Source organism: Nocardioides sediminis (assembly GCF_003047295.1).
In the GTDB taxonomy this organism is placed as follows: Bacteria; Actinomycetota; Actinomycetes; order Propionibacteriales; family Nocardioidaceae; genus Nocardioides; species Nocardioides sediminis.
On the sequence record NZ_PZYZ01000014.1, the window covers coordinates 1 to 47,547 of the forward strand.

General features: G+C 72.6%; 49 protein-coding genes. 20 read left to right on the forward strand and 29 right to left on the reverse strand.

Annotated elements, in window-relative coordinates:
• Positions 1-191 precede the first annotated feature (191 nt).
• The 5 genes from DAI17_RS21115 to DAI17_RS20365 all read right to left on the reverse strand — a co-directional run bounded on the left by DAI17_RS21115 (position 192) and on the right by DAI17_RS20365 (position 5,360).
• Positions 192-392 carry a hypothetical protein gene (locus tag DAI17_RS21115; RefSeq protein WP_159081684.1) on the reverse strand — a complete coding sequence of 67 codons (201 nt, stop codon included), beginning with the start codon at positions 390-392 and terminating at the stop codon, positions 192-194.
• 784 nt (positions 393-1,176) lie between these two features.
• Complete coding sequence (locus DAI17_RS20350; RefSeq protein ID WP_107775078.1) at positions 1,177-2,409, reverse strand: HNH endonuclease signature motif containing protein; 1,233 nt, start codon at positions 2,407-2,409, stop codon at positions 1,177-1,179.
• A gap of 297 nt (positions 2,410-2,706) precedes the next feature.
• Entirely contained in the window at positions 2,707-3,339 is a 633-nt protein-coding gene (locus tag DAI17_RS20355) for a DUF402 domain-containing protein (RefSeq protein WP_107775079.1), read from the reverse strand.
• Positions 3,336-3,872 (reverse strand): hypothetical protein, encoded by a 537-nt coding sequence (locus DAI17_RS20360; protein ID WP_107775080.1) that lies wholly within the window; start codon positions 3,870-3,872, stop codon positions 3,336-3,338. Before DAI17_RS20360 ends, DAI17_RS20355 begins: the two co-directional genes overlap by 4 nt.
• A gap of 24 nt (positions 3,873-3,896) precedes the next feature.
• A complete protein-coding gene (locus tag DAI17_RS20365; RefSeq protein WP_107775081.1) occupies positions 3,897-5,360 on the reverse strand; it encodes a peptide MFS transporter in 1,464 nt (487 codons plus the stop codon).
• 117 nt (positions 5,361-5,477) lie between these two features.
• Between DAI17_RS20365 and DAI17_RS20370 the strand changes: the two genes are divergently transcribed.
• Positions 5,478-5,789, forward strand: a complete 312-nt coding sequence (locus DAI17_RS20370) for a hypothetical protein (protein WP_107775082.1) — start codon at positions 5,478-5,480, stop codon at positions 5,787-5,789.
• Here the strand turns inward: DAI17_RS20370 and DAI17_RS20375 are convergent.
• Positions 5,786-6,238, reverse strand: a complete 453-nt coding sequence (locus DAI17_RS20375; RefSeq protein WP_199905238.1) for an MOSC domain-containing protein — start codon at positions 6,236-6,238, stop codon at positions 5,786-5,788. The genes DAI17_RS20370 and DAI17_RS20375 overlap by 4 nt on opposite strands.
• A gap of 40 nt (positions 6,239-6,278) precedes the next feature.
• Here DAI17_RS20375 and DAI17_RS20380 point away from each other — a divergent pair, with 40 nt between their 5' ends.
• Positions 6,279-6,965 (forward strand): SDR family NAD(P)-dependent oxidoreductase, encoded by a 687-nt coding sequence (locus DAI17_RS20380; RefSeq protein ID WP_107775083.1) that lies wholly within the window; start codon positions 6,279-6,281, stop codon positions 6,963-6,965.
• Positions 6,966-6,968: 3 nt separating this feature from the next.
• On the opposite strand, the gene DAI17_RS20385 is transcribed toward DAI17_RS20380, so the two are convergent.
• From DAI17_RS20385 to DAI17_RS20410, 6 genes are all read right to left on the reverse strand, one after another.
• Entirely contained in the window at positions 6,969-8,174 is a 1,206-nt protein-coding gene (locus DAI17_RS20385; protein ID WP_107775084.1) for an RNA polymerase sigma factor, read from the reverse strand.
• On the reverse strand, positions 8,171-8,527 hold the full coding sequence (locus tag DAI17_RS20390; protein ID WP_107775085.1) for a YciI family protein: 357 nt from the start codon (positions 8,525-8,527) through the stop codon (positions 8,171-8,173). The genes DAI17_RS20385 and DAI17_RS20390 overlap by 4 nt, the downstream gene beginning before the upstream one ends.
• A gap of 108 nt (positions 8,528-8,635) precedes the next feature.
• Entirely contained in the window at positions 8,636-9,574 is a 939-nt protein-coding gene (locus DAI17_RS20395) for a protein kinase domain-containing protein (RefSeq protein WP_199905239.1), read from the reverse strand.
• A gap of 287 nt (positions 9,575-9,861) precedes the next feature.
• Positions 9,862-10,425, reverse strand: a complete 564-nt coding sequence (locus DAI17_RS20400) for a sugar O-acetyltransferase (RefSeq protein ID WP_107775087.1) — start codon at positions 10,423-10,425, stop codon at positions 9,862-9,864.
• 223 nt (positions 10,426-10,648) lie between these two features.
• The gene (locus DAI17_RS20405) at positions 10,649-12,274 is read right to left on the reverse strand and encodes a sensor histidine kinase (protein WP_107775088.1); all 1,626 of its coding nucleotides are present in this window, start codon (positions 12,272-12,274) and stop codon (positions 10,649-10,651) included.
• Positions 12,275-12,292: 18 nt separating this feature from the next.
• Positions 12,293-12,745 (reverse strand): response regulator, encoded by a 453-nt coding sequence (locus DAI17_RS20410; RefSeq protein ID WP_107775089.1) that lies wholly within the window; start codon positions 12,743-12,745, stop codon positions 12,293-12,295.
• A gap of 136 nt (positions 12,746-12,881) precedes the next feature.
• Between DAI17_RS20410 and DAI17_RS21120 the strand changes: the two genes are divergently transcribed.
• Together DAI17_RS21120 and DAI17_RS21125 are read left to right on the forward strand one after the other, a co-directional pair.
• A complete protein-coding gene (locus DAI17_RS21120; RefSeq protein WP_159081685.1) occupies positions 12,882-13,238 on the forward strand; it encodes a hypothetical protein in 357 nt (118 codons plus the stop codon).
• 23 nt (positions 13,239-13,261) lie between these two features.
• Positions 13,262-13,882 (forward strand): response regulator, encoded by a 621-nt coding sequence (locus DAI17_RS21125; RefSeq protein WP_159081686.1) that lies wholly within the window; start codon positions 13,262-13,264, stop codon positions 13,880-13,882.
• A gap of 31 nt (positions 13,883-13,913) precedes the next feature.
• Here DAI17_RS21125 and DAI17_RS21130 read toward each other — a convergent pair whose 3' ends face one another.
• The 5 genes from DAI17_RS21130 to DAI17_RS20440 form a co-directional block, all read right to left on the reverse strand.
• Positions 13,914-14,327, reverse strand: coding sequence for a BLUF domain-containing protein (locus tag DAI17_RS21130; protein ID WP_159081687.1), 414 nt, complete (start codon positions 14,325-14,327; stop codon positions 13,914-13,916).
• An 82-nt stretch (positions 14,328-14,409) separates the two neighbouring features.
• Complete coding sequence (locus DAI17_RS20425) at positions 14,410-15,678, reverse strand: hemolysin family protein (RefSeq protein WP_107775092.1); 1,269 nt, start codon at positions 15,676-15,678, stop codon at positions 14,410-14,412.
• Positions 15,679-15,823: 145 nt separating this feature from the next.
• Positions 15,824-17,785, reverse strand: a complete 1,962-nt coding sequence (locus DAI17_RS20430; protein WP_199905240.1) for a pectate lyase family protein — start codon at positions 17,783-17,785, stop codon at positions 15,824-15,826.
• A 152-nt stretch (positions 17,786-17,937) separates the two neighbouring features.
• Positions 17,938-18,804, reverse strand: a complete 867-nt coding sequence (locus tag DAI17_RS20435) for an aldo/keto reductase (RefSeq protein WP_107775093.1) — start codon at positions 18,802-18,804, stop codon at positions 17,938-17,940.
• 55 nt (positions 18,805-18,859) lie between these two features.
• The gene (locus DAI17_RS20440; protein ID WP_159081688.1) at positions 18,860-19,753 is read right to left on the reverse strand and encodes a DICT sensory domain-containing protein; all 894 of its coding nucleotides are present in this window, start codon (positions 19,751-19,753) and stop codon (positions 18,860-18,862) included.
• Positions 19,754-19,829: 76 nt separating this feature from the next.
• On the opposite strand from DAI17_RS20440, the gene DAI17_RS20445 reads away from it, so the two are divergent.
• The 4 genes from DAI17_RS20445 to DAI17_RS20460 all read left to right on the forward strand — a co-directional run bounded on the left by DAI17_RS20445 (position 19,830) and on the right by DAI17_RS20460 (position 23,055).
• Positions 19,830-20,078: a hypothetical protein gene (locus DAI17_RS20445; RefSeq protein WP_107775095.1), complete on the forward strand. Its 249-nt coding sequence runs from the start codon at positions 19,830-19,832 to the stop codon at positions 20,076-20,078.
• The gene (locus tag DAI17_RS21135) at positions 20,075-20,986 is read left to right on the forward strand and encodes an FHA domain-containing protein (protein WP_159081689.1); all 912 of its coding nucleotides are present in this window, start codon (positions 20,075-20,077) and stop codon (positions 20,984-20,986) included. The genes DAI17_RS20445 and DAI17_RS21135 overlap by 4 nt, the downstream gene beginning before the upstream one ends.
• A gap of 34 nt (positions 20,987-21,020) precedes the next feature.
• Positions 21,021-22,484: a hypothetical protein gene (locus tag DAI17_RS20455; RefSeq protein WP_107775096.1), complete on the forward strand. Its 1,464-nt coding sequence runs from the start codon at positions 21,021-21,023 to the stop codon at positions 22,482-22,484.
• A gap of 253 nt (positions 22,485-22,737) precedes the next feature.
• Positions 22,738-23,055 (forward strand): hypothetical protein, encoded by a 318-nt coding sequence (locus tag DAI17_RS20460; RefSeq protein WP_159081690.1) that lies wholly within the window; start codon positions 22,738-22,740, stop codon positions 23,053-23,055.
• Positions 23,056-23,252: 197 nt separating this feature from the next.
• Here DAI17_RS20460 and DAI17_RS20465 read toward each other — a convergent pair whose 3' ends face one another.
• Genes DAI17_RS20465 through DAI17_RS20475 form a run of 3 tightly spaced genes read right to left on the reverse strand, consistent with a single transcriptional unit; the run spans position 23,253 to position 27,198 of the window.
• Positions 23,253-24,707, reverse strand: coding sequence for a carboxyl transferase domain-containing protein (locus DAI17_RS20465; RefSeq protein ID WP_107775098.1), 1,455 nt, complete (start codon positions 24,705-24,707; stop codon positions 23,253-23,255).
• Positions 24,704-25,876 (reverse strand): CaiB/BaiF CoA transferase family protein, encoded by a 1,173-nt coding sequence (locus DAI17_RS20470; protein WP_107775119.1) that lies wholly within the window; start codon positions 25,874-25,876, stop codon positions 24,704-24,706. Before DAI17_RS20470 ends, DAI17_RS20465 begins: the two co-directional genes overlap by 4 nt.
• Positions 25,873-27,198 (reverse strand): SLC13 family permease, encoded by a 1,326-nt coding sequence (locus DAI17_RS20475; protein ID WP_107775099.1) that lies wholly within the window; start codon positions 27,196-27,198, stop codon positions 25,873-25,875. The genes DAI17_RS20470 and DAI17_RS20475 overlap by 4 nt, the downstream gene beginning before the upstream one ends.
• A 112-nt stretch (positions 27,199-27,310) precedes the next feature.
• Between DAI17_RS20475 and DAI17_RS20480 the strand changes: the two genes are divergently transcribed.
• Together DAI17_RS20480 and DAI17_RS20485 are read left to right on the forward strand one after the other, a co-directional pair.
• Positions 27,311-28,033, forward strand: coding sequence for a FadR/GntR family transcriptional regulator (locus DAI17_RS20480; RefSeq protein WP_107775100.1), 723 nt, complete (start codon positions 27,311-27,313; stop codon positions 28,031-28,033).
• Positions 28,034-28,043: 10 nt separating this feature from the next.
• Entirely contained in the window at positions 28,044-28,805 is a 762-nt protein-coding gene (locus tag DAI17_RS20485) for a sulfite exporter TauE/SafE family protein (protein ID WP_107775101.1), read from the forward strand.
• Between the two features lie 6 nt (positions 28,806-28,811).
• Here DAI17_RS20485 and DAI17_RS20490 read toward each other — a convergent pair whose 3' ends face one another.
• Complete coding sequence (locus tag DAI17_RS20490; protein ID WP_107775102.1) at positions 28,812-29,597, reverse strand: MOSC domain-containing protein; 786 nt, start codon at positions 29,595-29,597, stop codon at positions 28,812-28,814.
• A gap of 88 nt (positions 29,598-29,685) precedes the next feature.
• Between DAI17_RS20490 and DAI17_RS20495 the strand changes: the two genes are divergently transcribed.
• From DAI17_RS20495 to DAI17_RS20520, 6 genes are all read left to right on the forward strand, one after another.
• Positions 29,686-30,045: a cupin domain-containing protein gene (locus DAI17_RS20495; protein ID WP_234412630.1), complete on the forward strand. Its 360-nt coding sequence runs from the start codon at positions 29,686-29,688 to the stop codon at positions 30,043-30,045.
• 22 nt (positions 30,046-30,067) lie between these two features.
• The gene (locus DAI17_RS20500; RefSeq protein WP_107775104.1) at positions 30,068-30,943 is read left to right on the forward strand and encodes an MEDS domain-containing protein; all 876 of its coding nucleotides are present in this window, start codon (positions 30,068-30,070) and stop codon (positions 30,941-30,943) included.
• Entirely contained in the window at positions 30,940-31,848 is a 909-nt protein-coding gene (locus DAI17_RS20505; protein WP_159081691.1) for an MEDS domain-containing protein, read from the forward strand. The genes DAI17_RS20500 and DAI17_RS20505 overlap by 4 nt, the downstream gene beginning before the upstream one ends.
• A 17-nt stretch (positions 31,849-31,865) precedes the next feature.
• Entirely contained in the window at positions 31,866-32,789 is a 924-nt protein-coding gene (locus tag DAI17_RS20510) for an ABC transporter ATP-binding protein (RefSeq protein ID WP_234412631.1), read from the forward strand.
• Entirely contained in the window at positions 32,786-33,535 is a 750-nt protein-coding gene (locus tag DAI17_RS20515) for an ABC transporter permease (protein ID WP_107775106.1), read from the forward strand. Before DAI17_RS20510 ends, DAI17_RS20515 begins: the two co-directional genes overlap by 4 nt.
• Positions 33,536-33,932: 397 nt before the next feature.
• Positions 33,933-34,982: an acetamidase/formamidase family protein gene (locus tag DAI17_RS20520; protein WP_234412632.1), complete on the forward strand. Its 1,050-nt coding sequence runs from the start codon at positions 33,933-33,935 to the stop codon at positions 34,980-34,982.
• Between the two features lie 27 nt (positions 34,983-35,009).
• Here DAI17_RS20520 and DAI17_RS20525 read toward each other — a convergent pair whose 3' ends face one another.
• The 7 genes from DAI17_RS20525 to DAI17_RS20555 all read right to left on the reverse strand — a co-directional run bounded on the left by DAI17_RS20525 (position 35,010) and on the right by DAI17_RS20555 (position 41,320).
• Positions 35,010-36,089 (reverse strand): Ldh family oxidoreductase, encoded by a 1,080-nt coding sequence (locus tag DAI17_RS20525; RefSeq protein WP_199905241.1) that lies wholly within the window; start codon positions 36,087-36,089, stop codon positions 35,010-35,012.
• A 14-nt stretch (positions 36,090-36,103) separates the two neighbouring features.
• A complete protein-coding gene (locus tag DAI17_RS20530) occupies positions 36,104-36,940 on the reverse strand; it encodes a DUF1932 domain-containing protein (protein ID WP_107775107.1) in 837 nt (278 codons plus the stop codon).
• Between the two features lie 66 nt (positions 36,941-37,006).
• Complete coding sequence (locus DAI17_RS20535; protein ID WP_107775108.1) at positions 37,007-37,405, reverse strand: universal stress protein; 399 nt, start codon at positions 37,403-37,405, stop codon at positions 37,007-37,009.
• A 3-nt stretch (positions 37,406-37,408) separates the two neighbouring features.
• A complete protein-coding gene (locus DAI17_RS20540) occupies positions 37,409-38,122 on the reverse strand; it encodes an RraA family protein (RefSeq protein ID WP_234412633.1) in 714 nt (237 codons plus the stop codon).
• Positions 38,119-39,129: a Bug family tripartite tricarboxylate transporter substrate binding protein gene (locus DAI17_RS20545; protein WP_107775122.1), complete on the reverse strand. Its 1,011-nt coding sequence runs from the start codon at positions 39,127-39,129 to the stop codon at positions 38,119-38,121. Before DAI17_RS20545 ends, DAI17_RS20540 begins: the two co-directional genes overlap by 4 nt.
• Before the next feature lie 96 nt (positions 39,130-39,225).
• On the reverse strand, positions 39,226-40,731 hold the full coding sequence (locus DAI17_RS20550; protein ID WP_107775110.1) for a tripartite tricarboxylate transporter permease: 1,506 nt from the start codon (positions 40,729-40,731) through the stop codon (positions 39,226-39,228).
• A 1-nt stretch (position 40,732) separates the two neighbouring features.
• Positions 40,733-41,320 (reverse strand): tripartite tricarboxylate transporter TctB family protein, encoded by a 588-nt coding sequence (locus DAI17_RS20555; protein WP_107775111.1) that lies wholly within the window; start codon positions 41,318-41,320, stop codon positions 40,733-40,735.
• A 237-nt stretch (positions 41,321-41,557) separates the two neighbouring features.
• On the opposite strand from DAI17_RS20555, the gene DAI17_RS20560 reads away from it, so the two are divergent.
• Positions 41,558-42,325: an IclR family transcriptional regulator gene (locus tag DAI17_RS20560; RefSeq protein WP_107775112.1), complete on the forward strand. Its 768-nt coding sequence runs from the start codon at positions 41,558-41,560 to the stop codon at positions 42,323-42,325.
• A gap of 27 nt (positions 42,326-42,352) precedes the next feature.
• Here the strand turns inward: DAI17_RS20560 and dnaB are convergent, their stop codons facing one another.
• Positions 42,353-43,777, reverse strand: coding sequence for a replicative DNA helicase (gene dnaB, locus DAI17_RS20565; RefSeq protein ID WP_234412634.1), 1,425 nt, complete (start codon positions 43,775-43,777; stop codon positions 42,353-42,355).
• Positions 43,778-44,333: 556 nt separating this feature from the next.
• Here dnaB and DAI17_RS20570 point away from each other — a divergent pair.
• The 3 genes from DAI17_RS20570 to DAI17_RS20580 are packed head-to-tail and all read left to right on the forward strand — an operon-like array spanning position 44,334 to position 47,406.
• Positions 44,334-45,659, forward strand: coding sequence for an MATE family efflux transporter (locus DAI17_RS20570; RefSeq protein ID WP_107775114.1), 1,326 nt, complete (start codon positions 44,334-44,336; stop codon positions 45,657-45,659).
• Positions 45,656-46,204, forward strand: coding sequence for a hypothetical protein (locus DAI17_RS20575; protein WP_159081692.1), 549 nt, complete (start codon positions 45,656-45,658; stop codon positions 46,202-46,204). Before DAI17_RS20570 ends, DAI17_RS20575 begins: the two co-directional genes overlap by 4 nt.
• Before the next feature lie 53 nt (positions 46,205-46,257).
• Entirely contained in the window at positions 46,258-47,406 is a 1,149-nt protein-coding gene (locus DAI17_RS20580) for a hypothetical protein (protein WP_107775116.1), read from the forward strand.
• The last annotated feature ends 141 nt before the right edge of the window (positions 47,407-47,547 follow it).

The window sequence follows — 47,547 nt, forward strand, 5'->3', positions numbered from 1 at the left end:
CACCACCGCGAGGCATGCGACATGGGCTGAGCGCCGTCGCTGACCGGACTCTCAGGCGTGCGCGCACCTCGGCTGAGCGTGCACTCGTCGCGGCAGCTCCGGACGTTTGTCGTTACGCAGATCCGGGCACCCGGTCACGCTGTGACCGAAGCAGAGGTCCCGTGGATCGACGCAGGTCGTTCGCCTTGTCGCTACCAGCCGCCGCCGCGAGCACCTTTGTTGACCCGCCGCTGAGCGTCACGCTGTTCATGTGCGTCCAGGCTGCGCTGTCCGTCGGGGTCCAGAGGTTCACCGTTCCTACTGCGCACGTCACTGACCACCAGGAGGAGATAGGCGACGACGACGGCGGCCACGAACACCACGGCTACTACGGCCAAGATGATTTGCAGCACGGTGGGGCTCCCTCGATCGCGTGCGCACAGGCGGTGTTCTCATCGGTGTCCAGTCGACGGTGTGCCGAAGAGCCGACTTTTCGGGATGAGCGCGCACTCGTCGCGGCAGATCCGGACGTTCGAGCCGCTACGTTGGCGCCACCCGAGGGTACCCACACGGATGGCCCCGCCCCGCCCACGCAGGCGTCGATGAAGGAGAGTCTGTGGCCGGTCGCGATCGGGTCGAGGCGCTAGGACCAAAGGATGTCCCTCCACGTGCCTATCTGTTTCTGGCTGCTGTGATGGTGGCGTCGTACGTCGCGATGCCGTTTGTCGTCACTGAGGTTCGGACGCAGCCGCTGCTTCTCGTGGCGGTGCTGCTCGGAGGTGCGGGGCTTGGATTGGGAGTAGCGCTGATCCAGGCAGCGATGAGCCGGTCGTCCCGGGACCGGCTGTCAACCGTGCGCCTCATCGCGCGGTTCACTGTCATGGGCGCGGTCGGAGTGGGCCCTGTCCTGGCGCAAGCGCTCGACATAACGACGGTCCATGGATTGCTGCTGGTTCTTGCTGGAGTGTGTTCTGGAGCAATGGGTCATGCGTGGGCGAGGGCGCGCCGTGCGACGGGCTGAGCCGTCGGGCACGTCGACTGGCTCACTGACATCGGCAGGAGAGTGCGTTCCACTCTCACCAGGGACAGGCCCGGTCAGCGCTGTGTTCACTCGAGGCCGCCTCGATCCATAGCCGGCCGGATCCTGGTCGCCCTGCCCGTAGGTTCCGACCCCGTCCTCACCAAGCTTGCCTGCTCCTATCTGCGTCGGTGGAAGCGGAGGTCGCCGTTGGGAAGGCGGTCGTGGAGGTAGCGGTCGTCGTGCGCGCGATGGTGGTGGTGGGAGCAGAGCAGGACCCCGTCGGCGAGGTCGGTCTTCCCGCCCTTCGACCACGGCACCAGGTGGTGCGCCTCGCACCACGCGGCCGGGACGTCGCATCCCTCGGCGCGGCAGCCTCCGTCGCGCAGGCTCATCGCCCTGCGCGACACGGCGGGGTAGAGCCTCTTGCCGCGGCCGAGGTCGAGGACCTCGGACTTCCCGCCCAGGACTGCGGGCACGAGGTGGGCGGTGCACGCCAGCCGGCGCGCCTCGGCGGCGCTGATGCGGCCGCCGGTGTCGGTGGTCGCGACCCCGATCCCGGAGAGCAGGGTGTCGACGGGCATGGTCACCACGACTGTGGTCGCGGTCCCGCCGTGCACCGGGAGGTTCGCCGGGTCGAGGTGCTCGAGGAGGTCGCAGAACGCGTGCCCGAGCCGGACGGGGTAGGTCAGTTCCCGCCGCGCGTCGGTGTCGCCGGCGGATCCGTCCTGCTTGCGGGGGTTGGTCCACGCGTGCAGGTAGGTCAGGAGCCGGTCCGCGGTGGCGTCGGGGACCCGGATCCGGATCGTGGTGGTCCCGTCGCCGTGCGAATGCGTCGTCAGGCAGGTGGTCTTCCGGGCGGCGCGTGCCTCGGCCTCGAGGCGCTTGCGCTCCTGCTCCTCGCCGACCTCGGGGGCGACGACGTCGAGGATCCGGCGGCCCAGGATCCGCAGCTCCCGGGGCGCGAACGCCGCCGCGTGCTCGACCAGCACCCGCTCGGCGTCCCCCAGCACCTCCGCAGGTGTCTCGTCGGGCAGGTCGTCCAGCGCGCGGGCGATGACGTCGGCCTGGGGGGTCGACACCTCGCCGGCCGCGTGACCGGCAGCAAGGACTGTCCACCGCTCCAGCGACTGCGCGAGCGCGAGGTCCCGCCGAGCCGGACCCCGGTCGACCCTGATGGTGCGCCGGCACCAGGCGGCGATGTCCCGGTCCCCGGTCTCCTCGGCCACGTCCCCCGCGACCGCCATCACCCGCAACCTCGTCGAGGACACCCGGGACTCCAGCTTGGCCAGCGCGAGGAGCGCGTCGGCCTTCTCGGTCGCGGACAGGTAGAGCATCTCCACGGCCTGCACCTTGTCCAGCGCAGCAGCGATCGCCTCGCCGGCCTCCTGGACCAGGTGTCCACTCGTCATCTCAGCCCCCCGCTGATCGACAGCCAGGCCGTCCCCGTGGCGGTCCCGGCTGCGTGCAGCCGAGTCTACTCGAACATGTGTTCGAGTGCCAGCGCGGCAGGCATATTGGTGGAAACCAGATAACTCGACCTCACGCTGCCTCACTCAGCGAGGCAGACCGCGCCGAGATGGCGACGTACGGCAGCGCACGAAACCGCCCGCTCAGCACCTCCTGGCGGCACGGGATCGCCCGGTCGGCACGGTCCGGCGGCACGGAAGTGCCCGGTCGGCACGATCCAGCGCGACGAAAGGGGGAGGTCAGGGACCGTCGAACAGAGCCGGAACCGGCCACGAGGGATCCGGCCGGAACGTCTCCCACCCGTCGCAGAACGGTGCGCCCCAGGCCGTGATGACCTCCTCGGCCTCCGTCGCGGTCGCCCGGATCGCGTCGGCCTCGCGCTCGGTGTAGCGACCCTGCTCGACGGCGAGGAGCAGCTCGTCCTCGTCCTTGCGCTCCATCGTCCGGTCCGGCTCGACCCAGACGTCCAGGACGTGGTCACGGCTGCGGGTGGTGCGACCCGTACGGACGTGCGGGTCCTCGATGTTGACGTACCAGCCCTCGAAGACGCCGCTGGTGCCGTGGAAGAAGTGCCACACCGACCAGCTCTGGCCGGGTCGGTAGACGCGCAGCACCGAGTAGCCGGACCACACCGACTCGACCTGGCGACGTGGGGCGGTGAACGCGTCCTCGGGCTCCGAGCGCAGGTCCCGGCCGTCGTCACGGACGAGCTTGAGCACGGGAGTGCCCATGGCCAACCAGGCGACGAGCGCCTCGTCGTCGTCACGCACGACGGTCATCGGCGCCGCGAAGTCGAGTCCCGGCTGCCCGTAGCGCCACATGATCTGCGTGCCCGGTTCCCACGACGTCACGCGGCTCGTCAGGTCGCTCACCGCTCGGCGACCCTGATGTCGAGGCGCATGCCGATCCCCTCGTCGTCGGCGGACGAGGCCATGCCGCCGAGCGCCCCGACGAGCACGCCGATCGCGACCAGCTGCCGGATCGGGGCACCGAGGTGGGTGGGCGGCCTCGTGCGCTGCCAGGCGTACCAGTCGGTGCGGCGGAAGCGCGCCAACCCGGCCAGCGCCACCACGGTGGTGCCGAGCGCCAACGCCGCGAGTGCGGCCCCGCCCGGGCCGTCGGCCTGGAGGAGGCCGACGACCTCGGCGACCAGGCCGAGCACCAGCACGACCCAGGCGAGCACGAGCCGGACGGTGCGGGCCCGTACGACGCCCGCGGAGACCCAGCCGACGAGGAGGACTCCCAGGACGACGGACCCGACGAGCGAGACCCCGTCGTCGTGCCGGACTCCCTGCCGGAGGACCAGCACCACCTGGCCGGCCAACGAGGCCCAGGCGACCACCCAGATCGCGCGCGGCAGCGGCGGCGCGGCCACCCGCGACTCGACTCCCCCGTCGACGCTCACGGCGGCATCCTTGCACCCTCCTCCTCAGCGCACCCCGGACATCAGCGACCGGATCGGCTTCGTCAGCGCGAGCACCGAGACACCGGTGACCACCGAGGCCAGACCGATCCAGAGGAAGAACGGCCGTTCGTCGTCCACGACGTAGTACGACGCGAGCTGCCCGGCCATCGCGGTGCCCAGCGCGACGGAGAGGAAGAACAGCGCCACCATCTGGGTGAGGTACTTGCGCGGCGCCAGCTTGGTGGCCACCGAGAGCCCCACCGGGGAGATGAGCAGCTCGGCCAGCGTGAAGACCAGCAGGATCAGCGCGAGGCCGAGGAGCGGCACCGAGCCCGCGCCCGCCGGCATGGCGAGGAAGAGGAAGAACGCCGCGCCCATGAGGATCGTGGACAGGCCGAACTTCACCGGCGTCGACGGCGCGCGGTCGCCGAGCCGCGTCCACAGCGTCGCGAAGACGCCGGCCAGCACGATGATGAAGACCGGGTTGATCGACTGCACCCACGAGATCGGCATCTCCCAGCCGAGGAGGTCGCGGTCGAGCCGCTGGTCGGCGTAGATCGTCACCACGGTGAACTGCTGCTGGTAGAGCGACCAGAAGACCGCCGAGCAGGCGAAGAGCGGGATCATCGCCAGCACCCGGCGCCGCTCGGCGCCCTGCACCGCACGGTCGAGCAGCATCAGCGCGAAGAGGCCGACCGCGGCGACCACGCTGACGCCGATGACGATGTTGGCCAGCCGCTCGACGGTGATGACGCCGACCAGGCACAGCGCGACGACGAGCGCGACCACGGCGCCCAGCCCCGCGGCGTACCGGATGCGCTGGTCCGCCGGCAGCGGGTCGGGGACGTGGTGGGTCTCCTCCGGCAGCCTCGACCGGCCGCGGGAGTACTGGACCAGTCCCACCCCCATGCCGACCGCGGCGAGGCCGAAGCCGAGGTGGAAGCCCCACTCCTTCTGCAGCAGCCCGGTCAGCAGCGGGCCGAGCAGGGCGCCGATGTTGATGCCCATGTAGAACAGCGAGAACCCCGCGTCCCGGCGCTCGTCGTGCTCGTCGTAGAGCGAGCCGACGAGCGAGGTGGCGTTGGCCTTGACCCCGCCGCTGCCGAGCGCGATCAGCACGAGGCCGGCGCCCACGCCGGCCAGGCCCGGCACGAGCGCGAGCGCGACGTGGCCGGCCATCACGGTCACGGCGGAGTAGAAGAGCGTCCGCTCCGCGCCGACGAGCCGGTCGGCCAGCCAGGCGCCGAGGATCGTGGAGAGGTAGACGGCGCCGCCGTAGGCACCGACGATGCCGGTGGCGGTGCCCTGGTCGATGCCCAGGCCGCCGTCGGCCACGCTGAAGTAGAGGTAGATCAGCAGGATGCCCTGCATGCCGTAGAAGCTGAACCGCTCCCACAGCTCGACCCCGAACAGGTTGGCCAGCACGGAGGGCTGACCGAGGAAGCCGGTGTCGGAGGCGCCGCGCCGTGCCGTCTGCTGCGTAGTCACGTGTCTCGACGCTACGACGCGTGGTCGCCGGACGCACGCCGAGAAGGCCCGTCGTGACGGGAAATACAGCGCGGGGGACGCTGGCGACCGGGCGCGGCGCGGGCGCACAATCAGACGATGATCCTCGTCGAGCTGGCGCTCGTCGTCGTTCTCGTGTGGACGATCGTGCACCTCACCCTCCGGCTGTTCGACCGGACCGACACGGCCGAGCCGTCGACGCCGGCCCGCTGGCGCATCACGCACGTCGACGTGGACGGGGAGACCCGGGTGGTCCTGCAGCGGCACGACGCGCGACGCGACCGCGTGCTGGGCGAGCACGTGGTGGGCGCCGTGCCGCTGGACGACCCGGACTACGAGGACAGGTTCATGGCCCTCATGGACGCGGCCCGTGCCCGTCGGGCACTCTTCGAGGCCGAGGAGGACATCTAGCTCCCGTCAGCGGCGGCGACCTCGACGCTCACCGCGTCGCCCACGGTCAGCACGCCCGACTCCAGCACCCGGCACACCGAGCCGCCCCGGCGCCGCAGCGCCTCCTGGGCGCCGGCGCCGATGGTGTCGTCGAGGAGCTTGCAGGGGGCGGCCACGCGGACCACCTCGAGCAGCACGTCCCCGATCCGCAGCAGCGAGCCGGGCTCGCGCGGCACCACACCGTCGCTGAGGGTCAGGTTGCGCCGGGTGAGCTCCGGCGGGACCTCGCGCCCGAGGACCTGCGCGGCCTCGACGAGCGCGGTCAGGCTCTGCACCGTGACGTGCCGGTGCCGCGTGCCGTGGTAGCGGTCGCCGACGATCCCCCGCCCGGCCTCCGCCTCCACCGTCGCGACCGACCGCATGGGCAGCCGTGTCGCCTTGGCGACGTGGATCAGCGCGATGGTCGGCACGGGACGCCACGGTAGTCAGGTGCCGGTTACTGTCCCCGGCATGGGCGAGCGTGCGCTGGACGGGTCCCGGGTCGCGGTGGTCGGGGCCAGCGGCGCCCTCGGCTCGCTGATCGCCCACGAGCTGTCGGGCCGCGGAGCGCGGCTGCTCCTCGTGGGCCGCGACGCCGACCGCCTGGCCGCCCTCGGCATCGACGCCCCCCTGATCGTCGCCGACGTCGGGGACGCCGCGGCGGGCGACGCGATCGCGGAGGCCGCCAGAGCGGCGTACGGCGGGCTCGACGGGCTCGTCAACGCCGCCGGCGTGGTCGCCTTCGGGTCCCTGGAGGAGACCCCCGACGAGGTCGTCGAGGAGCTGTTCCTGACCAACGTGGTCGGGCCGCTGTTCCTCCTGCGACGGCTGCTCCCGCTGCTGCGCGAGTCGCAGGGCTTCGTCGTCCAGCTCAGCGCGGTCGTGGCCGAGCGGCCGCTGCCCCCGATGGCCGCCTACTCGGCCAGCAAGGCGGCGCTGAGCGCCGTGGCCACCTCCCTGCGCACCGAGCTGCGCCGGGCCCGGGTCACCGTCCACGACGTCCGCCCGCCCCACACCGAGACCGGCCTGGCGGACCGTCCGCTCGCCGGTGAGGCACCCCGGCTGCCCGAGGGCCTGGCTCCCGAGGCGGTCGCCCGGCGGGTCGTGGACGCCGTAGCGGCGGGCGAGCAGGACCTCGCGGCGGCCGACTTCGTGTGAGGCTCAGGCCCGGTCGCGCAAGCGCTCCAGGTGGGCGCGCTCCAGCGGTGTCGGGTCGAGCGCCAGCGCGGCGTCCAGCGCCTCCTGCGACTCCCGGTCGCGGCCCAGCAGGGCGAGGAGGTGGGCCCGCGCCACGTGCCACGGGTGGTACGACGCGAGGTCGAGGTCGTCGACGAGTCGCAGCGCGGTCTCCGGTCCCTCCACGTGCGCCACCGCGAGCGCCCGGTTGAGCCGCACGACGGGGCTCGGGGCCAGCGCGAGCAGCAGGTCGTAGAGGGCCACGACCTCCCCCCACGGCACCTCGTCGTCGGTGTGCGCGGCGCTGATCGCCGCCTGCACCTGGTAGGGCCCGGGCTGCCCCAGCGCGAGGAGCGCCCGGACGAGGCCGCGGCCCTCGGCGAGGAGCTCGGGGGACCACCGGTCGCGGTCCTGCTCGTCGAGCGGCACCAGCCGGCCGTCCACCACCCGGGCGTCGTCCCGGGCCCGGGTCAGCAGCATCAGCGCGAGCAGTCCCTGCGCCTCCGGCTCGGCGGGGAGCAGGTCGACCAGCTGCCGGGTCAGCCTGATCGCCTCGTCGGCGAGGTCGGGGCGGCTGCCGCTCTCGTCGCCCACCGAGAGGTAGCCCTCGTTGAACGCCAGGTAGAGCGCGGCCAGCACCCCGGATAGCCGTGAGGGCAGGTCGTCGCGCTGCGGGACCCGGAACGGGATGCGGGCGTCCCGGATCTTGCGCTTGGCCCGGGTGATCCGCTGCGCCATCGCCCGCTCCTCGGTGAGGAAGCCCGCGGCGATCTCGGCGACGCTCAGCCCAGCGACCAGCCGGAGGGTGAGCGCGACCCGGGTCTCGAGGGCGAGCGAGGGGTGGCAGCACATGAAGAACAGCCGCAGCCGGTCGTCGTCGACGACGCCGAGCGGCTCGGCGGGCACGTCCAGCATCGACGTCGCCTCCTTCTCGCGGCTGGCCCGGGTGGACTCGCGGCGCAGCCGGTCCAGCGCCCGGCGGTGCGCCGTGGTGGTGAGCCACGCGCCGGGGTTGGGCGGCACCCCGTCCACCGGCCACTTCTGCCAGGCGACCTCGAGGGCCTCGGCGACGGCGTCCTCCGCGAGGTCGACGTCGCCGTAGCGGCGTACGAGGGCGCCCACGATCCGGCCGTGCTCCTCGCGGACGACCCGGACCAGCGCCGCCTCGTGCCCCCCGGGGCCGGCGGTCACTCGGACTGGAAGGGACGGACCTCGACCGGGCCGTGGCACGCCGCGGATGCCTCGGTGCCCCAGCGCATCGCCTCGTCGAGGTCCTCGGCCTCGATGACCCAGAAGCCGCCGAGGTACTCCTTGGACTCGACGTAGGGGCCGTCGGTGATGACCGGCTCCGGGCCGGTGGCGTCGATGACGGTGGCCGACGACGCCGGCATCAGGCCGCCGCCGAAGACCCACCTGCCCTGCTCGCGGAGCCGGGCGTTGAAGGCGTCGACGTCGGCGAAGACCTGGTCCGCGGTCACGCCCTCGGGCCAGCTGATCTCGTCGCCGTGGTTGACGCCGAGCAGGTACTGGGTGGTGCTGGACATGGTGGTTCCTCTCGTCGGAGGCACCCTACTGATGGGGCGCCCGTCACCATCTCCACGAACGGCTCGGCCGGGATGCGACACCGGTCGAGGTCTTTTCTCGAGACAACCTCAGGCGAGGAGGTCCTTGGCCGGGGTCGCGACGGTGTGGACGTCCTGGGCCGGGGTGGCCGTGTCGTCGTCCCACGAGCCGTCGACCAGGGCGGCGAGGCCCTCGGCGAGGCCGGCCAGCTCGGTGGTGGCGATGCCCATCATCTCGGCGACGGCCCGCGCGTTGGCGGGACGGTCCTCGGGCTTCTTCTCCAGCAGGGAGGCCACCACCGCGCGCAGCTCGGGCGGCACGTCCTCGGCCAGCGGCGGGGGCGGCTCGTTGACGTGCGACAGCGCCGTCGCGATGGGGGTGCCGCGGTCGAAGGGCCGCTCGCCGGTGAGCATCTCGTGGGCCACCACGCCGAGCGCGTAGAGGTCGCTCGCGCCGGTCGCCGGCTGGCCCATGGCCTGCTCGGGGCTGATGTAGTTGGGGGTGCCGAGCATCTCCCCGACCCGGGTGTGGCCGCGGGCGTCGAGCGCCCGGGCGATGCCGAAGTCGGTCAGCATGACCACGCCGTCGTCGCGGACCAGGATGTTGGCCGGCTTGACGTCGCGGTGCACGACCCGCGACTCGTGGGCGACGCCGAGCGCGAGCGCGGCCTGGCTGATGATCGACCGCACGACGTCGGGGTCGAGCGCACCGGACTCGCGGATGATCGCGGACAGCGGCGCGCCCTGCACCAGCTCCATCACGAGGTAGGTGAGGTGGTCGTCCTCGCCGTAGTCGAAGACGGTGGTGATGTTGGTGTGCATCAGCGACGCCGAGTGGAGCGCCTCGTCACGGAAGCGCTTGGCGAAGATCTCCTCGTGCTCGGGGTCGGCACGCATGATCTTCACCGCGACGGCGCGCTCGAGGGTCTCGTCCATCGCCCGCCACACGTCGGCCATGCCACCGGAGGCGATGCGCTCCTCGAGGACGTAGCGATCCCCCAGCCGGAAGCCTTCGACAAGTCTGTCCACGGACAAGGGGTCCCATCTTGGTGCCGTCAGTGTCCGCACGGTCATCGCACAGACTCACGGGATGGTAGACCCCTCAACCGGATCGAGGCGCACGAACGTCCCCCAAAAGGGTGATGGAGTCCGTCACGGTCCCTGGCGCGAGCGGTGACCCAGCCACCTTCTGGCGCTGAGGAACTGTGGCCAGCGGAAGGTGGCACACTCACCGCTACCCGGGGGCGTCTGGCTCACCGCCACCCGCGAACGTCTCACCGGCACCCGGGCAGGCGCGGGTGTGGCGGACGCGCGCGTCAGATGCTGCGGATCACCTTGGCCGGCGACCCGACCGCGACGACGCCGGAGGGCAGGTCCTGCACGACCACCGACCCGGCGCCCACGACGGTGTCGGCGCCGATCGTCACGCCGGGGCAGACGATGACGCCGCCGCCGAGCCACACGTTGTCGCCGATGACGATGGGCTCGGCCGCCTCCCACTTGTCCCGCCGCGGGCCAGGATCGATCGGGTGGGTCGCGGTGAGCAGCTGCACGCCGGGACCGATCTGCACGTCGTCGCCGATCGTCACGGTGGCCACGTCGAGGCTGACCAGCCCCCAGTTGGCGAAGGTCCGCGCGCCGATCGTCGTCTGGTAGCCGTAGTCGCAGTGGAACGGCGGCCGCACCTCGCTGTCCTCGCCGAAGCCGCCGAGCAGCTCGGTGAGCAGCCGGCGCCGCAGGTCGTGGTCATTGGGGTCGGCGGTGTTGAGCTCGTGGGTCAACCGCTGCGCCCGCTGCGACTCCTGCGCCAGCACCGGGTCGTCCGCGATGTAGGGCTCGCCGGCCAGCATCCGGTCGCGCATCGTCCGCTCGTCGCTCATGGGCGCCACCGTACGACGCGTGGTCGAGGTCGCCAGCACGCCTGCCGCGGCACCGAGACCGGCCGGGAGGTCTGGGACTAGTGCATGCGCACCAGACGACTCCGTCCCTCGGACGCATCCCCGGGAAGCGGGCGGCCACCAGACTGGTGGACGCTGGCCCTCGATCCCCCTGCACGGGGCCGGCTTCGACCCCCGACCCGGTGGCGGCCGACGTCCCCCGTCTTCAGCGCCGCCGGGTCGGGGGTCCCGACACCGTGACCCCCGGCGCCGGGGTCCTCGGGAGCCAGATCGTGATCCTGCAGCCGGCCCCGGGGGCGGAGTCGATGTGGCAGCGGCCGCCGACGACCTCGGCCCGGTCCTGCATGGTCCGCACCCCCCGGTGCCCCGGTCTGGGCTCGAGGACGGTGTCGTCGAGCCCCACGCCGTCGTCGGCGACCTGGATCTCGACGCCGTCCGGGTCCGGCCGCACGACCACCTCGACGTGCTCGGCGTGCGCGTGCCGACGGACGTTGAGCAACGCCTCCTGGACGATGCGGAAGGCCTGCACGCTGACCTCCTCGGGGAGATGCACCTCGCCCTCCTCCGGGGGGACGGTGAGCCTCCACCTGGTCGACCCGCGCTCGAAGGTGCGGTCCAGCGCGTCGCGCAGCAGCTCCACCAGGTCGACGCCGCTGGCCACGGGCTCCAGGTCGAAGAGCAGGTCGCGCAGGCCGACGGTCGCAGCCGACACCATCTCCTGGATCTGGGCGACCGCCGGCTCGAGCTCGGGCGCGGTCTCCTTCACGCGCTTCATGAGCAGTCCGAGCCGCAGGTCGACGGCGGCCATCGTCTGCACGGAGTCGTCGTGCACGTCGGCGGCGATCCGGGCGCGCTCGTCCTCCTGGGCCACCACCAGGCGGCGCAGGAGGTCGGCGCGCTGGGCGGCCACCCGCTGGTACTGGTCGCGCGTGGCGAGGCTGTCGAGGGCGAACGAGACGTTCTCGGCGAGGGTGTCCAGCAGGCTGCGCATCTCGGCGTCGAAGGCGTCGGCGGTGCGGGACCACAGGGTCAGCGCCGCGATGGTCTGCCCGCGCCGGCGCAACGGCATGGTCGCGGAGGCCTCCACGCCGTGCTCGCGTGCCCGTGCGCGCCACGGGACGGTGCCGGCGTCGTTGTGGAAGTCGGTGGCGAAGTAGGGAAGCCCGGTGCTCAGGACCCGGGCACTGGGACCCCTGCGCCGCAAGGAGTCGGGGTCGGCGGACCTGGCCAGGGAGTCGATGTAGGCGTCGAGGTCGCCGGCGCGGCTCTCGGTCACGACCGAGCCGTCGGGCCCGCGGCGGCAGACCCACGCGCCGAGGTACTCCCCCTCCTCGACGGCCGCCCGGCAGGCCGCGTCGTAGACGTCGTGCTCCGTGGTGGCGCGGGCCACCGCCTGCGTGATGCGCACGAGCGTGAGGTAGGCACGGCTCGTCGTACGCCGCCGGCGCTCGGCCTCGTCGGCGGGCCCGAGGTCGTTGGCCGTGACGACCAGGAGGGTGCCGCGCTCGGTCACGAACCGGGTGAGCCGGGCGAGCACGGTGAGGGGGCGACCCCCGGCCGCCGTCAGCTCCACCCTCGCGCTCGGCTGCCCGTCCGGGTCCGGCAAGGACCGCACGAAGGCGGCCAGCGGGGGCAGGTGGGCGTCCAACGGGCTCCCGACGAGGTCGTCGGTGCCCCAGCCGTAGAGCTCGCCGGCGCGGTCGTTGGCGTAGACGACGTCCAGGTCCGGCCCGAGGGCCACGATGGCGCTGGGCGTGGCGTCGAGGACGCGGAAGACCGTCTCGCTGCTCAGGCCCGACAGCGACGGCGATGACCCCGGTCCGCTGTCCACCTCGACACCGTAGACGCCTCAGCGCTCGGGATCGAGGGATCCCTCCACCAGCCGCAGGGCCTGCTCGGCCCCCGGGACGTCGAGGACGCGCTCACCGGCCACCACGCGCGCGAGCGCGTCGGGGAGCGTGGTGCCCAGCCGGCCCTTGGCGAAGTAGCCCTGCACGCCCGCTTCCAGCATCGCGGCGACCGTGGTGACGCCGGTCTGCGCCGACACCGCCACGACCACCGGCCGGTGGCCCTCGAGCGTCCCCAGGGAGCGCGCCAGCGTCGGCCCGCCGCCAGCCATCCGCACGTCGAGGAGGACGAGGGCGGGGCGCAGCTCCGCGCACAAGGGGTGCACGTCCACCCCGGAGGGCGCCGAGCCGACGACCTCGAACCTCTCGTCGGCCGCCAACAGGTCGACCAGGGCCAGCCGGAAGGCGTCGTCGTCGTCGGCGACCAGCACGGTGACCGGCGGCGTCTGCGGCATCGGGCCTCCTCGTGACCTCGACTTTCGATGGTGTCCGAGCTCCGCCCTGTCCGGACCGCCTCCCGGTATGACACTGTCTGGTACCTATCTACTAGGCGCGGGGGGTCGCGGGCCCCTGCCCGTCGTGGGGGGGTCGGTGGACCAGGAGAGACAGCAGCAGCCGTTGTTCGCGCGCACCTGGCGGGCGCGCGTCGACGACGTGCCGGAGCGCGAGGCGATGCACGTCATCCTCGACGTGCTGCTGCCCGAGGTGGCGTCCCTGCCCGGCTACCGCGGCGCGACCCTGCTGATGGACCGCAGCTCCTCCGAGCTCACCGCCACGGTCTTCTGGGCCAGTCTCGAGGAGCTCGAGGCCAGCAAGGTCCGCGAGACCAACGCCGCGACCGGCGCCTTCGTCATCGCCTCGGGCAACCAGATGGTGACCGGCGTCCACGACGTGGTCTTCGTCGACCCCGCGCCGGCGATGCAGAACCGCGGACTGGGCAACGAGTGATGTCCGGCTCGCCGATACGGGTCATGATCGCCGACGACCACGAGGCGCTGGCCGCCAGCCTGCTGGCCGTCCTCGACCAGGAGGACGACATGGTCGGCGTGGGCGTGGCCGGCACCATCGCGCAGGCCCGGGCCATGGTCGGGTCCTCGGCGCCCGACGTGCTCCTGCTCGACCACCGGATGCCCGACGGCGACGGGGTGGCCGCCATCCCCGAGCTACTCCGGCAGCGACCGGGCCTGCGCATCGCCGTCCTGACCGCCAGCCCGGGCGACCACCTGCTCGTCGAGGCCATCGAGGCCGGCGCCTGCGGCTTCGTGTCCAAGACCCGCAGCCTCGGGGAGGTGACGGCCGCCGTCCGCGCCGCCGCGTCGGGCGAGGCGGTCATCTCACCCGAGCTGCTGGCGCGGCTCCTGCCGCGCCTGCACGGTGGCGGGCCCGCCCAGAAGCAGCTGACCGAGCGTGAGCGGGAGGTCCTCGACCTGGTGGCGGAGGGGCTGAGCAACGCCGCGATCGCCGAACGCCTCGTCGTCAGCGTGCACACGGTGCGCAACCACATCGCCAACCTGTCGGCGAAGCTCGGGGCCCACTCCAAGCTGGAGGCCCTGGCGATCGCCGTACGACAGGGCCTGCTGCCCGGTCGCTGAGCGTCGGACCTTCAGCGTCCGGCGACCGGCCTCAGCGGTGGGCCCGGAACATCTCCAGCAGGTCGTAGGTCGGGCTCGTCTGGGACCCGAGGCCCTGGGCGACCGGGCGGCGGGCGAAGTCGCCGTACCCGTCGATGTCGCGGACCTCGCGCTCGGTGACGTTGCGGAAGCCCATCGACCAGTCCTCGAAGGCGCGCGCGTCGGTGGGCTCGCGCCGGAGCACCGTGACCTCGGTGTGCCGGGAGTCGCCCTCGATCGTGGCGAAGATCGAGTCGACCGCGGCGTCGGGGCCCTCCAGCGCCTGGATGATGTTGCCGCCGCTGTAGAGCAGCATCCCGGTCAGCGCCAGGTGGTCGTTCTTGGGTCGGATGGTCTCCAGCATCTCCACGAGCTGCGGCACCGACAGCAGCTCGGTCGCGGAGCTGACGTAGGTCAGCGACAACACAGGACGGATACCCCCCGGCAGTAGTGGACGGTCGAGGCTACCCGTGGCCCGTCCGGGCGCGGACCACCCGTAGGAGGCGTCCTCACGCGTCGCGCTGGAGCGCGAGCCGGGTGATCCGGCTGCCCACCACCTCGGTGACCTCGAGGGTGCCGCCCTCCACGCCGACCCGCTCGCCGACCTCGGGGATGTGGCCGAGCATCGAGATGACGTAGCCGGCGACCGTCTCGTAGCCGCCGTCTCGGAGCGTGATGCCGGTGTCGTCCGCGAAGTCCTCGATGCTCGCGCCGCCGTCGATCTCGGCCGGGTCGCCGGAGCGCGGCCGCTCGTCCACGTCGTACTCGTCGCGGATGTCACCGATGAGCTCCTCGACGAGGTCCTCGAGGGTGACGATGCCGTCGGTGCCGCCGTACTCGTCGACGACGACCGCGAGGTGCATGCCCTCCTGGCGCATCGTCGACACCGCGGGCAGGACGAGCTTGGTCCCGGGCAGCATCAGCACCGGCCGGCAGACGTCGCGGACCAGGCGGCTGGGGTCGGCGTCGATGCTCAGCAGGTCCCGCACGTGCAGGAAGCCGAGGACGTCGTCGAAGCCCTCGCCGGTGACCGGGTAGCGCGAGTAGGGCATGTCCCGGACCTGCGCGGCGGCCTCGGCGAGCGTGAGGCGACCGGCGACGAAGGTGACGTCGATGCGCGGGCGCATGACCTCCTTGATGCTGGTCTCGGTGGCGGCGAAGACGTCGCTGAGGATCCGGCGCTCGTCCTCCTCGAGGTCCTCGTGGGTCGAGACCAGCTCGCGCAGCTCCTCCTCCGAGAGCTGCTCGCTGGTGGCGTGCGGGTCGCCGCCGAGCAGCCGGACCAGGGCGTTGGTGGACAGCGACAGCAGCCAGATCACCGGGCGCATCGCGGTCGCGAAGCGGTCGAGCACCGGGGCGACGGCCAGCGAGACGCCGGCGGACTTCTGCAGCGCGAGCCGCTTGGGCACCAGCTCGCCGAGGACCAGGGAGAGGTAGGCGATGAGCAGGGTGAGGACGACCAGCGCGGTGGTCTGGGCGGCGTCCTCGCCGAGCCCGAGGTCCTCGAGGTACGGCGCGAGGTCGGGCGCGAGGGTCGACCCGCCGTACGCCGCGGAGAAGAAGCCCGCGACGGTCACGCCGATCTGGACGGCTGCGAGGAAGCGGTTGGGGTCACGTGCGACCTGAGCGACGCGGGCGCCCCGGGCCCCCTTGCGCTCCATGGCGGTCAGCTGGCTCTCGCGCAGCGAGACCAGGGCGATCTCGGTGGCGGCGAAGACGCCGCCCACCATGACGAACAGCAGGACCAGGCCGAAGTTGATCAGGGTCTGGGTGTCCATCAGGACCGTCCACCCCCTGTCGCGATCGGGAGCGGACGGCCGGGACTTCGTGGTCGATCCATGTCCGCGAGCCTACGGACGACGCCAACCGGCGGCGAGCCCCCGCAAGGACTCGCCGCCGGTGGTGTCGTTCGGGACCGGCCGGTCAGGGCAGCGGGTAGTCCACCACGTAGCTCGGCACGCCCGGGGCGTCGCTGTCGACGCGGTCGCCGACGTCGTTGACCACGTGCTCGATCGCCCCCGCCTCGAGGTTGACCGTGAGCAGGTGGTGGAGCCGGACCCCGTCGCGGGTGGGCACCTCGAAGCCGCGCTCGGTCACGATCGAAGGGTCGTTGCGGTTGTAGACGTAGACCCCGCCGCCGTAGAGCTGGTGGCGCTGCACGTCGTCGGCGACCTTGTAGCCCGACCAGCCGAGCGTGCCGTCGGGCCGGGTCCAGTCGGCCTGCGTGGGCGGGTCGTAGGGCAGCTCGTTCTGGTAGAGCACGACCTCGCCGTCCTCGCCGTTCCAGATCGTGTTGTGCTCCTGGTAGTGCTCCACGAACAGGCCGGTCGCCCGCACGCGGTCGCCGTTGACGACGACGCCGACGCGGCCGGTGTTGGTGCGCCACCGGTCGGTGTCGCCGGCCACCCCGGCGGTGAAGCCCTCGACCCCGTGGTCGGCGCGCCAGACCCAGGCGTGGTCGATGAGGACGTCGTCGGCGTCGATGCGCAGCGACACGTCGGCCTTGCCGATGTGGGGCCCGCCGACGCGGAAGTAGACGTCGTTGAGCGTCGTGCTGGGGGTGGGTCCCGCGTCACGGCGCGCGGGCCGCTGCTCCTCGATCCGCATGAGCGCGGGAGAGGAGACCGTGCCGGCGTCGATGGTGACGCCCGCGACCACGACGCGGTCGGCCTGCTGGCCCACGACGAGCGGCACTGCCCCACCGACGGCGGTCAGGGTGGCGTGGCCCATGCCGAGCACGACCGCGTCGTCGCGACGTACGACGAGGCTGCGGTCCACGTCGTAGACGCCCGGGGTGAGGAGCAGGTGCTTGCCGCGGGCCAGCTGCGAGGCCAGCTCGCGGGCGGGGTCGGCCGGGCTCGCGACGTGGAAGTCCGACAGCGGCAGGCTGCGGCCCTCGGCCGTGCCCCCTGCCGTGCCCTCGGTCCAGTCGGTGCCGCGGGAGTCCGTGCGCGCGTCGGGCACGCGCACCCGCCACTCACCGTCGGCGTCCACGAAGAGGAACGGCTTCTCGCGGCTCACCGGCGTGGTGTCGAGGGTCGTGTACGGCGGGGTGGGGAAGCCCTCCTCCGACGGAGCGCCCACGGTGCCGGCGAAGACCTGGTTCCAGACGCCGTTGGACCAGTTGCCGACCTCGGAGTTGCGGGTGATCCACTGCTGCTGCGACCCGTTGATGATCTCGCCGGCCCTGGAGTTGGCCAGGTAGCCGCCGCTGGCGTACTGCGGACCCGCGGTGCAGTAGTCCATCAGCGAGAGGGTGCCGCCGCGGACGTCCACGCGACGCAGGGACGCGGCCTGGGAGACGGCCCAGAAGTTGGCCGTGGCGCGGCAGCCGTCCTGGCCGGCGCCGTTGACCTGGATGGTGAGGTTGGACATCGAGCGCCAGAAGTTGTTGAGCGCGACGCAGTAGGGCTGGGTCGGCGCGTCGGTCAGGCAGCGGTTGTAGACCTCGACCTTGCCGTTGATGACGGTGTCCGAGGGCGAGGCGCCGAGGCCGGCGACCTCGGTGTAGTAGCCGACCTTGATCTGCAGCGGCTCGGCGTCGGTGCCGTAGGTGCCCGGCTTGAAGAGCAGGCTCCAGCGCTCGGTGCCCATCTCGTCGTCGACCTGCGCGGCGTGGATCGCGTCGGCCTTGGCGCGGATCTCCGCGACCGGCATGGACGGGTCGAAGACCACGACGCGGCTGCCGAGGTCGGGGGCCTCGGTCGTGCTCGCCTCGGCAGTGGTGGGGGCGTTGGCCGGCGCGGGCTCCTGGGCGGCCAGGGCGGGCGCGGTGGCCGTCACCAGGCCGACGGCGAGCAGTGCCGCGGCGACCCGGAGGGTCCGGCCGGGGCGGGCGGTGAACCGCACGGACAGGGGTAGGGGCAGGCGTGGGACTCGTGGCACGGGACATCCTTCGGGGGGTGTGGAAGCGCTCTCACGGGGTGACGAGCATGCCACGGCCCGTGTGACTGGCGCCACACCTTGTCCACGGACCGGGCCCCGGACGTACGACGACCCGGGACGCGGCCGTCCCGGGTCGTCGCGGGTCGCGCGGCTCAGGCGTCGAGCCGCGCGAGCTCCTCGTCGGACAGCTCGAGGTCCGCCGCGGCGGCGGAGTCCTGGATCGACTGCGGCCGCTTGGCCCCCGGGATGGGGATGACGCAGGGCGACTGGGCGAGCTCCCACGCGAGCGCGACCTGCTGGGCGCTGACCCCGCGGGCCCGGGCGACCTCGGCGAAGGCCGGGTGCTTGTCGGAGAGCTCCTTGGCGTCGGCGAGGCCGCCGAGCGGGCTCCACGGCAGGAAGGCCAGCCCGAGCTCCTCGCAGACGTCGATCTCCGGACGGCTGCTCCGGAACTTGGGGCTGAACTGGTTCTGCACGCTCACCAGCGCGTCACCGAGCACCGCGTGGGCCGCCCGGATCTGGTGGGGGTCGGCGTTGGAGAGCCCGATGGCGGCGACCTTGCCGCTGCCCGCGATCTCCTTCAGCGTGCCGATGACGTCGTCGTACGGCACGGCGGGGTCGGGACGGTGGTGCTGCCACAGCGCGATCTGCTCGACTCCGAGGCGGCGGAGGCTGTCGTCGACGGCGGCGCGCAGGTGCTCGGGCGAGCTGTCGGTGGCCCACCCGCCGCCCTCGGTCCGGACGTGGCCGCCCTTGGTCGCCAGGACCACCCGGTCCCGGACGCCGAGCTCGTCGAGCAGCCCGGCGACGAGGCGCTCGTTCTGACCCTGCGCGTCGGCGCCCTTGTCGTCGCCGGGGCCGTAGGCGTCCGCGGTGTCGAAGAGGGTGACCCCGGCGTCGAGCGCCGCGGTCACGGTGTCGAGGAGCTGCTGGCGCGGCTGTGCGCCGGTCTGGTCGAAGGTCATCAGGCCCAGGCCGATCGCGCCGACCTGGTGGTGTCCGAGAGTGCGTGTCTGCATGGTCCCGACCCTACGGCGCGCGCGGTGGACCGCCCGGGGCCTGCTGCCTCCCGCCTCAGCCGCGGCGGGCGCGCAGGGCGGTGCCGTCGGTGTAGGCCACCATCCGGTTGAAGACGGCGGCCGTCGCCCCGGGCGACGTGCTCGGCAGCGCCGCGCGTCCCTCGAGGTCGGCCAGGACGCGGCGGGAGGCCTCCGATCCGGCGGCCGCCCCGACGCCGGCCGTGAGCAGGGCGGCGTCACGCACCACCCGGCCGTCGACCGACCAGAGCGCCTCGAAGGGACGCTCGTCCTGGGTGCCGCCGTGCCCGGGCAGCTCGAAGGCCACCAGCGCGACCCCGAAGTCGGGGGCGTCGTGCACCACGACCCACTCGCGCAGCATCGGCGAGTCGTCCGGCAGCGCGACCGTCGCCGGACGTCCCGCGTCGTCGTGCGCCTCGAAGTCGGCCATCGCCACCGCGGACTCGGCGGTGCGGGCCAGCTCCTCCCACCTCCGCTGCGAGTGCCCGTAGTAGCGGCCCCGCTGGAAGGTGCCCAGCAGCACCCCGCTGGCCGCCTGGGCGACGGCCTCGTCCTCGATGGCCCACGACAGCGCGAGCAGCGTGCGCTTGGTCAGGGTGTACGACGCCAGCCCCGGGTGCCGGCGCGCGAGCTCGGCGTACACCGAGCCGCTCTCCGACGAGCCGCCGGCGCGACGCGTCGTGGCGATCGCCTCCTCGAGGCGCAGGCCGCGGTCACGCTCCTCCACGACGCGGCGGACCGCGCGCGCGTCCGCGTCGGTGTAGCGGCGGTGGCCGCTGGGCAGCCTGACCGGCTCGGGGAACCCGAACCGCTTCTCCCAGGCGCGGATCAGCTCGGGCGTGACCCCGGCGTGGCGCGCCAGGTCGCCGATCGTCAGGCCGGGGAGGGTGTCGGCGGCGGACCCTTGCGATGTCGCGGTGAGCGTGCTCATACTCGAACCATACCTCAACAACCTGTTGAAGTCTGTGTCCAGGTTTTCTGGACACTCTGATACCCAGGAGGATCCCATGGTTCAGCAGCAGCAGCCCGACTTCCGCGCCGACGCCGTCGTCGACTGGAGCGACCTCGGCCGCGAGATGTGGTCGTTCCTGACCGGCCGCCGCGCCGCGATCAACTACCAGTTCGTCGACATGTCCGTCGAGGTCCCGCGCGACACCGGCCCCCGGGCGCCCCGGGCGACCTGGAAGATCGACGGCACCCTGCGCATCTCCAGCGAGGACGACACGACCCGTGGTCCCGGACCGGAGGCGGCGTGACCAGGCTGCGGACCCGGGTCGACGCGGACGTCTGCTTCCGCGTCGACACCGAGGGCCGCGCCCCGGTCACGGGATCGCTCACGGGGCAGGGCAGCGCGCTCACGCTCCGGGTGAGCGATCCCGCGGCCTTCGCCGGCGGCGCCGACGCGGCCGGCCTGCGCCTGATCGCCGCCGAGCTGGCCGACCTCGGCCTCTCGGTGCAGGTCCGGGACGCGGACGACGTGCCACTGCTCTCGCTGGGAGACGTCCGCTGCCCGTGGTGGCAGCGGCCCTTCACCCGGAGCCCGCACATGCGGGTGGCCGGCATCCGCGGCGTGGTCTCGGCCGGTCGCGGACGCCTGCGCAGCGACGGGTCGACGCTGCCCGGACCCGGCCTGCTGCCTCCCTCCACGCCCTACCCCGTGGCCCCCACCTTCCTGCGGCGCCCGGTGCGGCGGGTGACCACCACCCACGACCCGGCCCGCGGCGGCCTGCCGCGTCTCGTGGAGCGCCCCGGACCCGGCATCACCCGCACCAGCCACCCGGTCCACTGGCTGCAGGAGGACCTCACGACGATCGGCTCCGACCCCGCCTGCGACGTCGTGCTGCCCGGCCTGGCGGCTCTCCACGCCGAGGTGGTCCACGACGACGCGGACGAGTTCGTCGTGCACGCGGTCGGCGACGCCGTGGTGCGCGTGCACGGCCGGCGGGTCTCCAGCGCGATCCTGCGCTCCTCCACCCGCGTCGAGCTCGGGTCGAGCGCCCACGGCCCGACGCGGATCCTGGCGTTCCTGCGCGAGGAGTACGCCGACCACGGCCGCCCGCACTACGGCCGCATCGGTGGCGAGCTCGGGCGCCAGCGCCCCCAGCCGCCGCGCGAGCAGCTGCAGCGGGTCACGGATCCCCTCGAGGAGGCCCCCCACACCTGACGGCGACCCCCCGGGTGCCTCCATGATGGGACCCATGACGCACGGAGTCTCCTTCCCCGCCGACGCCGAGGGCCGCCGCAGCACCACCCGCGCCGGCCGCACGATCGTGGCCGAGGCCCTGCGCCCGGTCGACCCCGTGGGCGCCCTGGGCGCCGAGCAGGACACCGCCTGGCGCACCGGCTACGTGCTGCACTTCCGCCGACTGGTCGAGGCGGGCGTCGCCAGCCCCGAGGCATGGCTGTCGATCGCCGAGGCCGGCCTGGACGCCGTGCGCCGCACCCTCATCGTCACCGACGACGACGACCGCGACGAGCCCCTCGACTCCCTCACCTCGGCCCCGGCGACCAGGACGCTGCGCACCCACGAGGTCGTAGGCACCGCCGAGCCGCAGGTCGATCTGGTGATCCCCTACCGGGGTCGCGAGCTGCATGGCGCCGACCTCCGCGCCCAGCTCGACGAGTGGGTGGCGCGCGGCGTGATGGAGCCGTCAGCGGCCGCGGCCGTCCGGGAGGTCATCGGCCACCCCGAGTGGCTGGCGCTGCCCGGCCGCACCGTCGCCGTGCTCGGCGCGGGGGCCGAGATGGGCCCGCTGGCCGCCCTGCTGCGCTGGGGCGCGACCGTCGCCGCTGTGGACCTCCCGCGTGAGGCGCTGTGGCAGCGGGTGGCGCGCACCGCCCGCGCCGGCGCCGGCCGGCTGCTCGTCCCCGTCGACGCTGCCCCCTCGGGCGACGGTGCCGGCGAGGGCACCTGGGGTGCCGACCTGCTCGCCGAGGTGCCCGAGGTCGCCGACTGGCTGGGGAGCCTCGAGGGCCGGCTCGTGCTGGGCAACTACCTCTACGCCGACGGCGGCACGCACGTGCGGGTCGCCGCCGCGGCCGACGTCCTCGCGACCCGGGTGACGGGCGTGCGTCAGGACACCGCGCTGGCGTTCCTGGCCACGCCGACCGATGCCTTCGCGGTCCCCCACGAGGCCGTCGAGCACTCGACCCGCGCCTACCGGGAGCGCTCCGGCACGGCCAAGCTGGTGGGCCGCCCGCTGCGCTGGGCCACCCGGGGGCGGCTGCTGCACCGCGCCTACCCGCCGGCCGCCGACCCGGGCATCAGCGACGCGATCGTGCCGGTGCAGGGCCCCAACTACGCCCTGGCCAAGCGCATCCAGCGCTGGCGCGCCTCGGTCGCCCGGCGCGACGGGCAGCTGGTGTCCTTCCACGTCGCGCCGTCGACCCGGACCCTGTCGGTGGTCAAGAACCGTGCCCTCGCAGCCGCGTTCGCCGGCGCCCACCGCTTCGGCGTCGAGGTCTTCGAGCCGGACACCGCCAACACGCTGATGGCGGCGCTCCTCGTCCACGACCTCAGCACGGACGTGCCCCGGCACGAGCACCCGTGGCAGGACGAGGCGTACGCCGCCGTGCACGGCGGCCTGTGGCGTGCGGCGTACGAGCCCCGCAGCGCCCTCGGGCTCGCCGCCGCCCTCGGCTACGCCAGCGCCCGCACCTGACCGACCTCCCCCCTTCCTGACCGCTGGACCGCGCCGACCGGGCACTCCCTGACCGCTGGAATCCGCCGACCGGGCACTCCCTGACCGCTGGACCGCGCCGACCGGGCGCTTCCTGGCACCTGGCTGTACGACGAGCGCGCCCCGGCCGCCGGGAGATGGCGGCCCGTGTGATCCGCCCTGTGGACCCGTCAGGCCGCTGTCACGACCGGCGTGAGTGTCGGACGACCTCTCCGGCTCGTGGTGGGATCGGCACATGGACGAATGGGACGAGGGCTCGGTCAGCGGGGACGTCATTCGTTTCATGTGGGACTACACACTTCACGTCCCACTGTGGGACGAGGAGGGCAAGCTCCCCGAGGAGCCCGAGTGGCTGCGCCGCGAGCTGGGCCTCAGCGACGGGCTCATCGATGGCATGGCGATGTGGGGACACGACATGTGCGAGCTGGACGGCACCGAGGCCGCGTTCGACATGGAGACCGGCCGAGTCATGGACGAGCGCGCCCGGGGTCTGGTCGAGCGGCTGCGAGCCGAGCTCGGGTCCAAGTGGAAGGTCGTCTACAAGCCTTGGTGATCTCGGCTTGGGTGTGGCTTCGGTGCCACCAGGTGACACCGAAGCCACACCCAGACGTCAGGCCGGGCCCGGCGACCCCCAGCCGGTCTGCGATCGCCCGGTCGGCGCCTCCCAGCGCGACGGAAGTGCCCGGTCGGCGCCTCCCAGCGCGACGAAAGTGCCCGGTCGGTGTGTCCCAGCGGTACGGGACCGCCCGGTCAGCGCCCCCGGCCGAGGCTGACGAGCATCGCCGCGCACTCGGCCCCGATGGCCCGCGCCAGCCGCTGGGCGTCGTCGTCCTCGCGCTCGGGCACGATCCGGTGGACCGTCCCGTTGGCGGCGAGGTCGAGCGCCCGGACCTGCTGGCGGGTGGCCATCTCCTCCGCGCGCGAGGTGTCCCCGTGCACGATGACGCTCGCACCCTCGGGCGGGAGCGGCGAGAGCCAGGCGTGCTGGGCCGCGATCACCCGCTGCGCGGGCAGCAGCGCGAGCGCCCCGCCGCCACAGCCCTGCCCGAGCAGCACGGCCACGGTCGGCACCCGCATGCTGGTCATGGTGGCGATGCACCGGGCGATCTCCCCGGCCATCGCCCGCTCCTCGGCCGACACCGAGAGCTCCGCGCCCGGCGTGTCGATGACGGTGACGAGCGGGAGCCCGAGCTCCTCGGCGAGGTTCATCGCCCGCCGGGCCTCGCGCAGCGCGGCCGGCCCCATCGTCAGGCCCTCCTGCTGGCGGGTGCGGTCCTGGCCGACCAGCACGCAGGGCTGTCCGTCGAGCCGGGTCAGCGCCACGATGATCGTCTCGTCGCGCTCGCCCTCGTCGGTGCCGCGCAGCCGCAGGGTGTCGGCGGCGCCGTACCGCAGCAGGTCGCGCACGCCGGCCCGCTCGGGCAGGCGGGTGATCTCGACCGACTCCCACGCGGTCCGGGTGGTCAGCGCCGTGGGGTCACGCCGCGGCAGCGAGGGCGCCTCGGGCGGGTCGAGCAGGACGCGCAGCGAGCGGTCGACCAGCTCGGGAAGCTGCTCGGCGGCCACGACCGCGTCGATGACGCCCTTGGCGGCGAGGTTCTCGGCCTCCTGGACCCCGGCAGGGAAGGGCTCACCGTTGAGCGCCTCGTAGACCTTGGGGCCGAGGAAGCCGACCAGGGCCCCCGGCTCAGCGACGGTGACGTGCCCGAGCGAGCCCCACGAGGCGTACACGCCGCCGGTCGTGGGGTGGCGCAGGTGCACCAGGTAGGGCAGCCCGGCCGCCCGGTGCACGCCGATCGCCCGGGTGATCTCGACCATCTCCACGAAGGCCGGCGTGCCCTCCTGCATGCGGGTGCCGCCCGACGCGGTGGTGGCCAGCAGCGGGAGCCCCTCGGCGGTGGCGCGGCGGACCGCGGCGGTGATCCGGCCGGCGGCGTCACGTCCGATGGAGCCGGCCAGGAAGCGGAACTCGTTGGCCACGACTGCGACCGGGCGCCCCCGCACCAGGCCGCGCCCGGTGACCACGGACTCGTCGGTGCCGGCCTTCTCCCGGGCCGCCAGCAGCTCGCGCTGGTAGTCCTCGGAGTGGCCGCTGATGTCGATCGGCCGGTCCCAGGACTCCCACGAGCCCTCGTCGAGGACGAGGTCCAGCAGCTCCTCGGCGCCCCAGCGGCGCCGGGCGGCGGTCGACGGGTCCGTGCTCACGAGCCCTCCTCCAGCCACCGGCGCAGGGACTCACCGTGCTGGTCGAGCAGCGGCGGCGCGGCGTGGTCGCGGTGCGTGGTCTCGTCGCCGTCGGCGCCGAAGAACCGGAGCGGCGGACCGGGCAGGGTCACCGCGCCGAGCGACGGGTGGTCGACCTCCACGAGCAGCCCCTGGCTGCGCGTCTGGTCCCACTCGTAGACCTCGTCGAGGGTCCGCACCTTGCCGGCGGGCACCCCGACCTCGGCCAGCCGGGCCAGCAGCGCCTCGGCGTCCCAGTCGGCGAAGGCGGCCTCGATGACCTCGATGGTGCGCTCGCGGTTGCCGACGCGGTCGCCGTTGGTCTCCAGCCCGGGCGTGGCCGGGTCGATGCCGAACCCGTCGCACAGCCGGCGCCACAGGCCCTCGCTGCCGACGGCGATCTGCACCGCCCCGTCGCGGCAGTGGAAGAGCCCGTACGGCGCGATCGAGGGGTGGTGGTTGCCCTGCGCGCGCCCGACCTCGCCGGCCACCGTCCAGCGCGTGCCCTGGAAGGCGTGCACGCCCACGACCGCGGACAGCAGGGAGGTCCGCACGACCTGCCCGCGCCCGGTGGACTGCCGCTCGAGCAGCGCCGCCAGCACGCCGTACGCGCCGTACATCCCGGCGAGCAGGTCGCCGATCGGTACGCCGACCCGCTGCGGGTCGTCGGGCCCGGAACCGGTCAGCGACATCAGCCCCGCCTCGCCCTGCGCGATCTGGTCGTAGCCCGCGCGCCCGCCCTCGGGGCCGTCGTGGCCGAAGCCGGTGATGGAGAGCACCACGAGGCGCGGGTTGCGCTCCATCAGGGACTCGATGCCGAGCCCGAGCCGATCGAGGACGCCGGTGCGGAAGTTCTCCACGAGCACGTCGGCCCGGTCCACCAGCCCGAGCAGCACGTCCCGGTCGGCCTCGGCCTTGAGGTCGAGGGCGATGGACTCCTTGTTGCGGTTGGCCGAGAGGAAGTAGGTCGACTGGCGGTCGTCCTCGTCGCCCACGAAGGGCGGCCCCCACCCGCGGGTGTCGTCCCCGTGGCCGGGCGCCTCGACCTTGACGACGCGGGCGCCGAGGTCGCCCATCATCATCGTGGCGTGCGGACCGGCCAGCGCGCGGGTCAGGTCGACGACCAGGACCCCGGCGAGCGGGGCGCTCACGAGCCCCACCCCGGCAGGACCAGGGCCGCCCAGACGGCCAGCGGCCCGACCAGCGTGACGATGACGCCGTAGGTCAGGATCTGCTTGTAGTAGACGGGCTCGCTGATCGAGTCGGGCTTGTTGGCCAGCATCAGCGCGCCGTTGGTGGAGAACGGGCTCACGTCCACGATCGTCGACGACACGGCGAGGGCGGCGACGAACAGGGCTGCGTTGATGCCGCCGTCCGCGATGAGCGGCACCGCGATCGGGATGATGACCGGCAGCAGGGCCGTCGAGGACGCGAACGCCGAGACGACGCCGCCGACGTAGCAGAGCACCAGCGCGCCGATCGCGACCGCGCCGAGGCCGGCAGCCCAGTTGCCGACGAACTCCGGGGAGCCGGCGGTGGTCAGGATCGTGGCGTAGGTGCTGACACCGGCGACGAGCAGCACGGTCGGCCAGGCGATCTGCTTGACGGCGTCCTTGTGCTCCTGCGGGGCGAGCATCGCCAGGATGACGGCGGCGGTGATGGAGACGAAGCCGATGTTCTTGTCGAAGACCAGCGCCACCGTCGCCACGCCGACGAAGGCGATGAGGGTCAGGACCTGGTCGCGCTTGACGCCGAGCGACTGCGTCGTGGTCGCGGTCGAGGTGCCGAACCCACGAGCGGGCACGCTCGCACCACCCCCGTGCAGGTCGGCGTCGAGGGTGTCCTCCTGGTCGGGGTCGATGCGCAGCGCCATCAGCTTGCGGCCGCCCAGCACCACGAAGAGGATCGCGGCCATCACGGTGTTGACGACGAGGCTGGCGAGGAAGACGGTGATCTCGCTGGACGGCAGCCCGGCGTCGACCATGACGGAGTTGGTGATGACGCCGTAGATGGAGATCGGCGAGAAGCCGCCGGCCTGGGCGCCGTGGACGACGAACATGCCCATCATCAGCGGGCTGATGCCGTAGCGGCCGGCGAAGCCGAGCGCGATCGGGCCGATGATCGCGCAGGCGGCGGGGCTGACGGCGCCGATGCCGGTCAGGACCGCGGTCACCGCGAACATCACCCACGGGATCAGGGCGACCCGCCCGCCGACGGCCTTGACCGCCGTACGCACGATGAGGTCGACCGTCCCGTTGTTGCGGGCGATGGCGAAGAGGTAGGTGACACCGATCAAGGTCAGGATCAGGTCACCACTGACCCCGCCGAGAATCTCCTTCTCGTCCAGGTCCAAGGCGTACATGCCGACCAGCCAGGCGGCGACGTAGGCCAGTGCTCCCATGTTGATGGGCAGCAACGTGCCCACGACGAACAGGGCGACCAAGGCGAGGATCGCCACCCACTCCGGTCCCATAGGACCCTCCTTCTCATCGATCCCGGCCCGTACCGACGTCGTGACGGGGGTCACGTCTGGATCAGTGGCCTAGCCAATAGCCCTCTTGGCCGTCTGTCAATAGGCTGGGTGCATGTCCGACCGCTCCGTGCCGCCGCCACGCGACGCCTCGTTCCCCGCGCCGCTGGCCCGCGTGCGCCTCTACGAGCAGGTCGCCCAGCAGATCTCGTCGTGGATCGCCGAGCACGACCTCCAGCCGGGCGACAAGCTGCCAGCCGAGCGCGAGCTCGCGGCGCGCCTGGGTGTCAGCCGGGCCACGCTGAGCCAGGCCCTGGTCGCGCTCGAGGTGATCGGCGCCGTGGCCGTCCGCCACGGCGACGGCACCGTGGTCGCCAGCTCCCCGGGCCCGTCCCGCATCGTCGAGGCGGTGCGCGCGCACGCCAACCGGCTGCCCGAGATCATCGACACCCGCGACGCCCTGGAGACCAAGATCGCCAGCCTCGCCGCCGAGCGGCGTACCGAGGCCGACCTCCAGCGCATCGAGGACGCCCTCGCCTCCATGGAGGCCGACATCGAGGCCGGCGGCCGCGGCGTGCAGGGCGACGAGGACTTCCACGCCGCGGTCACCGCGGCGGCCCACAGCATGCTGCTGTCCCGCCTCATGGGCGAGATCGCCGACCTCATCAGGGAGACGCGCATCGAGTCGCTGTCCCAGCCGGACCGGCCCCGCAACTCCCTCGCCGGGCACCGGGCCATCGCCGACGCGATCCGCGCGGGCGACCCGGAGTCCGCCTACCGCGCCATGCACGCCCACGTCGAGATGGTCAGCGACGTCGCCGTGCTGCGGACCGAGTGACGCCCGCCTCGTGACAGGACTCGAGCAGCTCGTCGTGCTGCTGGCCGGGCTCGGCGCCGGTGTCCTCACCTCGACGGTCGGGATCGCCTCCCTGCTGAGCTTCCCGGTGCTGGTCGCCGTCGGCCTGCCGCCAGTGGTGGCCAACGCCTCCAACACCGTGGGCCTCACGCCGGGCGCGCTGAGCGGGTCGTGGGGCTACCGGTCCGAGCTGCGCGAGCACCCGCGCGTCACGACGATCGTGCTGGGCACCTGCGCGGCCGGGTCGGTCGTCGGCGCGGTCCTGCTGCTGGCCCTCCCCGCCGCCGTGTTCGAGGGGGTGGTGCCGTGGCTCATCCTGGGCACCTGCCTGCTCGTCGGCGCCCAGCCCCGGCTGTCGGCCCGCCTCCGCTCGCGTCGCGGCGAGGAGGCCGACGACCGGCTGCACGTGTCGCCGGCCACGGGGGTCTTCGCCACCATCACCGGGGTGTACGGCGGCTACTTCGGCGCCGGGTCCGGCGTGATGATGCTGGCCGTGCTCGGGCTCGGCACCGACCTGCCCTTCCGGGTCGCCAACGCCCTCAAGACCCTCGCGGTGCTGGCCGCCAACCTCGTCGCGAGCATCATCTTCGTCTTCGCCGCCGACCTCGACTGGCGGGCAGTCGTGCTGCTCGCCTCCGGGTCCGTCGTCGGCGGGTACGTCGGGGCGCGCATCGGCCGCCGCCTGCCGGCCGCGCTGCTGCGGGCGGGCATCGTGGTCGCCGGCCTCGTGGGCGCGTTCCTGCTCTGGCGGTGAGCGGGCCTACCCCGGCACCACCTCCGCACGGTCGCCGGTCGCGACCCGTCCCGGCACGGTGACCTCGGCATCGACGCCGAAGGGGATCTCGACCCCGAAGCGCCGCCTGCCGGCCAGCGTCCCGAGCAGGGAGCGGTCGCGGACACCGGTCGTGGGGTCGAGGTCGATCACGGCGCACCGCGGCACGAGGCCTCGGACCCGGACCTCGGCCGCGCCGACCCGGACCCGGCGGCCGACCCAGCCGTCCTCCGTGCCCGCGTCCGCATCGATCTCGAAGGTCGCGCGGAACCGTGCGGCGTCGACCGGCTCCCCGACCTCGTCGGCGAGCCGTCGCAGCGACCCGGTCGTGACCAGCGTGACCGCACCGCCGTAGACCACCTCGCCGGGATCGCTGCGGGCGAGCACGACCTCGCGGCCGAGGTGCTCGGTGTACGCCGCCGCCCACGGCCCGGCCACGACCTCCAGCGCCGCGGTCCGTCCCCAGTAGTCGACCTCGCGCACCTCACCGGTCGGCCGCGGCTCGCCCGTCACGCTGCCCGCGGGCAGCTCCACGGACAGCACCGTCCCGTCCCAGGCGGCGCTCGCCTGCAGCAGCGTCGGGTTCTCGACGGTGCGCAGGCAGCGGTCGACGGTGGCGTCGACGAGGCAGAAGACGCGGTCGCCCACCGGCCCGGCCGGGGTCAGCATCGCCGATCCGTGGGTCCGGTGCCGGCCTCCCTTGACCGGCGTGAAGCCGATCCGCGCGACGTACATGTCGGCACCCTGCCACCTGGGCACGGGCTGTGTCCGCATCCCCCATTTGTGTACTCCCTGCGGGGGAGCCGCAGGTCTAGCGTCAGCCATGGGTCCCCCCACGGCGCACGCACCCCAGGAGGTAGTCGTGGCAACCATCGAGGCACAGAACATCGGGACACCGCACGAGACGAGGCCGTTCAAGGCACACGGTCACATGGACGTCGTCACGCTGGGAGACTTCACGCTCGGCATGGGCACCTTCGAGCCCGGGTGGCGCTGGTCGGAGGACGTCAAGCCGATCGCGGGGACCGAGTCCTGCCAGGTCCGGCACACCGGGATCTGCGTCTCGGGACGCATGACGGTGCGCATGGAGGACGGCACGGAGGTCACGGTCGAACCGGGCGACGTGATGCTGATCGAACCGGGTCACGACGCCTGGGTCGTGGGCGACGAGGCCTGCGTGCTCTACGACACCGGGGTGTTGGCCTACGCCAAGCCTCAGTAGCGTCCTCTCCGGGAGGTCCCCCATGCTGATCCCGTCGGTCGACGAGGCTCGCACGGGACAGCACCTGTGCCAGGTCTACGACAGCGACGACGGGCTGCGACGTGCCGTGTCCGACCTGGTGGGCTCGGGCCTCGCAGCAGGGGACCTCATCATCCACGTCACCGGGTCCACACCCGCCGAGGTGAGGTCCTACCTCCGGGCGAGCGGCGTCGACTGCGGCCCGGCGCTCGAGCGGGGGCAGGTCCGCATCATCAGCCGCACCGAGGTGGACGGCTCGCGGGACGAGGTCCTCGCGGCGGTGCTCGACCGGTTGTCGGCCACCCTGGAGGCGTGTGGGCCCGAGGGGTACGCCGCCGCGCGCATCGCGTCGGAGGTCGACGTCCTGTACGGCGCGGAGACCGTGGAGAAGGTGGTGGCCCGCGAACGGCTCGGGGACGAGCTGGTCGCCAGGCACCCCGTCCTCGTGCTCTGCCTCTACGACCGCCGTCTGCACGACCCGGACCGCCTGCGCCGCGTCGAGGCCCTCCACGAGGGGCGGGTGGCGCCCGCCGTCGTGGTCCACCGCGACGACATCGTGGCCATCGCCCGGCTCGAGGACCGCACCGGCCTCCGGGTCTTCGGCGAGCTGGACCTGTCCAACCGGGACGCGTTCGCCGATGCCGTCGCGACGGTCGCGCGATCCTGCCCCGGGGACGTCGTGGTCGACATGACGGACGTCTCCTTCATCGACCTCGACGGGATCGCCGTGCTGGTGCGGGCGGCCGAGCGACATCCCGACCGCTCGGTCGTGCTCCTCTCCCCCAACCCGATGGTCCACCGGGTGCTGGTCCTCACCGGGTGGGACGCGCTCCCCAACCTGGTCCTCGACCATGCCGATACCGAGGACGGGCGACCGTGACCGTGCACCACGGCGCCCTGATCTTCGCCAGCGACGACGAGCTGGTGAACGGCACCCACCAGCTGGTCGCGGACGGGCTGCTGGCCGGGGACCGGGTGCTGGTGGTCGGGGGCCGTCACCTGCTGGACGTCCTGCGCTCGGCGTGGGACGACGACCCGCGGATCACCTTCCACGACCAGGACGTGTTCTACGACAGCCCCATGGTGACGGTCGCCGGGCTCCAGCGCCTGCTCGACCGCGAGGGTGCTGCCGGTCACCGGGTCCGCGTGACCGGTCCGGTGCCGTTCGGTGGCGACCCGGCGACCCGGCGCGCCTGGATGAGCTACGAGGCCCTGGTCGACCGCGCCTTCGCGCCGTACGGACTCACGTCGCTGTGCCAGTACGACACCCGCGTCACGGCCGACGACCTCCTGGCCCACGCCTGGGCCACCCACGACCGGGTCGTCACCTCGTCCGGGGTGGCCGCCGGTGGCCAGCGCCGCGCCGAGGTGCTGGCCGGGCTCACGGCGGCGGCGGTCGCGGACGCGCCCGACCTCGGCACGGTCCTGTACGACGACGTGCTCCTGGCCTCCGAGGACCTCGGGAGATTCCGTACGGGGCTGATTCCGGCACCGGGCGACCTCGTCCTCGCCGCCAACGAGGTGGCGACCAACGCGTTCGTGCACGCTCGCCCACCGGTCACGGTCCGGTTCGGGCACGGACCCGCCGGATGGACCTGCGTGGTCACCGACTGCGGACCCGGCCTCCCCGACCCGCACGCCGGCATCGACTCGCCGCTGCCGGGCAACCCGCAGGCGCCCGGGCACGGTCTGTGGCTGGTGCGGCAGCTGTGCGACCGCGTCGGAATCATCGCCAGCGGGTCGGGCACGACGGTGAGCATGACCCTGCGCGACCGGGGCGCCTGACGCGAGGCGGTGGCGTCATGGTGCTTGCCGTCGAGGTGGAGGGGCTGCGCAAGGAGTACGGCCGGACCGTCGCGGTCGCCGACGTCTCGTTCACGGTCGAGCCGGGTGAGATCTTCGGGCTGCTCGGGCCCAACGGCTCGGGCAAGACCACCACGGTCGAGTGCGTCCAGGGCCTGCGACGGGCGGACGCGGGGCGCATCCGGGTGCTCGGGCTCGACCCGGCCACCGACGCGACGCGGCTGCGCCGGCTGGTGGGCAGCCAGCTCCAGGACTCGGCCCTGCCCGACCGGCTCCGGGTCGGCGAGGCGCTCGAGCTGTTCGCGGCGATCAGCCCGCACGGCCCGCCGTGGCGCCACCTGCTCGAGGAGTGGGGGCTGGCCGACCAGCGCCGCACCGCGTTCGCCGACCTCTCCGGAGGTCAGCGCCAGCGCCTGTTCGTCGCCCTCGCCCTCGTGTCCGACCCCCGCCTGGTCGTGCTCGACGAGATGACCACCGGCCTGGATCCAGCTGCCCGGCGGGTGGCGTGGAACCTGGTGGAGGCGGTCCGCGACCGGGGCACCACCGTCGTGCTGGTCACGCACTTCATGGACGAGGCGCACCGGCTCTGCGACCGCGTCGCCGTGCTGTCCCGGGGCCGCGTGCTGGCCACCGGTACGCCGGCGGCTCTCATCGCCGCGCACCAGCCGGAGACCGTGGTGCGCTTCACCGCACCTCCCGACGCCGACGTGTCGTTCCTGCGCGGCGTGGGCGGCGTCCGCGACGTCGCGCGGGTGGACGGGACCGGCGTGCTCGTCCGGGGATCTGGGCCGCTGCTGGCCCGGGTGGGGCACGCACTCGTCGAGCGGGGCCTGGAGCCCGAGGACCTCGCGGGGTCGGTCCCGAGCCTCGAGGACGCCTACCTCGCGCTGACCGGCGGTGCCGCGGAGGACGGTGCTGCATGAGGGCCCTGCGCGCGATGACCTGGGTCGAGCTCAAGCTGTTCGTCCGGGAGCCGCTCACGGTCATGTTCGTGCTCGTGCTGCCGCTGGTCGTGCTCTACGTCCTCAACGGCGTCTTCGGCAGCCAGCCCGACCCCACGGTGTGGGAGGGACTGTCGCCCATCGACTTCTACACCTCGGCGTACGTCGCCCTGGTCGCCGCCACCGCCGGCGTCCTGTCGCTGCCGGTGCACCTGGCCGGCTACCGGGAGCAGGGCGTCCTGCGACGGTTCCGTGCCTCGGCGGTCCGGCCCGCGGCGCTGGTCGGCGCCCACATGACGGTGACGGTGGTCATCGCGACCGTGGGCGCCGTCCTGCTCTCGGTCCTCTCCGTCGTCGTCTACGACGCGGCGCTGCCCGAGGACTGGCTCGGCGTGGTCGCGGCCTACCTGGTGACCGCGGTGGCGTTCGCCGCGCTCGGCGCCCTGCTGGGGTTCCTGCTGCCCACGGCCAGGGCCGCGCAGGGGCTGGGCGTGCTCCTGTTCTTCGTCTTCATGATGCTCGGGGGCGCCGGCCCGCCGAAGGAGGTGCTGCCCACCGCCCTGTCGCGTGTTGCCGACGGGCTCCCGGTCACCTATGCGAGCGACCTGGTGCGGGGGCCCTGGATGGGACAGGGGTGGGACGGTACGGCGCTGCTCGTGCTAGTGGTGATGCTGGTCGCCTGCGTGGGCCTCACCGCCTGGCGCCTGCGTCGGGAGACGGAGGGCTGAGGTCCGGGCGTGGCCGTTCGCCGTCCACCGACCGCACGGGTCGGCGTACGCCTCCCGCGCCGACGTAACGCGGACGGACCTCGGCCGACACGGCAACGCAACAGACCACTGGTTGCGTGAGGTCTCCAGCCACCACGACGCAAGGAGACGCTGTGCCCCACACCCACGATGCTCGGATCGAGACGGTCGGCCACGCCCTGGGGCACGGCCTGGGGCGGCGAGGCTTCCTGCGGGCGGCCGGCGCCGCGACGGCGGCCGGAGGGCTCGGCGCGGCTGCCGCCGGGACGGCACAGGGCGCCGCAGGCGCTCCGGCCACCGGGCCCGGGTCCCCCGTCCTCCAGCCGGGCCGGGGTCGGATCCGCGGCACCTACGTGCGGGCGCGGCCCGACGAGGTCGCGTGGGGCTACCTGCCCAACCGGGACAGCGCACCCGTGGCCACGGTGGCTCGGGGGACGTCGTCACCCTCGACACCGTCTCGCACGAGGGCCTGATGGAGGACCAGGGCCAGGACCCCCGTGAGTTCTTCGGTTCGTACGACGTGGCCGAAAGCCGGGTGCTCCGCGACGCGGTCGCGATCGCGGCGCGGTCGGTGCACAAGGGACCGGGACCGCACGTGGTCACGGGGCCGATCGCCGTACGCGGTGCGGAGCCGGGCGACGTCCTCAAGATCGAGGTCCTCGACCTCCGGCTCCGGGTGCCCTACGGCGTGGTCTCCAACAGGGAGGGCAAGGGCGCCCTGCCCGGGGTCTACCCCGAGCAGTTCCGTGGTGTGCCCGAGCTCGCGCCCTACCTCAACCAGGGCGGCAACGTCAGCGTGTTCACGCGCGTGCAGAAGGCGCGCGGCCGGTACCGCGGGGTGATGCCCGGCGACGTACCGACCAGCTTCGACCTCAAGCCCTTCATGGGTCTCATGGGCGTCGCGCGCGACACCTCGGCGATGGTGGACTCGGTGCCTCCTACGGACGCCGGCGGGAACCTCGACATCAACGACCTGGGGATCGGCTCGACCCTCTACCTGCCGGTGCAGGTGCCGGGGGCGATGTTCTTCAGCGGCGACCCGCACATGGCGCAGGGCGACGGCGAGGTGGCGCTGACCGCGATGGAGGGGTCGCTGCGGCCGACCTTCCGCCTCACGGTCATCAAGCGGGGCGAGAAGGGGGCACCGAGGATCGCGTTCGACCACCCCTTCGCCGAGACACCCGACTTCTGGATCCCCGTCGGCCTCAGCGACCCCGACGGCCCCGAGGGCGGCGGCAACGCCACCAGCCTCGACCTGGCCATGAAGGCCGCCGTCCGCCACGCGATGGCGTTCCTCACCGAGGAGCTCGGGATGGCCGGGCCGGTCGCCTACGCCTACCTCAGCGCGGCCACCGACTTCGAGGTCTCGCAGGTGGTCGACCGGACCACCGGCATCCACGCGCTCATCCGCAAGGGCGACATCGGCTGAGGCACTCGCGCCGGACCGTGGAGGTGCTCACGCGTCCTCTCCCAGGAGGTACGGCGCGCCGTGGGCGTCGCAGATCTCGCGAAGCTGCCCCAACAGGGTCGCGGGTAGTCCGATGCCGGCACGCAGTCGTTCGCCTCGAGCTCGTTCTTCCGGTTCACCGGCCACCATGACGGCGGTCGAGGGGTCGAGAGGTGTGGCGGCGCGCATGAGGTCAGCGAGGTCGGCGACGTACCCAGGCGTGTCGACGGCCGTCCCGAACGCCGTCGGGTCGATGGCGAGCGTCATGTGTCCGACGTCGTCGGGCGAACGGCCTCCGGGCAGTCCGGCGCCGCTGAGTCCGCAGCTGAGGATCTGCACCATCATGGCCAACCCGTATCCCTTGTGCCCGGCGGTGAGGGTCGTCGGCCCTCCCAGAGGCACAAGGCCCCCGCTCGCGCTGTGACGGAGCAGGTTCAGCGCCTCTGCCGAGTCGTGCACAGGCTGGCCGGTGTCGTCGGCGACCCAGTCGGCCGGAAGGCGTGCGCCGGCCAGGGCGTAGGTCTTGACCTTGTTGACGGCGACGACCGTGGTGGACATGTCGAGCACGAACGGTGCCCCGGTGGCGCTCGGTGCGGCGAAGGCGAGGGGGTTGGTTCCCAGGCGCCGTTCGACGCCACCGGTGGGCGCCTGCGTCATGGTGGCGGCGCTCGTGGTGACGATGCCGATGAGCCCCTGCTCGGCGGCGCGTCGTGCGTAGTAGCCGGCGGCGCCGAAGTGGTGGGAGTTGCGTACGACGGCCATGCCGACGCCGAAGGCACGTGCTCGGTCGCTGGCGAGGTCCATGGCCTGCTCGGCGACGACGTGGCCGAGGCCCGCCCGGGCGTCCATGACGGCGACGGCTCGCCCGTCGTCGTGGACGACCTCGCTCGCGGCGTCGATGCGCAGTCCGCCGGCTGCCAGCTTGCTCGCGTAGCCGGGCAGCATCGAGATGCCGTGGGAGTCGATGCCGCGCAGGTCGGCGTCGACCATGATGGCCGCCGTCCGTACGGCGGTCGGCTCAGGCATCCCCCACGCACGCAGCACTGCTGCGGCCTGTCGGCGGATGAGCGTCACGGGGAAGCGCTCCACGCAGTTGCTCCTGATCAGTTGTCCCGAAGGGCCCGCAGATGGCTCGCTGCGGCTTTCGACATGGTCGAGTCGACGCCGAGGTCCTCGAGGTAGGCACCGGCGGCGTCCATCTCCTCGCTGCGTCGGGCAGCGTGGACGACGCTGCCGGTGAGCCACCGGTCGATGGTGCGTTGCCCGTCGCCGGCCAGCTCGCGGGCGATCTGGTCGCGGATCCAGTCCTCGAACCCGACGGCCTTGCCGGCGGTGACCGCTTCGACGGTGGCCGCTGCGAAGGACTTCATGAAGACGCTGCGGAGCAGCTTGTGTGCCATGGCGTCGCCGAGCGCACCGTCGACGACGTCGACGTCGGCCCCGATCCCCGCCATGAGGTCGGCCAGCAGACCGGCTGCCGGACCGGCGGCCATCAGCGGGGTCGCGGTACGGAGCTGGATCACCGGTCCGAGGATGGCGACGTCGGCGAGCTGGACGTCGGGGCGGTCGGCGAACAGCTCGAGGAGCGCCTTCTTCGCCCCCGGTGCCGAGGACGTGCAGTCCACGTACGCCGCCTCCTGCCGCAGGTGGCGCACCGCATCCACCGCGACGGTCCTGCTGGCGCCGGCGGCGGTGAGGACCAGGACGATGTCCGCGTCCTCGACGGCTTCGGCCAGCGTGTCGGTCACGTGGACGCCGTTGACGGGTCCCTGGACGTAGGGGTCGTAGCCGCTGACCTTGTGGCCGGCCCCGTTCAGGGCTTCGCCGTAGATGCGGCCGACCTCGCCGAGGCCGACGATGCCGACCGAGAGATTCCCGACGGCGCGCTCGGTGCGGGCGTTGGTGTCGCCGGATGCGGGCTCCGGCTGGATGGAGGACATGCTGGACCTTTCAACGGGTCGGTTCGGATGCTGCGTGACGCGCAGCCGGCGGAAGGGCGGCGATGCTCAGCTGCCGGTGTCGCGAACGGCCAACACGTTGCACGGTGCGCCCAAGAGGACTGTCTGTGCCGTGCTGCCCATGAGGAACTTCCCGGTGCGCGAGCGGCTGCGAAGTCCGATGACGATGAGCTCCGCGCTCACTCTGGTGGCCTCGTCGAGAAGGGTCTGAGCGGGGGCGAGTGCGTCGGTGACCTGCTGGACCTGGGCCTTCACCCCCCTCGCCTGCGCGTCGGCGACCGTCTGGTCGAGCTCGACCTGCGGCGCCAGGCCCTTGTCGGCGTAGGAGGCGCCGGTGGCGGAGTTGACCACGACGAGCTCGACATCACGGCGGGCGGCCTCGTCGATGGCGGCAGCGAGCACTCGACGCCCGAGCGGGGTGGGGGTGTACCCGACGACGACGGTCATGGGTCAGCCCGCCTTCGACTCGGCGGCGCCGGACGATGCACCGGCGAGGGCGTCGAGGTCAGCGTCGATGTTCGCCCGGATGGCGAGCTCGCTCGCGTGCTTGGCCTCGGACAGCTCGGCCACGAGGTCGGCCTGCTCCAGCGGGACGACGACGACGCCGTCCTCGTCCGCGACGACGATGTCGCCCGGGTTGACCACGACGCCGCCGACGGCGACCGGGGTGGCCAGGGCGAACGGACCGTCCTTGTACGGGCCGGCGGGGGTCAGGGCGCGGGCATAGACGGGCATCGCGTACTCCGCCAGGCCGGTGGCGTCGCGAACGGCTCCGTCGATGACGAACCCGACGACGCCCTTGACCTTCGCCTTGCCTGCGACGAGCTCGCCGAGCAGGGCCCGGGACTCGTCGCCGCCACCGTTGACGACGATGACGTCGCCGGGTCGCACCTGCTTGAGTGCCTCGTGCAGGCCCATGTTGTCGCCGGGACGGGTCCACACGGTGTAGGCGGACCCTACGATCGTGGCACCGGTCCACACGGGCTTGATGGCGGCGTCCATCATGCCGAGGCGGTGCATGGCGTCGCCGATGTTGGCCGACGGCAGGGCCCGGTAGCGGTCGAGCTGCTCGGCGGTCGGCCGCTCCCACGAGGTGTGGGAGACCGCTGCGCCAGGCTGCACCGCAGGCGTGCTCGCGGGCTGGGCATTGGCTGCGTCGCTCACTGCTGCTCCTCCTGGACCAGCGGGAGCAGCTCGGAGAACTGGGCCTCGGTCTCGTCCCAGTAGGCGGCGTACTCCTCGGCGTCCTTGTAGGACGGGGCGAGGCCGACCTGGGTCATCTTCTCCTCGAAGGCGGGGTCCTCCATGATCTCGCCGATGGCGTCGGAGACCTCCTCGACGACCTCCTCGGGGGTGTCGGCCGGGAACGCGAACCCGCGGCTGGAGGAGATCTCCACGTCGTGGCCGGCCTCGGTGAAGGTCTCGACGTCGGGGAGGAAGGGGCTGCGCTCGGCGTCCATGACGCCGATGACCTTCACGTCGCCGGCGTCGATGAGCGGCTGCATGTCGCTGACGTTGGCCAGCAGGATGTCGACGTTGCCGCCCAGGAACGCGGTGGTGGCCTTCGTGCTGCCGTCGGCGAAGTGCACCGGGGCGATGTCGGCGTCCGCGGCCTCCTTGAGCTGGGCCAGGGCGAAGTGCTCGTTGCTGCCCACGCCGGTCGTGGTGGCCTGCAGCTCGCCGGGGTTCTCCTGGGCGTACTTCACGAGGTCCTCGGGGGTGTCGAACTCGCTGTCGGGCGCGACGGCGACGGCGGTCGGGTCGACGACCTGCAGGGCGACCGGCGCGAAGCTGTCGCGGTCGTAGTCGGCGCCGCGGGACTCGTCGAGGACCGTGACGATGGCCGAGGGGAAGGTGATGGCGCTCATCGTGTAGCCGTCCGGCTCGGCCTGGGCGAGCTCGGTGTAGGCGACCTGGGAGTTGGCCGACGGCTTGTTGGTGACGGTCACGGAGGTGTCGAGCTTCTTCTCCAACTCCTCGGCGATGAGGCGCGAGCCGGTATCGGTCGGCCCGCCGGCGTCGTAGCCGACGAGCAGCTCGATGCCCTTGGAGGGGTAGTCGGCGGCGGACTCACTGCCGCTGGCTCCGCCGTCGGTCTGGGCGCAGCCGGCGAGGGTGAGGGTGAGCGCGGCGCCGGCAACGGCGGCGATGCGGAGCGGGGTGCTCTTCATGGTGACGTCCTTCATCGTGGAGGTTTGGTCGTTCTGGTCGGTGGTGCTGGTCGTGCGTCGGGGTGTCTGAAGGGATCGATGGACGGGGTCGTGCGGTCAGACCTCGGCATCCGTGGGCAGGCCGGCCCTGCGTTTGAGACTGGCGCTGAACACGGAGGCGAGGAGGATCACGGCGGCGACGACCAGGAAGGCCAGGGACAGCGGCCGGTCGACGAAGATGGAGAAGCTGCCGCGGGACAGCTGGAGCGACTGGCGCAGGGCGCTCTCGAGGAACGGGCCGAGGATCAGGGTGAGCACCAAGGGGGCGAGCGGGAGCCCGACCTGGCGGAACACGAACCCGATGACGCCGAAGGCGACCATGATGTAGATGTCGATGACGCTGTTCGACACGGCGTAGGACCCGATGACGATGAACGCGAAGATCACTGCGCGGAGCACCGAGTACGGGATGGCCAGGATGCGGGTCCAGAGGCTGACCAGCGGCACGTTGAGCAACAGCAGCAGCAGGTTGCCGACGAACAGGCTGGCGATGACCGTCCAGATCAGCTCGGGCTCCTCGGTGAACAGCGTGGGGCCCGGGGTGATGCCGTTCTGCAGGAACGCACCCATCAGGACGGCGATGGCCGGAGAGGCCGGGATGCCGAGGGTGAAGAGCGGGATGAACGCAGCATTGGAGTGGGAGTTGTTCGCTGTCTCCGGGGCAGCGACGCCCTCGATGGCACCCGTGCCGAGCTCGTCGCGGTGTCGGGCGACCTTCTTCTCGGTGCTGTAGGCCAGCAGCGAGGAGATGGCGGAGCTGACGCCGGGGATGAGCCCGACGAGGCCGCCGATGACCGTGCCGCGAGCGATGGACGGGGCGCTGCGCCTCGCGTCCATGCGCGACGGGATGAGCTCGCGCAGGGTGGGGGCCGTGGGTCGTGGTGCGGCCTGTCCGCTGGTGGCGAGCAGCTCCCCGAGTCCGAAGAGGCCGACGAGGACGGGGACGTAGCTGATGCCGTCGAAGAAGTGGGGGTCGCCGAAGGTGAAGCGGGGCATGCCCATGACCGGGTCGATGCCGACCATGGCAATGAGCAGGCCCAGCGTGGCGGAGATGATGCCGAGGAGGACCGAGCGTCCCACGAGGCCGACGAGCAGCGCGAGACCGATGAGGACGAGGGAGAAGAACTCCGGCGGGCCGATCTTCAGGCCGAGGCGGGACAGCGGTTCGGCGGCGATGACCAGGGCGAGGGTGGCGACGGTGCCGCCGATGAACGAGCCGATCCCGGCGGTGGTGAGGGCGACGCCGGCCCGGCCCTTCAGCGTCATCTGGTAGCCGTCGATGCAGGTGATGGCGGACTCGCCCTCGCCCGGGATGTTGAGCAGGACCGAGGTGATGGTGCCGCCGTACGCGCCGCCGTAGAAGATCGCGGCCAGCATGATGATGGCGCCTGCGGGGTCCAAGGCCAGGGTGAGCGGGATGAGGATGGCCATGCCGGCCGTGGAACCGATGCCGGGCAGCAGGCCGAGGATGGTGCCGAGCAGGCAGCCGATGAGCGCGAACGCGAGGTTCTGCGGGCTCAGAGCGGCGCCGAAGCCGTCGAGAAGCATGCCGAAGGTGTCCATGTCAGAACCCCATGTCGCGCAGGAACGGGATGGACGAGGCCGGGAGCGGCACGGTCAGGAACCGGGTGAACACCACGAACACGCCCACGCTGCACACCAGTGCCAGGACCAGCGACAGCAGGAGCCGCCGGCGTCCCAGGACGAGCAGGTGGAAGAGCACGAAGAGGAACATCGCGATCTGGTAGCCCAGCACCTCGAGGGTGGCGGCGAGCACGCACAGGCTGACGACGATGGCCAGCACCGTCGGGAGTGAGTACTCCGGTGCCTCGTCCTCGGGAACCAGGATCGCCTGCGCGACGGCCTCCTGGGTGCCGTCGGCGTGCCTGGCAGGGGTGGTCCGGGTGGCGCGCAGGACCTGCACCAGCCACAGGAGGCCGCACACGACGAGGATGCCACCGAGCCAGCGGGGGAAGAACCCGGGGCCCGGACCGAGAGGCGTCCAGTACGGGTAGGTGCGCGATCCGATGACAGCGGCCGCTCCGACGAGGGTCACGACGACCGCTGACGCGATCGAGAGCCATCGCCGGCGGCGTTCACGCTCGACGGCTGCCTGGCTGTCACCCACGAGGGTGTCTGCTTCGGCGTTCATCTGTTTCTCACTGTCTGATAGAGTTTCTCACGCAACGAGGCAACCATGCGTGACCACCGTCACGACTGTCAACCCCCTCATCCCGTTCCGATCCGCACGCCACGGTCGATCCACACGGCACGGCTGCGAGGATCGGGGCGGGAAGGGCACGACAGGCGCGGCGGACGACCACTCGGCTCGACCGGCAGCCGGCAACACCGAGGCAGCGACCCGACGACACGGAACGAGGGGGACCCCATGGCAGAGGCGAAGGCGGACCAGAAGGCCAGCACCATGCGCTCGCTCGAGCGCGCCATCGACGTCCTCGAGGTCCTGGAGGCCGCGCGCACACCGCTGCGGCTCAGCGAGGTCGCCCGGCGCGCCGGCCTGCACGTGGCCACGACACAACGCATCCTCAACGTGCTCGAGGCTCGCCGCCGCGTTGAGCAGGGACCCACCGGCTTCCGAACTGGTGTCGCAATGCTGTTCGGCGCTCACGCCTACCTCGCCTCGAATCCCATCGCCGTCGCGGCGCCCCTCGTCCTCCAGGAGCTCGCGTCCGCCACCGGCCTCACCGCGTCGGTGTTCGTACGCGCCGGCGACTCGCGCGCAGTGGTCGCACGGGTCGAGGGGAAGAATCCGTTGCGCTATCTGCTGCCCATCGGGCAGCGGCTCCCCCTGCACCTCGGCGCCGGCAAGGCCTTGGCGGCGTACATGGACCCGACCGAGCTCGACGAGACACTCGATCGCGTCGGCGTCCTGAGCCGCGCCAGTGGCGACGTCGTCGACCGTCAGGCCCTTCGCGCCGAGCTCGATGACATCCGGCGCCATGGCGTCGCGTTCTCCACCGACGAGCGAGTCGTCGGGGCGTCCTCGGTGGCCGCACCGGTCATGAACGCGTCCGGGGAGTGTGTCGCCGCCATTCAGGTCGCAGGGCCGACCGGCACGGAGATCTTCAGCGACATGAGCGGGCTCGGGGTTGAAGTGCGACAGGCGGCAGCGGCGCTCGCCGCCCGTTTGGCCTGAGGCCGCCGCCCCGGCCGGCAGTGCGGCTCAGTGCGCCATGTCCACGAACCGCGAGTAGTGGCCCTGGAAGGCCACGGTCAGGTCACGTGTGGGGCCGTTGCGGTGCTTGACCACGAGCAGGTCGGCCTCGCCGGGGCGGGTCGACTCCTTCTCGTAGACGTCGTCGCGGTGGAGCAGGATCACCATGTCGGCGTCCTGCTCGAGCGAGCCTGACTCACGCAGGTCGCTCATCATCGGGCGCTTGTCGCCACGCTGCTCGGGACCACGGTTGAGCTGGGAGAGCGCGATGATCGGCAGCTCGAGCTCCTTGGCGAGCAGCTTGATCTGGCGGGAGAACTCCGAGACCTCGAGCTGGCGGGACTCGACCTTCTTGCCCGAGCTCATCAGCTGCATGTAGTCGATGACGATGAGCTTGAGGTCGTGCTTCTGCTTGAGCCGTCGCGCCTTGGCCCGGATCTCCATCATCGTCATGTTGGGCGAGTCGTCGATGAACATCGGCGCCCCCGAGACCTGGCCCATCTTGCGGGCCAGCGCGTCCCAGTCCTGGTCGCCCATCTGGCCGTTGCGGATGTGGTTGAGCGGCACCTTCGCCTCGGCCGAGAGCAGTCGCATCATGATCTCCGACCGCGTCATCTCGAGGCTGAAGAAGCAGCTGGTCAGGTTGTTGTGGATCGACGCCGCCCGGCAGAAGTCGAGGGCGAGGGTGCTCTTGCCCATGGCCGGACGCGCCGCGACGATGATCATCTGGCCGGAGTGGAGGCCGTTGGTCAGGTCGTCGAGGTCGGCGAAGCCGGTGGGCACGCCGTAGAGCCCGGCCTCCCGGTTGCCGATCGCCTCGATCTCGTCGAGGACGGGGTTCATGATGTCCGACAGCGGCGCGTAGTCCTCCGCCGTACGCCGGTCGGTGATCTTGTAGACCTCGGCCTGCGCCTGGTCGACGACGTCGTCGATCATGCCCTCGCCGGCGTAGCCGATCTGCACGATCTTGGTGCCCGCCTCGACGAGGCGGCGCAGGATCGCCTTCTCCCGGACGATCTCGGCGTAGTAGGCCGCGTTGGCGGCGATCGGCACGTTGGCCGACAGCGTGTGGAGGTAGGGCGCGCCGCCGACGTTGGACAGCTCACCGCGTCGCTGGAGCTCGGCGGCGACGGTGACCGGGTCCGCGGGCTCGCCGCGACCGTAGAGGTCGATGATCGCGTCGTGGATCTTCTCGTGCGCCGGCCGGTAGAAGTCGATGCCGCGCAGCGTCTCGGTGACGTTGGCGATCTCGTCCTTGGAGATGAGCATCGAGCCGAGCACCGACTGCTCGGCCGCGTTGTCCTGCGGCGGCGTGCGGTCACCGGGATGCCGCGGGGAGCTGCCCGGCTCGAAGGCCGCGGGGCCGTCACCCCAGTCGTACTCCGGGTCGCGCGGTCCGCTCTCGTGCCCCAGGTCCTGGCCCGCGATGCTCACCCGTCCCACTCCTCACTCTGGCCACCGCAGCCGCTGGCCGCTCCCGGATTCGACCCCGATGTCGTGCCGGGGCAGACCCTAGGGACGGCCACCGACAGCGCCGCGACGAGGCCTCTCGTCGTCTCGCGTCACCCGGCCGTCCCGGGTCCCGCACCGCGTGACGGTACGTCGACCGCGCACCGCCCGGCCAGTCCCGGACGTCGAGTTATCCACAACCCTTGGGGATAACTGGTCCAAGCCCGTGGACGACACGCCGCAAGCTGTGCAGCCACTGGGGAGCAACCTGTGGACCCGACCGGTGGACAACGCGTCCGCACCGCGCTGACCTGCGAAAACAGCGTCCTCCCACTGTGGAGGAAAAACTCATTCACCCTCCCGCGGTCGTCGTACTCGACATGTGGGAATCGTCCGTCGGTTTGTCGACATGAGCACGGTCCGGGTCATTTCCCACAGGTCCGGTCGGGTTGTTCACAGGTAGTCCCAACGGGCCACCCGAACTTTCACATGCGTCACACGTCACGACCAGAAGCGCCCTCTGGTCGTTACGCTGGACGGCGTGAACACGACCGACCGCGACATCCTCCGGCTCGCGGTCCCGGCCTTCCTGGCCCTGGTCGCCGAACCCCTCTTCCTGCTCTCCGACGCCATCGTCGTGGGGCACCTGGGCACCGCGCCGCTGGCCGGGCTCGGCATCGCCGGCGCCGTCCTCCAGACCGTCGTGGGCCTCTGTGTCTTCCTGGCCTACGGCACCACCGCCAGCGTGGCTCGCCACCTCGGCGCCGGCGACCTCCGGGGCGCGCTGGCACAGGGCATCGACGGGTGCTGGCTCGCCGTGCTCATCGGCGGGGTCGCGACGGCCGGCGGCTTCGTCCTCGCCGAGCCGCTGGTCGGGCTGTTCGGGGCGGGGGACGCGGTGAGCGAGCAGGCGACGACGTACCTGCGCATCGCGATCCTCGGCACCACCCCGCTGCTGCTCATGCTGGCCGCGACCGGGGTGCTGCGCGGGCTGCAGGACACGCGCACCCCGCTGTGGGTCGCCGTCGGCGGCAACGTCGCCAACATCGTCCTCAACGTTTTCCTCGTCTACGGCCTGGACCTCGGCATCGCCGGCTCGGCGATCGGCTCGGTCGTCGCGCAGGTCGCCAGCGCCGCCGTCCTCGTCGCCGTCGTGGTCCGCGGTGCCCGCCGCGAGGGCGCACCCCTGTCCCCGGACCTGCCGGGCATCCGCACCGCCGCCCACGCCAGCACGCCGCTGGTGATGCGCACCCTCACCCTGCGCGCCTGCCTGCTGGTCGGCACCTACGCCGTCACCTTCGCGGGGTCCGACACCGAGGTCGACCTGGCCGCCCACCAGGTCGCGCTGACCCTGTGGACCTTCCTCGCCTTCGCGCTCGACGCACTGGCCATCGCGGCGCAGGCGATCACCGGACGGGCGCTCGGGTCGGGCGACGCCGAGGGGACGCGGCGGCTGACGGCCCGGCTCGTCCGCTGGGGCTGGGGCAGCGGCATCGCCACGGGCCTCCTCCTCGCCGCGTGCGCCCCGTGGATCGGACGCCTCTTCTCCCCCGACCCGGCCGTGCAGCAGCTCCTGGTGCCCGTGCTGCTCGTCGCCGCGCTGGGACAGCCGATCGCCGGGGTCGTCTTCGTGCTGGACGGCGTCCTCATCGGCGCCGGGGACGGGCGCTACCTCGCGTGGGGCGGCCTGCTCGTGCTCGCGGCGTACGCACCCGCGGCGCTCCTGGCCGCCGCCGGGCCGGGCGGTCTGGTGGCCGTCTGGGTCGCGATGGTCGTCGTCTTCATGGGGGCGCGCTACGTCGTCCTCGCCCGCCGCGCCCGGAGCGACGCCTGGCTGCTCACCGGGGCGGTAGCGTCCCGCGCATGAGGCCGCTCCAGTCCGTCGCCATGGGACTCGTGGTCGTGGCCCTCACCGCCCGCCTCCACGGGTACGACGCCCTTCCGGACGCCGTCGGCTGGGTGCTGGTGCTGCTGGGGATCCGCCGGCTCGGGCTCTCGCGGCTCCTGGCCGGTCTCGTCCTGGCCGCCCTCGTGGTGTCGGTCGTGGTGTGGTGGCCGCCCGTGCAGGCCTGGCTCGAGGACCAGCACCCCTCGCTGTGGTGGGCCGCGACCCTGCCGCAGCTGGCGGCCTGCGCCGTGCTCTGCCGGGACCTCGCCGCCCGGGCGACGTCGGTCGGAGACGGGCGTGCCGCCACCTGGCTGCGCACCGCGCTCGTGCTGGTCGTCCTCGCTGCCGCCGCCCCGGTGCCCGCCCTGTCGGCCGATGCCTCCGCCGACGTCCTCGCCGCGGTCTACGCCACTGCGGCCGGCGTGCTCCTCCTGCTGATCGTGCTGCTCTTCTCGTTCGCGTCGCTCCCGTGGGCGGGGGCTCGCGAGCCGGAACCCCGTGCGTCCTCGGCCACCGGCTCGTAGCCTGTGCCGCGAGCCGTCCTCCTCGGGTCCGGCCACGACGACTCGGAGCGCCCATGACCCACCCTCGCCGGACCGCCGTCATCGCCTCGCTGGCCACCGCGCTCGCGACCGTGCTGCTGCCCGTCGGGCTCGCCGCCCCGTCGTACGCCGTCGAGCCCTGCCTGGCCGACCGCTCGGCCACCCTGCTCGACCCGGGTTGCGATGACACCGTCCCGCCCGCGACGACCCTCACCGGCACCTCGACACCGCCCAACGCTGCCGGCTGGGTCGCCACGTCATCGATGACCTTCACCTTCGCGGGCGCCCACACCGACGCCGACACCGATCCGGTGACGCTGCAGTGCCGGCTGGACGGACCCGCCCAGGCCCACGACTGGGCGACCTGCACGAGCCCGCGCACCTACTCGGGGCTCGCCGACGCCGAGGCGGCGTACTCCTTCTCGGTCCGCGCGGTCGACGAGCACGACCAGCCCATCACGTACAGCACGTCTCCGCTCGGCCTGACCGACGACGAGCCGGGCGAGGACCTCGACGCCACCCCGGCCACCGTGACGTGGCGCCAGGACACGACCGCGCCGGTCGTCTTCGCGGTCCCCGACGTGTACGACGAGCAGACGCCGCAGCGCCCTGTGCTCGCCTCGAGGTCACTGCCGCTGCGCCTCAACAGCAACGAGCGGGACGCCGGCATCGAGTGCCGGCTCGACGGCGGGGCGGTGCCGTGCTCGCGCGGCAACGGCGCGCTCTCCGGCATCGCGTCGGGCGACCACGTGCTGGTCGCCCGGGCGGTCGACCGGGCCGGGACGCCGAGCGCCTGGTCGGAGCCCTTCGCGTTCTCGGTGCCGGCCGACCTGACGAAGCGCCGGGGCTGGAAGAAGCGGAAGGCCGCGGGATCGCTGGACGGCACCGTGCTGGTCAGCCGCACCCAGGGCGCCCGGCTGGTGGTGCGAGCCAGGAAGGTCGGTGAGCTGCGGCTCTACGCCCCGACTGCGCCGTCGTACGGGAAGGTGCGCCTCCGCGTCGGGAGGACGGCCTGGCGCACCGTCGACCTCGGCAGGGCGCGCGCGGCGCAGCGGGAGATCGTGGTGATCGACCAGTTCTCCGGCACCCGCAAGGGCAGGGTCACCATCGAGGTCCTCAGCCGCGGCAGGACGGTCAAGCTCGACGCCGTGCTGGCCCGGGCCAACGTCCGCACGGGCGACTGAGCACCGACGTGCTGGCCGACCTCGACGGTTGCTGGCCGATGCTTCGGGGCAAGGTCGTTCGGTCTAAGCAACGGTTCATGCTGCTGCCGGGTTGGCGAGCAGTCTGGCCAGTCTGTCGGCTGGGGTGTCCATGTCCAAGGT

What these genes read in the sequence shown, in the direction of transcription:
- DAI17_RS20410 (WP_107775089.1), bottom strand. Translation starts at nt 12,745, where the DNA reads ATGCCGCAGACGCCGCCGGTCACCGTGCTGGTCGCCGACGACGACGAC.
- DAI17_RS20350 (WP_107775078.1), bottom strand. Translation starts at nt 2,409, where the DNA reads ATGACGAGTGGACACCTGGTCCAGGAGGCCGGCGAGGCGATCGCTGCT.
- DAI17_RS20490 (WP_107775102.1), bottom strand. Translation starts at nt 29,597, where the DNA reads ATGCGGACACAGCCCGTGCCCAGGTGGCAGGGTGCCGACATGTACGTC.
- DAI17_RS20455 (WP_107775096.1), top strand. Translation starts at nt 21,021, where the DNA reads ATGACGCACGGAGTCTCCTTCCCCGCCGACGCCGAGGGCCGCCGCAGC.
- DAI17_RS20475 (WP_107775099.1), bottom strand. Translation starts at nt 27,198, where the DNA reads ATGGGACCGGAGTGGGTGGCGATCCTCGCCTTGGTCGCCCTGTTCGTC.
- DAI17_RS20575 (WP_159081692.1), top strand. Translation starts at nt 45,656, where the DNA reads ATGAGGCCGCTCCAGTCCGTCGCCATGGGACTCGTGGTCGTGGCCCTC.
- DAI17_RS20435 (WP_107775093.1), bottom strand. Translation starts at nt 18,804, where the DNA reads ATGCAGACACGCACTCTCGGACACCACCAGGTCGGCGCGATCGGCCTG.
- DAI17_RS20545 (WP_107775122.1), bottom strand. Translation starts at nt 39,129, where the DNA reads ATGAAGAGCACCCCGCTCCGCATCGCCGCCGTTGCCGGCGCCGCGCTC.
- DAI17_RS20555 (WP_107775111.1), bottom strand. Translation starts at nt 41,320, where the DNA reads ATGAACGCCGAAGCAGACACCCTCGTGGGTGACAGCCAGGCAGCCGTC.
- DAI17_RS20460 (WP_159081690.1), top strand. Translation starts at nt 22,738, where the DNA reads ATGGACGAATGGGACGAGGGCTCGGTCAGCGGGGACGTCATTCGTTTC.
- DAI17_RS20500 (WP_107775104.1), top strand. Translation starts at nt 30,068, where the DNA reads ATGCTGATCCCGTCGGTCGACGAGGCTCGCACGGGACAGCACCTGTGC.
- DAI17_RS20370 (WP_107775082.1), top strand. Translation starts at nt 5,478, where the DNA reads ATGATCCTCGTCGAGCTGGCGCTCGTCGTCGTTCTCGTGTGGACGATC.
- DAI17_RS20480 (WP_107775100.1), top strand. Translation starts at nt 27,311, where the DNA reads ATGTCCGACCGCTCCGTGCCGCCGCCACGCGACGCCTCGTTCCCCGCG.
- DAI17_RS20560 (WP_107775112.1), top strand. Translation starts at nt 41,558, where the DNA reads ATGGCAGAGGCGAAGGCGGACCAGAAGGCCAGCACCATGCGCTCGCTC.
- DAI17_RS20390 (WP_107775085.1), bottom strand. Translation starts at nt 8,527, where the DNA reads ATGTCCAGCACCACCCAGTACCTGCTCGGCGTCAACCACGGCGACGAG.
- DAI17_RS20380 (WP_107775083.1), top strand. Translation starts at nt 6,279, where the DNA reads ATGGGCGAGCGTGCGCTGGACGGGTCCCGGGTCGCGGTGGTCGGGGCC.
- DAI17_RS20535 (WP_107775108.1), bottom strand. Translation starts at nt 37,405, where the DNA reads ATGACCGTCGTCGTCGGGTACACCCCCACCCCGCTCGGGCGTCGAGTG.
- DAI17_RS20510 (WP_234412631.1), top strand. Translation starts at nt 31,866, where the DNA reads ATGGTGCTTGCCGTCGAGGTGGAGGGGCTGCGCAAGGAGTACGGCCGG.
- DAI17_RS20445 (WP_107775095.1), top strand. Translation starts at nt 19,830, where the DNA reads ATGGTTCAGCAGCAGCAGCCCGACTTCCGCGCCGACGCCGTCGTCGAC.
- DAI17_RS20550 (WP_107775110.1), bottom strand. Translation starts at nt 40,731, where the DNA reads ATGGACACCTTCGGCATGCTTCTCGACGGCTTCGGCGCCGCTCTGAGC.
- DAI17_RS20515 (WP_107775106.1), top strand. Translation starts at nt 32,786, where the DNA reads ATGAGGGCCCTGCGCGCGATGACCTGGGTCGAGCTCAAGCTGTTCGTC.
- DAI17_RS20440 (WP_159081688.1), bottom strand. Translation starts at nt 19,753, where the DNA reads ATGAGCACGCTCACCGCGACATCGCAAGGGTCCGCCGCCGACACCCTC.
- DAI17_RS20530 (WP_107775107.1), bottom strand. Translation starts at nt 36,940, where the DNA reads ATGTCCTCCATCCAGCCGGAGCCCGCATCCGGCGACACCAACGCCCGC.
- DAI17_RS21125 (WP_159081686.1), top strand. Translation starts at nt 13,262, where the DNA reads ATGATCGCCGACGACCACGAGGCGCTGGCCGCCAGCCTGCTGGCCGTC.
- DAI17_RS20400 (WP_107775087.1), bottom strand. Translation starts at nt 10,425, where the DNA reads ATGAGCGACGAGCGGACGATGCGCGACCGGATGCTGGCCGGCGAGCCC.
- DAI17_RS20425 (WP_107775092.1), bottom strand. Translation starts at nt 15,678, where the DNA reads ATGGACACCCAGACCCTGATCAACTTCGGCCTGGTCCTGCTGTTCGTC.
- DAI17_RS20580 (WP_107775116.1), top strand. Translation starts at nt 46,258, where the DNA reads ATGACCCACCCTCGCCGGACCGCCGTCATCGCCTCGCTGGCCACCGCG.